At 40.9% G+C, this 57,671-nt stretch carries 43 protein-coding genes (1 of these 43 running past the window's edge); 21 read left to right on the forward strand and 22 right to left on the reverse strand.

Annotated features, from left to right (window positions below; translation table 11 throughout):
* From AC04NP_RS26695 to AC04NP_RS26730, 8 genes are all read right to left on the reverse strand, one after another.
* Positions 1 to 382 (reverse strand): hypothetical protein (locus tag AC04NP_RS26695; protein ID WP_482863135.1); only part of this gene is annotated, 382 nt, incomplete at its 3' end.
* A 51-nt stretch (positions 383 to 433) separates the two neighbouring features.
* Positions 434 to 574, reverse strand: coding sequence for a DUF7677 family protein (locus AC04NP_RS26700; RefSeq protein WP_482863136.1), 141 nt, complete (start codon positions 572 to 574; stop codon positions 434 to 436).
* Between the two features lie 34 nt (positions 575 to 608).
* Complete coding sequence (locus AC04NP_RS26705; RefSeq protein ID WP_482863137.1) at positions 609 to 932, reverse strand: DUF7677 family protein; 324 nt, start codon at positions 930 to 932, stop codon at positions 609 to 611.
* Positions 933 to 1,243: 311 nt separating this feature from the next.
* The gene (locus AC04NP_RS26710; RefSeq protein ID WP_482863138.1) at positions 1,244 to 2,203 is read right to left on the reverse strand and encodes a hypothetical protein; all 960 of its coding nucleotides are present in this window, start codon (positions 2,201 to 2,203) and stop codon (positions 1,244 to 1,246) included.
* Between the two features lie 22 nt (positions 2,204 to 2,225).
* Complete coding sequence (locus AC04NP_RS26715; RefSeq protein WP_482863139.1) at positions 2,226 to 2,639, reverse strand: helix-turn-helix domain-containing protein; 414 nt, start codon at positions 2,637 to 2,639, stop codon at positions 2,226 to 2,228.
* Positions 2,640 to 2,862: 223 nt separating this feature from the next.
* Positions 2,863 to 3,471, reverse strand: coding sequence for a hypothetical protein (locus AC04NP_RS26720; protein ID WP_482863140.1), 609 nt, complete (start codon positions 3,469 to 3,471; stop codon positions 2,863 to 2,865).
* Positions 3,472 to 3,568: 97 nt separating this feature from the next.
* Complete coding sequence (locus AC04NP_RS26725; RefSeq protein WP_482863141.1) at positions 3,569 to 5,938, reverse strand: ABC transporter permease; 2,370 nt, start codon at positions 5,936 to 5,938, stop codon at positions 3,569 to 3,571.
* Positions 5,920 to 6,120, reverse strand: a complete 201-nt coding sequence (locus tag AC04NP_RS26730) for a hypothetical protein (protein WP_482863142.1) — start codon at positions 6,118 to 6,120, stop codon at positions 5,920 to 5,922. Before AC04NP_RS26730 ends, AC04NP_RS26725 begins: the two co-directional genes overlap by 19 nt.
* Before the next feature lie 881 nt (positions 6,121 to 7,001).
* Between AC04NP_RS26730 and AC04NP_RS26735 the strand changes: the two genes are divergently transcribed.
* From AC04NP_RS26735 to AC04NP_RS26755, 5 genes are all read left to right on the forward strand, one after another.
* Positions 7,002 to 8,747 (forward strand): LamG domain-containing protein, encoded by a 1,746-nt coding sequence (locus tag AC04NP_RS26735; protein WP_482863143.1) that lies wholly within the window; start codon positions 7,002 to 7,004, stop codon positions 8,745 to 8,747.
* A gap of 87 nt (positions 8,748 to 8,834) precedes the next feature.
* A complete protein-coding gene (locus AC04NP_RS26740; protein WP_482863144.1) occupies positions 8,835 to 11,915 on the forward strand; it encodes a SusC/RagA family TonB-linked outer membrane protein in 3,081 nt (1,026 codons plus the stop codon).
* A gap of 12 nt (positions 11,916 to 11,927) precedes the next feature.
* On the forward strand, positions 11,928 to 13,541 hold the full coding sequence (locus tag AC04NP_RS26745; protein ID WP_482863145.1) for a RagB/SusD family nutrient uptake outer membrane protein: 1,614 nt from the start codon (positions 11,928 to 11,930) through the stop codon (positions 13,539 to 13,541).
* A 106-nt stretch (positions 13,542 to 13,647) separates the two neighbouring features.
* Positions 13,648 to 17,157 (forward strand): VCBS repeat-containing protein, encoded by a 3,510-nt coding sequence (locus AC04NP_RS26750; protein WP_482863146.1) that lies wholly within the window; start codon positions 13,648 to 13,650, stop codon positions 17,155 to 17,157.
* Positions 17,154 to 18,854 (forward strand): alkaline phosphatase family protein, encoded by a 1,701-nt coding sequence (locus AC04NP_RS26755; protein WP_482863147.1) that lies wholly within the window; start codon positions 17,154 to 17,156, stop codon positions 18,852 to 18,854. The genes AC04NP_RS26750 and AC04NP_RS26755 overlap by 4 nt, the downstream gene beginning before the upstream one ends.
* Before the next feature lie 196 nt (positions 18,855 to 19,050).
* Here AC04NP_RS26755 and AC04NP_RS26760 read toward each other — a convergent pair whose 3' ends face one another.
* From AC04NP_RS26760 to AC04NP_RS26785, 6 genes are read right to left on the reverse strand one after another with little or no spacing between them, the layout of a single operon-like run.
* Positions 19,051 to 19,263: a hypothetical protein gene (locus AC04NP_RS26760; protein ID WP_482863148.1), complete on the reverse strand. Its 213-nt coding sequence runs from the start codon at positions 19,261 to 19,263 to the stop codon at positions 19,051 to 19,053.
* 15 nt (positions 19,264 to 19,278) lie between these two features.
* Positions 19,279 to 20,436, reverse strand: coding sequence for a hypothetical protein (locus tag AC04NP_RS26765; protein ID WP_482863149.1), 1,158 nt, complete (start codon positions 20,434 to 20,436; stop codon positions 19,279 to 19,281).
* A gap of 35 nt (positions 20,437 to 20,471) precedes the next feature.
* A complete protein-coding gene (locus AC04NP_RS26770; RefSeq protein WP_482863150.1) occupies positions 20,472 to 21,155 on the reverse strand; it encodes an ABC transporter ATP-binding protein in 684 nt (227 codons plus the stop codon).
* A gap of 21 nt (positions 21,156 to 21,176) precedes the next feature.
* On the reverse strand, positions 21,177 to 22,379 hold the full coding sequence (locus tag AC04NP_RS26775; protein ID WP_482863151.1) for an ABC transporter permease: 1,203 nt from the start codon (positions 22,377 to 22,379) through the stop codon (positions 21,177 to 21,179).
* A gap of 19 nt (positions 22,380 to 22,398) precedes the next feature.
* Positions 22,399 to 23,613, reverse strand: coding sequence for an ABC transporter permease (locus tag AC04NP_RS26780; RefSeq protein ID WP_482863152.1), 1,215 nt, complete (start codon positions 23,611 to 23,613; stop codon positions 22,399 to 22,401).
* Between the two features lie 11 nt (positions 23,614 to 23,624).
* Positions 23,625 to 24,380 carry an outer membrane lipoprotein-sorting protein gene (locus tag AC04NP_RS26785; protein ID WP_482863153.1) on the reverse strand — a complete coding sequence of 252 codons (756 nt, stop codon included), beginning with the start codon at positions 24,378 to 24,380 and terminating at the stop codon, positions 23,625 to 23,627.
* Positions 24,381 to 24,462: 82 nt separating this feature from the next.
* Between AC04NP_RS26785 and AC04NP_RS26790 the strand changes: the two genes are divergently transcribed.
* Positions 24,463 to 25,080: a TetR/AcrR family transcriptional regulator gene (locus AC04NP_RS26790; protein ID WP_482863154.1), complete on the forward strand. Its 618-nt coding sequence runs from the start codon at positions 24,463 to 24,465 to the stop codon at positions 25,078 to 25,080.
* 376 nt (positions 25,081 to 25,456) lie between these two features.
* Here AC04NP_RS26790 and AC04NP_RS26795 read toward each other — a convergent pair whose 3' ends face one another.
* From AC04NP_RS26795 to AC04NP_RS26830, 8 genes are all read right to left on the reverse strand, one after another.
* Positions 25,457 to 26,506, reverse strand: a complete 1,050-nt coding sequence (locus tag AC04NP_RS26795; RefSeq protein ID WP_482863177.1) for a Gfo/Idh/MocA family protein — start codon at positions 26,504 to 26,506, stop codon at positions 25,457 to 25,459.
* Complete coding sequence (locus tag AC04NP_RS26800; protein ID WP_482863155.1) at positions 26,506 to 28,800, reverse strand: glycosyl hydrolase family 95 catalytic domain-containing protein; 2,295 nt, start codon at positions 28,798 to 28,800, stop codon at positions 26,506 to 26,508. The genes AC04NP_RS26795 and AC04NP_RS26800 overlap by 1 nt, the downstream gene beginning before the upstream one ends.
* Before the next feature lie 23 nt (positions 28,801 to 28,823).
* Entirely contained in the window at positions 28,824 to 30,065 is a 1,242-nt protein-coding gene (locus AC04NP_RS26805) for an enolase C-terminal domain-like protein (protein ID WP_482863156.1), read from the reverse strand.
* 37 nt (positions 30,066 to 30,102) lie between these two features.
* Entirely contained in the window at positions 30,103 to 31,485 is a 1,383-nt protein-coding gene (locus AC04NP_RS26810) for an alpha-L-fucosidase (RefSeq protein ID WP_482863157.1), read from the reverse strand.
* A gap of 26 nt (positions 31,486 to 31,511) precedes the next feature.
* Complete coding sequence (locus tag AC04NP_RS26815; protein WP_482863158.1) at positions 31,512 to 33,029, reverse strand: alpha-L-fucosidase; 1,518 nt, start codon at positions 33,027 to 33,029, stop codon at positions 31,512 to 31,514.
* Between the two features lie 165 nt (positions 33,030 to 33,194).
* Positions 33,195 to 33,641 (reverse strand): L-rhamnose mutarotase, encoded by a 447-nt coding sequence (locus AC04NP_RS26820; RefSeq protein ID WP_482863159.1) that lies wholly within the window; start codon positions 33,639 to 33,641, stop codon positions 33,195 to 33,197.
* A gap of 11 nt (positions 33,642 to 33,652) precedes the next feature.
* A complete protein-coding gene (locus tag AC04NP_RS26825; RefSeq protein ID WP_482863160.1) occupies positions 33,653 to 35,266 on the reverse strand; it encodes a sodium:solute symporter in 1,614 nt (537 codons plus the stop codon).
* Entirely contained in the window at positions 35,263 to 35,910 is a 648-nt protein-coding gene (locus tag AC04NP_RS26830; protein WP_482863161.1) for a TetR/AcrR family transcriptional regulator, read from the reverse strand. Before AC04NP_RS26830 ends, AC04NP_RS26825 begins: the two co-directional genes overlap by 4 nt.
* A 244-nt stretch (positions 35,911 to 36,154) precedes the next feature.
* Between AC04NP_RS26830 and AC04NP_RS26835 the strand changes: the two genes are divergently transcribed.
* The 15 genes from AC04NP_RS26835 to AC04NP_RS26905 form a co-directional block, all read left to right on the forward strand.
* Positions 36,155 to 36,760, forward strand: coding sequence for an RNA polymerase sigma factor (locus AC04NP_RS26835; RefSeq protein WP_482863162.1), 606 nt, complete (start codon positions 36,155 to 36,157; stop codon positions 36,758 to 36,760).
* Positions 36,761 to 36,829: 69 nt separating this feature from the next.
* Positions 36,830 to 37,867 (forward strand): FecR family protein, encoded by a 1,038-nt coding sequence (locus AC04NP_RS26840; RefSeq protein ID WP_482863163.1) that lies wholly within the window; start codon positions 36,830 to 36,832, stop codon positions 37,865 to 37,867.
* A 140-nt stretch (positions 37,868 to 38,007) separates the two neighbouring features.
* Positions 38,008 to 41,415, forward strand: a complete 3,408-nt coding sequence (locus AC04NP_RS26845) for a SusC/RagA family TonB-linked outer membrane protein (RefSeq protein WP_482863164.1) — start codon at positions 38,008 to 38,010, stop codon at positions 41,413 to 41,415.
* Between the two features lie 20 nt (positions 41,416 to 41,435).
* The gene (locus AC04NP_RS26850) at positions 41,436 to 42,935 is read left to right on the forward strand and encodes a RagB/SusD family nutrient uptake outer membrane protein (RefSeq protein WP_482863165.1); all 1,500 of its coding nucleotides are present in this window, start codon (positions 41,436 to 41,438) and stop codon (positions 42,933 to 42,935) included.
* An 88-nt stretch (positions 42,936 to 43,023) separates the two neighbouring features.
* Positions 43,024 to 46,467 (forward strand): VCBS repeat-containing protein, encoded by a 3,444-nt coding sequence (locus AC04NP_RS26855; protein ID WP_482863166.1) that lies wholly within the window; start codon positions 43,024 to 43,026, stop codon positions 46,465 to 46,467.
* Positions 46,468 to 47,203: 736 nt separating this feature from the next.
* Positions 47,204 to 47,554, forward strand: a complete 351-nt coding sequence (locus tag AC04NP_RS26860) for a lanthionine synthetase LanC family protein (RefSeq protein WP_482863167.1) — start codon at positions 47,204 to 47,206, stop codon at positions 47,552 to 47,554.
* A gap of 181 nt (positions 47,555 to 47,735) precedes the next feature.
* On the forward strand, positions 47,736 to 47,924 hold the full coding sequence (locus AC04NP_RS26865; protein WP_482863168.1) for a hypothetical protein: 189 nt from the start codon (positions 47,736 to 47,738) through the stop codon (positions 47,922 to 47,924).
* Positions 47,925 to 47,936: 12 nt separating this feature from the next.
* Entirely contained in the window at positions 47,937 to 48,248 is a 312-nt protein-coding gene (locus AC04NP_RS26870) for a hypothetical protein (protein WP_482863169.1), read from the forward strand.
* Positions 48,249 to 48,656: 408 nt separating this feature from the next.
* Positions 48,657 to 49,127: an FkbM family methyltransferase gene (locus AC04NP_RS26875; protein WP_482863170.1), complete on the forward strand. Its 471-nt coding sequence runs from the start codon at positions 48,657 to 48,659 to the stop codon at positions 49,125 to 49,127.
* Between the two features lie 566 nt (positions 49,128 to 49,693).
* Positions 49,694 to 51,280: a vitamin K epoxide reductase family protein gene (locus AC04NP_RS26880; protein WP_482863171.1), complete on the forward strand. Its 1,587-nt coding sequence runs from the start codon at positions 49,694 to 49,696 to the stop codon at positions 51,278 to 51,280.
* A gap of 47 nt (positions 51,281 to 51,327) precedes the next feature.
* Positions 51,328 to 51,603: a hypothetical protein gene (locus AC04NP_RS26885; protein WP_482863172.1), complete on the forward strand. Its 276-nt coding sequence runs from the start codon at positions 51,328 to 51,330 to the stop codon at positions 51,601 to 51,603.
* 475 nt (positions 51,604 to 52,078) lie between these two features.
* Entirely contained in the window at positions 52,079 to 54,058 is a 1,980-nt protein-coding gene (locus AC04NP_RS26890) for a beta-galactosidase domain 4-containing protein (RefSeq protein WP_482863173.1), read from the forward strand.
* A 589-nt stretch (positions 54,059 to 54,647) separates the two neighbouring features.
* On the forward strand, positions 54,648 to 54,926 hold the full coding sequence (locus AC04NP_RS26895) for a hypothetical protein (RefSeq protein WP_482863174.1): 279 nt from the start codon (positions 54,648 to 54,650) through the stop codon (positions 54,924 to 54,926).
* Positions 54,927 to 55,030: 104 nt separating this feature from the next.
* Positions 55,031 to 56,299, forward strand: coding sequence for a carboxypeptidase-like regulatory domain-containing protein (locus AC04NP_RS26900; protein WP_482863175.1), 1,269 nt, complete (start codon positions 55,031 to 55,033; stop codon positions 56,297 to 56,299).
* Positions 56,292 to 57,671, forward strand: the 5' portion of a protein-coding gene (locus tag AC04NP_RS26905; protein ID WP_482863176.1) for a TlpA family protein disulfide reductase. It continues 147 nt past the right edge of the window; the window shows 1,380 of its 1,527 coding nt (coding positions 1–1,380); it begins with the start codon at positions 56,292 to 56,294; the stop codon falls past the right edge of the window. The genes AC04NP_RS26900 and AC04NP_RS26905 overlap by 8 nt, the downstream gene beginning before the upstream one ends.

Below are 57,671 nucleotides of genomic sequence, written 5' to 3' on the forward strand. Positions count from 1 at the left end.
CAATGATTTGATTAGTGTCTTCAGGGGTAACATATTTTCTGATCGATTTTGATCTCGGCTCACCTTGTTCAGCCCAAATATGCTTGAAATCTAACTTCACAGCCCTACCAACATCAGAAATCCGTATAGAGTCAACTTCTATGTATCCAATATCCCAACTTCCTTGTGCACATGCAGTAAACTCAACGAATGTTATGATGAAAGTCAATAAAACATTTTTCATTTGGGTCTGATTAATAACATACAACATAATTAAATATAATTCAATGTTACTTACCCTGATTATAGCTATTCTAAATCTTATGTATATTGAATGGTATTCCCGGTGTCTTATAATACTTTTTGAACGGCTTATATAATCTGCAATTGCCAGATTTATCATGGTAGTTTCACTAATTGATTCTGTATATTCTTTTAAGCTTATATCCAGAAATTAATGCCATTCAACTTCCCAGACTTCAAAATCTGGTTCTACTTCATAATCATCATCTTGATTTCTGCAAGCAAATCGTATCCACTGAGCAGCTCTTTTCATGGAATGTGTTAAATTAAGCACTTTGCCAGCTTCGTGCATCTCAATATTATTAGAAAAAATTGCATATGCTTGTTCACACCAAACTTGCTTCAGTCTTTAAATCCTCGCGATAATCAACCCCTTTCAGCAGGTTTTCATCCCCTATAACATATTGCAATGTTCCATTCGTATAGTAATATGCGAAATGTCTTAATGCACTTTTGAAGTCCTTAGAGAGTTGTGTCGTTTTGCTTTCCTTTTTCTTTTCAAACATCTTGTAATTTCTGTGTCCGTCTTGCTCGCTTATTTTGTGTCTAATATGTCTATCATCAGTAAATCCAACCAACGATTTTATCTCCGATTTCAGATAGGTATTAAATTTTAATATACAAATATTTTTTGATTCAAAAGTCAGCATTTTGTAAGACTATTTATGTCTGGTTGGAATTTTCCGGATAAAATATTCTGCTATTCGAAGAAAAAATGAAAGAACAAATATTATTGGGATACCAAATAATCCAAAAGTCCGCACAATGCTTAGGAGACCATCCAGAAAATCGATATTACTATTATGACTTTCATACGACTCAATAAAATATTTCCCGGTAAAAAATATGATTAGCAATAGCAGCCAGAGAACGCTACCGTAAAAATAAAATTTTTTAAACTTATTTTTTTCTGATCTCATTTCTCCAATAGGTTATATTACTACAGGATTTCATGTAGAGTTCACTGTTTGCTAGCCAGTTGCGACTTATGCCGTATTAAGATCAAGCCTAAGTAACAAATTACCAAACCTATGTAAGCCGGTAATAGGTGAATAAAGTCGGTATACCCTATAATGAAGTGAACTCCAACAGCACAACCAAACCCTGCTGTCATTCCAATAAAGACGACTTGTCTAAGGTTTACTGTGGGTTCGGATCGTCTAATGCTAAAGAAGAATAAAAGTCCAATGGTCGCTACACCACTTCCAAATGATGCTCTATCATGAGCAATTAAAGGAATCAAATTTTCATTCACCCTGTTAAGGCCGCATACCGTGATTTTCATAAAAGCAAGGTCTTGCGGTACAAAAACCGTTGTCATGCCAATAGTCATAATTGTAAGGCCTCCTAAGACAAGTCCTGATGAAGTAAACAGCAGTAGCGCCTTTCCAATTCCATAGCTTGTTTTGAGGTCAAACTTTTCAGATGCCTTAAAGAGATCTTTGATGCCCTTATTCTCCAGCCTCGAATATGATTTAACCATTCCAACGATGAAGAAAGGAAGAAGCAAAATTGTGGCAATTCCGTGCCAAGAATCTAAATACCCATAACCTAAATAGGTGAGAAAGCTCCCAAATCCTACTATTCCGGATAATAGGAAGAGGTACCATGCCCATGCCTCTTTATTTTTCAAAGGGAATTCTGCAAGCCACATGTACAATGATCCGACAGCAATTATTGACCCTCCAAAAGCCACACGATCATGAAACATGAATAAGTTAATTCGACCTTCATTGAAATTCCAAAGTTCAGCAGCGGTAAGGCCTATAAACGCTGAGTCATGCGGTAGAAAATATCCACTTAGTGATTGGACAATAACGAGAAGTCCCGACAGAATGAGAATTAGGCCAGTAAAAACCAGAAAAGGTCTACCATCGCCAATAATCACTTCACTTATAGTTCTGTTATCTGCTTGGTGCATCGGGTATAATGGCTAAGTCAGATTACTTCCTTTCTTCTAAAAGCCTTTGCAGCATTGCCACCTTTTCCCTTTCACTTTTTAACAATTCTTCATACAATTTTTTGTTTTCTTCCATCGCCTCTGCCCGTTTTTCAAAGGGGTTAAAAGTACATTGGTAGTTAACTAAAGAACTATTATCGTTTAAAGTATTGTGAATTTGATTGAAAACAGCTTCCTCACTGAAATTTTTAATGGCATCCGAATTGACGCCCAAAGCGTTGGCCATTTTTTCTAGCGTGGCTTCATCCACATTCTCACTTTGCTCAATTTTGGAGATGGTCTGCTGGCTGACCCCTAACTTATCGGCCACCACATCCTGCTTGATGTCAAGCATCTCCCACATACGGCCGATCTTTCTTCCCATATGCTTTGCCTGAGGTTTGGTTTTATGTTCCATAAGCCAAATATATCGATCTCTAAAAATATCTCAAAACTATATGGTATTGTACAATTTGGATGGGTAAGCAGAATGATAAAGAGCTCTTGGCGCAGGCTTTTAATTTTTATGTGGATTTGGGGATGAAAAAGCTTGAATGGAGGGTAGAAAAAATGATTTGATCAAATACCATTTGTTTGTAGCCCGTTAGTCTATAGATTTTTAGCGCCTGTTACCAGCTTTTTTACATAAGTTTAATAAGTCTTTTTTCTTCTTGAGTCCATTCAATAATGTGTCGTGGATACCTGAATTTTATGGTATCGAGTTCTTCTCCCCAATACCAGTAATCGAAAGGCTGTTTATAGAGATCGAGAGACATTTCATTTCTAAGCTGGTCTATTCGAGCATAGATCAAATCTAGATATTCAATGTATCGGCCATAAGTTACCTGATCATCTACATTAAAAATGACTACATAATTGGGAGAATAGTTTTTTATGAATTGGTAAACAATCTGTTCGAGCTTTTCTTTTGATACAATCTCGCCGTTAAGTGTTGCATTCTCATTATTTACATATATCTCAATTCGGTTATATCCTTTTAAAGCATTGATACGGTACATTGGCGATTCAGGAAGTCGAATTGAATACCTGGAAAAATCAAGGTTTTCGGCAGAATCCAGAAAAGCCTCAAACTCAGGGTAGTATTTTGGATAAAGGGATTTCCAGATACCTGAATATTTAAATCCTGGATAGTTTGAAGGGTATTTTGAATACTTCCGGCCTGTTGAATACAGGATTTTTTGGAGACCTGCCTTTCTAAATTGGTATTTAAGTTCGTTCACAAAGCTCATAGGCAAGTCTTTTAGCAAAATCGGGTGGGGAATTGGTCATTAGTCAATACTTCTTTAATGAAAGGAGAGCTACACCTGATTCAAGTTTGCTAACTAATCACTTTTCCCGAAGAACTTTTATTGGATTTATTTGACTCAATTTAATCATCTGGGATAAAATGGTGCTAAATGCAACTGTCAATAGAATAATGGAAGGTAGAAGAATGTGTCTAAGACTAATTGAAATTCTATAGCTATAATCACTTAACCATAATTCCATTATATAGAAAGAGACCGGGACACCAATAACAGTGGCCATAAGTAGCAAAATAAAGTATCTTTTAAAAAATAAGAGTAAAATGGCGCTAGTTGACGCACCAAAAGTTTTTCTTATTCCAACCTCCAGTTTGCTATTAGCTGCTTCAAAAAGTGCCAATCCAATAAGTCCAATGCTGGCTAAAGCAATGGAAATAAAAGTGAAAATGCTAAAAACTTTAAAGAAGCTATCTTCGGTTTTATATTGTTCATAATATTTATCTTCCAGTAAAAAATACTCAAAGGGTTGATCACTGTAGGCATTTTGCCAAACATCATTCAGTGCTTCAGTTATATCTTTGAGAGAGGAGGGTTCGGTCGGAGTTAAGTTCAAGGTAATATACCCGCGTCCGGGATTAAACTTTAGAATCATAGGTTCGATCTTATTTCTTAAAGAAGTCTTATGATAATTGTCTATTACTCCAATAATTGTATAGGTTTTCTTAGCATCATAATCAAACAACTGTTCCCCTATTGCCAGGGTAGGGCTTAAACCTAAAGCCTGTGCTGAAATTTCATTGATTATCACTTTGGTTTCATTGGATGAAGCACTGCCGCGTTTGGAATAATCAGTACCGGTTAAAAGATGAATGCCATAGGTGTTTAAATAGTTTTCATCGACCCCGTTTACATAAAGCATAACACTATCACCCGAACCGACTTTTGAAAAGTTGACTTCACGTCGATAGGATTGTCCGGGTATTGTCGTTGATGAGGTAATGCTGCTTATCCATGGAAATTCAGATAATTCATTTTTAATATAATCCATCTTTATCCTTCTGCTGCTGCCGCTATCTTTTGGTGGCTTAATAATTAACTTATTTTCCGATCTGAATCCTAATTCTTTGGCCTTCATGTAGTTCAGTTGTGATGAAATGACAAATACTCCAATAATCAGTATGGATGCTATCGTGTATTGTGTTACAACCAACCATTTCCTCATTCTTTGACCTTTTGAGGTTTTGACTTTACCAACCATGGATACACCTGAAATCTTTTTAGATACTAAAAAGAAGGATGGATAAGCAGAAGTAATCATTGATCCGAATATAAAAAGACCTAAGAACAAACTATTAATATGAAGAACATCACTAAAAAGAGGTAAGAGATGATTCCCGGTAAGCTCAATGAAGTAGTCATAGGCCAGAAATAGAAAAAATACAGTTAAAAAAAATGCCATACCATGCACAAATAAGGACTCAAGAATAAATTGTCTTACTAATTGTGCATTTTTTGATCCCAGCGCTTTTTTAATGAATATCTCGCTGAACCTGTTTAGAGACTGAGCAATTGAAAAATTGATGAAATTAATCCAGGATAAAATCAAAATAAATAAGCCTACATAGACAAGCATAAGCTCAAATGAGCTTAGTTTAGGTATTAATGGCGTAAGGCCGATGGAAATCTGAGACCCTTTGTTTTTAAATACAGTTTGATCGGAGATATGATTTGAGATTTTATCGGACAAATCATTAATACTGATGGGACCGTTTGTCTGAATAAACTGGTTATTGACTGGATGATTCCATAAGTTTTCAGGATATGAGCTTGAAAAAAGAATGTCGAATTTGATATTTGAATTTTTAGGCGGATCTTCTAAAACACATGTGATCTTCCAATGCTCTTTACGGCCCCAGGGAACCCTGCTTATGATCGAGCGACCAATGGGGTTCTTATCACCAAAGTATTTTTTTGCTATCGATTTTGTAATGACCGCAGAATTTGGATTCATCAAAGCATTTTTTTGGTTTCCATGCACAGTTTTAAATGTAAACATTGGCAAGAATGATGAGTCTACGCGAAAGATCCTATGCTCATTATAGGATATCAAATCACCTTCCTTATCCGAGACCATTATCAAAGTTTCAACACTTCGATCAAATTTTGTGTGGTTAACAATTTCCGGAATAGTATGACGAGAAATGATGGTTATTCCCGGATAAGTTAATTTCCCCTCATAAATGGTATGGCCATTTTTTATCTCAAGTTGGGAAAGCTGAAAGATATTGTCTTGATTAATATGAAAATTATCATACGTTAATGAATATCCTATATATTTAGCAATGATTATGGCTGATACCATGCCAACAAACAAGACAAAAACATTTATGAGATTTTGGCTTTTATTTTTCCATATAATCCTGAGTAGAATGCTTATATCTCGATGTAACATCTGTCAGCTTTATTAATCATTATGCTTAATCCGGAGATTTCCTCTACCGGATTGCCGGATGGGGACAGCCTGGAACTGGTGACACTTTCAAATTCAAATACCGGGTTTAGCACTTCAAAAATCTCCTGTTCTTGCTTGTTTAAGGGCTTATTCGATATTTTCCATATAGCTTTGTTATTCAATCCTCACTGTTTTTTTGTTTTGAATTAAACAAAGTTAAGGTCCGATAAAACAATAGAAAGAAAAAAGACCACTAATTTCAATCAAAAAAAGGACTAAGCGGCTTTTATCAATGCTTTAAGGGCATGCAGCCGTTTTAAATCTTCCGGGAAAATTCGAGAATAGGCCAATAGGAAGATCCCTCACAAAGCCTTATAAATCCGTAATGCATGAGGCTCCGTAAACCGTTTCGCAAGTGGAAGCTGACCGAGCGCACCTCACCTATTGGTTTAATTAAATTAAGGCGAAACAGATCTGTGGCCTTAACAGAAATCGGACGGGTTACAATTGATCTCGAATACTTTTTAAGTCTCTGCCAGCCTTGTAGCCTTACCAGAAATGGTATGAAGGCCCGAATGCATTATTTATTTTATAAGTAATGATTCAAAACGCTTGAAAGTTGTAAATAGCAAAGTTTACAAATAGTAAATAATTTGTGAATTTTTTATTAATTCAATCATTTCCTCTCAAAATTAATGCGACTGTGATTTAGTCCCTTTTTTTTACAAATATGAAAATTCGCTTTACCGAATTTTCATATTTTAATCATATCAAAATTTTACAAAAAAAGCGTCAAAAAGCTCATTTTGGCAATAAAATGTTGTCAAAAAATATACTTATCCAATAAGCAAAAACTTATAAAAGTTACAAATAAGTAATGCTTCTTTTAAATTGTATTCCTCCTTTGACCTAATAATCACCATGTTAGGGAATCATTAAGCTTTAATATTTGTAAATTTTGCATTGGATTTTCTGCTATGTTTGATGTATTCATTTTGACTACTTAATCATTTCAAATTTATCATTTAAAATAACTTTTGAGCAAATCAAAATATTTCGACTTATGAAATTCCCCAGTCTAAAATCAAATCTGCTGCCATTTGAAATGCTTTTTGCCTTCTTAGCGCTGTTATTTTTCACTAATTGCGAAGATGACTCCGTTAAATACAACCCGGATACAAGACTCGAAGGAATTAGTGAAATTACATTCATATCCATCAACCCTGGTACGGGAAACGCATACACCGAGGCTGAACTAGCAGCGCTCAACTACAACCCCGCACAAGAAGAATTTTTCTTGTTGGAACAGCCTGTGGTGGTACAGGTCATTACACAAGGCAGGCCTGCGAAAGTGGAGGTAGAACGTGTAGGCACGACAACAGTTATTGGTAGTATTGACACCTTTCAAGATACTGAAAGGGGTTATGTGGGCACCTGGACATCTTCTATAAATGCACTGGGCATTCCTGAAGGTGACTCCGGTGAATTTGCCTTCTATGTTACATACGACAATGCAGGAGAGGATGGCTTTACCTCTCCTTCAGAGCACAGGGCCTTCTACAAAGTGAACCATGAATCTGCCAAATCGACACCCATATTTTTCACTGCTAACAGCCCTTTTCAAAGGTCAGAGGTTTCATTTACGGGTGATTTTACAGGTTCAGGGGTGGACGATTTTGGTTCTTTTATTGAGGTAAATGGGACAACACAGTTTTTGACCTTAACCGAAGATAACGGAGAGTTTGATTTTACTCATAATGATGATTTCTCTATCTCATTATGGGTAAATACCGAATTCACAAACAGCGACCCCTCTATCATTTCAGACAAAAACTGGGGAGGCGGTGGCAACATGGGTTTTGTTATTGCTTTTCTGGGCAGTAATTGGAAGGTTAATGTCGGTGACGGCAGCGGCAATAGGGCCGATGTCAACGGAGGTACCATCAATGATGGCCTGTGGCATCATCTGGCAGTAACCTTTGATAGAGATGGGGATATGACAGTTTATCAGGACGGCTTAAATCTTGCCAGCGTAGATATGTCCAATGTCGGAGATATGGACAGTAGCCTGCCCATTAACGTAGGCCAAGATGGAACGGGTTCTTATGGTTCATGGTTCGGCGGAAAAGTCGGTGGTGTTGTCTTGTCAAAGTATCTCCTGAGCGAGGATGAAATAAAACTACAGGCCGGAGAAATGGGCAGCGGTTTCAAATACATCGACATAAATCAACAATTGACCACCTTTAGCATCGACAATCGGGATGTTGTTCCGCAAGTTGAAAATGGTATGGTCATCAGGGAGTTTACCCCTGAGCAATTTGTTACCGTTGAAGATCCCACCGATGCCCTCTCTTTCAGATATGGAAATGACTTTTCGGTGGCCGTATGGGTAAAAACAACCTCAACCGCCAATGATCCCGCTATCATCAGTGACAAGAACTGGGGAGGTGGTGGCAACAAAGGTTTCGTCCTCTCATTCCTCGGCGACAGTGGTTGGAAGGTGAACTTAGGGGATGGTGAAGGTAACAGGGTCGATGCCAATGGTACTCAAATTAATGATGGTGCATGGCACCTTTTGGCAGCCACCTTTGATCGTGATGGTCAAATGGCTGTTTACCAGGACGGTTCTTTTGTATCGAGCGTGGATATGAGCGCTATTGGCGACATGAACAGTGGTTTTCCCATCAATATCGCCCAGGACGGTACCGGTACTTATGGAGTGGATTTCGACGGAACAATCGGAGAAACATACCTCTTTGATTTTGTATTGGACCCGGAAGAGATAGAAGCACTATATAATCAACTATAAGCCGGAAATCATCTAGCATAAGCAATATTTATTAATCGAACAATTATTGGAGCAATCATAATTTTTGGATCACCAACCAACAAAATAATGAAGACCTATAGAAAACTTTATACCTTTTTGACTGTCGCAGGAATATTATTTTCCGGATTGCTATATGGACAAGAACGTACAATAACAGGGCAAGTTACTGATAATCAAAGTCCATTGCCCGGGGCCACAGTAGCAGTAAAAGAATACCTGGAGATAGGAACATCCACTGATCTCGATGGTAATTTTCAACTGAGCGTCCCGGATGGAACAACCGCTCTTATAGTTTCATACATCGGTTATGTTACCCAGGAGATAAACCTAACGGCAAACGATAATTATGTGATTGTTTTACAGGAGGATGCCGCTCAATTGGATGAAATTGTAGTTGTAGGGTATGGCGTTCAGAAAAAATCGGATTTAACGGGATCCATCAGTCAGATAAAACTGGATGATAAGACCCCTGGTGCTTTTACCACGGTTGACCAGCTAATAGCGGGAAAAACAAGCGGTATTCAAGTGATCAATACAGATGGGGAGCCTGGTGCTTCTACCAATATTCGTATCAGGGGTACCGGTACCATAGGAGATAACCAACCCCTATGGGTAGTGGATGGTTTTCCTTATGTTGGAAATCCAAGCGCCTTACTAAACCTCAATGATATTGAATCGATCGATGTGCTTAAGGGAACATCTGCGGCAGCCATTTATGGGGCTAGGGCATCCAATGGTGTGGTCATTGTGACGACAAGAAGAGGCCAGAAAGGAAAATTACAGGTAACCTACAATGGCTATTATGGTCTGCAACAGAATCCTGATACCTACGATATGTTATCCGTCAATGATTACATTGACTTGCAAGCGGCAATGGGCAACGATTTCAGTACATTCCGGGATGCCCCGTTTGTCGATCATCAGGAAGAAGGGTTGTCCGATATGGCTTCCATACAATCACACGATTTCGGTGTTTCGGGAGGTACCGCTAAATCAAATTATGCGCTTACTGCTAATTACTTTAAACAAGAGTCTTCCGCAAGACCCGGTGAATTTGAGCGGTATACCTTACGATTGAATGCTGATTTTAATATAGGAAAGTGGCTTAAAATAGGAGAATCCCTGCAAATTGGAAGGAATAGCTCGTTTACTCCCCGTTATGGAAATGGTCAGGTGGCCCATTGGCCTCTTGTTGCCAGATCGGCGCCATTTTTTCAGCTTTTCGATGAAAATGGCATCTTAGGGTATAATGAAGTAAACACGATCACTGCGGGGCAGGCCGTCGCCACCACAGAAAATATTGCTGCCTTGGGCGATAGCAGGATAAGTGGTTTTGAAGGTAGCGTATTCAATATCGTTGGCAATATCTATGGAGAAATAACGCTTTTCAAAAACCTTAAGTACCGGCTTTCAGGTGGTATCACCCAGTTAAATGGCAATGGTTCTTCGTACAGGACAGGCATTATCGATGGAAGATTAGGACCATCAGGAGGGGATAACGACAGCGGGTTTAGCAGAAATCTAAGCCGTAGTTTTACCACCAACCTTACCCAAACCTTAAGCTATAACAACACTTTTGGAAAACACGCTGTAAGTCTTTTGGCAGGGTATGAGGAAACAACATTCGAATTTGAGCAGGTCTTGGCTGCTGCAACCGGTCTTCCATTTCCGGATTTGAGAACTACCGGCGGTGCCGATAGCATCGACCCTTCAAGGGAGAGCTTCGATCAATGGGTCATCAGGGGATGGTTAGGAAGATTGACTTATAATTTTGATGATAGATATCTGCTTACAGCAAATGTCAGGAATGATGAATCAAGTCGTTTTGCCCCGGGATTCAGAAGTCAAACTTTCCCATCTTTTTCCGTAGGGTGGAATGTAGCCAATGAAAGCTTTTTTCCGGCAACCAATATCATAAGTTCCTTAAAATTAAGAGGGGGCTGGGGACAGTCGGGAAATCAGTTTACCGGGAACAATTTTGCCTATGTGGCAAGCCTTAACCTTTTTTCCTCGGTTATTATCGGTGAGGATCAAAGGGCTGTCAACACGCCGGTGCCGATTGGTTTAACCTCTTCCACATTAACGTGGGAGGTCGTGAATCAAACAGACTTCGGTATCGATGCCAGCTTGTTCGATGACAGGCTCAATTTTACCATTGAATACTTTAATAGAAGGACAGAGGATATTTTGTTGTCTGTACAACCCCCTGGTACAAGTGGTTCCGGTTTCCAGGAGGTATTGATCAATGCGGGTGAGGTTTCCAATAAGGGCTTTGAAGTTCTTGTGGATTACAATTTCAATATTGATCAGGTCAACTTTAATATAGGGGGTAACCTCACTACCTTAAATAATAATGTCGAAGCATTGGAAAACGATGATGCCGTAATAATACGGGCAGCTTCCGATCAATTGGTGGACACCCATATTACCCGGGAAGGAGATCCTATAGGTTCTTTCTATGGCTGGGTCACTGATGGCATTTTTCAAAACAGGGAAGAAATCAGGTCGCATGCCACTCAAATCGGGGCAGAACCTGGAGATATACGCTTCAAGGACCTCAATAATGACGGTGTAATCAACGGTGAAGACAGAACAGTGCTTGGAAAATCCATTCCAGGATACTACTATGGCTTCAATATAGACGCCAATTATAAAAATATTGATTTTAAGGCTGTTTTCTTAGGTGTTGGAGATGTTCAATTGTTGAATGGCGGCAGGTATGAACTGGAAAGGATGCGCAATACCTCCAATCAATCCGTATCCACTTTACAGCGGTGGACCGTTGAGAATCAATCCAATACATTTCCAAGGGCAACGGCTACAGATCCCAACGGTAATGCCCGTACATCTGACAGGTGGATCGAAGATGGTGACTATTTCCGGCTCAGAAACTTACAAATTGGGTATACTATCCCACAAAAACATTTAAATACCTTGTTCAATGGTGTGGTCAATAATCTAAGATTTTACGTCGCCGGACAGAACCTGTTCACTATAACGGATTATTCAGGTCTTGACCCCGAAATCACCGTAGGTTCCACATTTAACTCAGACCTGGCTAGTGATGCCCCTATTGTCAATGGCAATGACTCCGGCCGAACCCCCGCTCCAAGGATATTTCAAATTGGTATACAAGCAACGCTTTAATCTTGAATTGTTATGAAAAAGAAGTATTTACTGTTAACACTGATTTTTTTCGCGCTTTCTTGCGCCGATGTTGATCTGGTACCATTGGATAGACCCAATGAGGAAAGTTTTTATAATAACTTTGAGCAGTATGACGTCATTACGTTATCAGCTTACAGTCCGTGGAACAAATTGTATCAAGCTTCCAGTTCCGCATTGAATGTTTGGTCTCCAATATTTAAGGTGTTGCTAGCGCCCTCCGATAATGTACAACCTACCACATGGGAAACACAGGAAGCCACTATCACAGGTTTGCAAGAATATAATGACTTGAATTTCGATCCTTCACTCAGACCATTGGACAGGGTTTATAAATTTATCTACGAGGGTATTTCCAGGACAAATTTAGTTTTGGAACGACTACCGGACGGTGTTCAAAGAGAGGTAATCACCGAAGATCAGTCTAATCGTTTAGAAGGAGAGCTCAGGTTTTTACGGGCCTTCTATCATTTTCAAGCAGTCAAATTTTGGGGCAACCCTCCCTTAATCACAAAAAGAATTGTTGATTTTGAGTCATCGGTAGTCGGCAACAGCGATGAAGCTGAAATTCTCGACCAAATCATCGACGATTTTCAGTTTGCCTTCGATAATCTTCCTACACGGGACGAGTGGGGACCGGAAAATTTGGGAAGAGCCTCAAAATGGGCGGCAATGGCATATATTGGAAAAGTAAACGTATGGCAGAAGGATTGGAATGCGGCCATCACCGCTTTTGAATCTGTCAGGACGAATGGCCCATTTATGCTTCTTTCAAATTATGAAGATAATTTTGCCGCTGATGCGGAAAACAATGCCGGTACAATTTTCGAATTACAATTCGGGGATAATCCGGGGGCTGTCAATATTTGGGTTTTGGAGGCACAGCCAGGTGGTCAGGGAAACCAACCTGCGGTACAACATACCATGCGGCTTTACTGGACACACGCACACAGAGATGCTTTTCCCGGACGCCAGTACAACGCAAATGGTATAAGTTTTACTTTTGAAAGCCGGGGCCTGTATGAATCCACACAAGCATTTGCCGATCTGTTTGAACCAGGCGATCCGAGAAAGACCGCTACGGTGTATGCTGAAGGTGAGGATTATGTTACCAGAACCGGGGAGACCTTTCCATACACACTTGGCGAAATTACCGATGACAACGGATTTACCTATGATTACACCCAGGGTGTTCACATAAAAAAGTATTTAGGACCAAGAGGTATAACGCCCGAAGGTGTACTTGACGGTCGTGGTCACTATAATAATGACCGTTTTTATCGTTATGCGGAAATGCTCTTACTATATGCTGAAGCGCTTATTGAAGTGGGACGGTCTGGCGATGCCATGAATATAATTAATAATGAAATAAGGGCGACTTTAGGTATGGGGCCCACCTCTATTTCGGATCCGACTGAAGCAATGCGTTATGAAAAAAGGGTGGAACTGGCTTTCGAAGCGGGGCAACGCTTTTTCGATATACAGCGATGGGGTATTGGACCGGAAGTTTTTGGAACACAATGGCAAGATCGCCTGAATCACTTCCCATACCCTTCTGAAGAAATCACCAGATCCGGCGGTGCGCTTCAACAGAATCCGGGATATTAAAAGTTTTCGATAATTGTTCGATTCAGATTCAGAAGTTTGATTTAGTTGTTATAATTTAAGTAAGCAAAAATGGGGCTTTGTTCCCCATTTTTGTAGTTTTTGATTAATGAAAGCAGGCATTGTTATTTATTATTTTACCACACTTGTTTTAGGCATTTTCTTATTGTCCTCATGCAAGAAAAAACGTTTTGAGCTATTAGCTCCATCAAAGACGAACATTCACTTTATTAATGCTATTTCCGAAACGGATTCGTTAAACGCATACAACTACCCCCATCTTTATTATGGGGCAGGCGTAGGGGCCGGAGATTTCAATAATGATGGGTTAATAGATTTGTATTTTTCTGGCAACCAGGTTCCGGGTAGACTCTATTTGAATCAAGGCGCTATGGTATTTAAGGATATAACAGAGCGTGCCGGTCTGTTAAAGCATAATAGTTGGGAGACAGGTGTCAGTATTGTGGATGTCAATCAAGATGGGCTTCAGGATATATACATCAATGTTTCCGGACCGCCGAATGCAGATAAAACAAACAGACTGTATATTAACACCGGTAATCTCAAATTCGAGGAATCCGCTTCAGTCCATGGATTGGACATTGACAAGCAGACCATACAAGCTGCTTTTTTTGATTATGACCTGGATGGTGACCTGGATGTTTTCCTGATAGTAAACCCCTCAAACTTCGATCCCCATACTGTTAACAATATAAAAGAGCGCCATATAAAAGGGGAAGCTGCCTCAACAGATATATTGCTAAGAAACAATGATAACGGCACATTCACAGACGTTTCAAAAGAAGCCGGGATTCTCATTGAAGGCTACAGTCTGGGACTTGCCATTTCGGATATAAATATGGATGGTTGGCCTGACATTTATGTATCCAATGATTTTCTGTCGAATGATATTTTGTATATCAATCAAAAAAATGGCCGTTTCAAAGATATGGCTACTACGATGTTAGACCATACAAGTTTTGCGGGCATGGGCATCGATATCACAGACTTCAATGGAGATCAATATCCGGATATTGTACAATTGGATATGCTCCCGGAAGATGCTTACCGGCAAAAAATAATGTTACCGGGCAACAATTATAAAAAGTTCGACTTAATGTTAAAAAGGGGCTATCTCCCACAATACACAAGAAATACCCTTCAACTCAATAATGGCAATGGCACTTTTAGTGAGATTTCATGCTTATCAGGAATTAGCAGTACAGACTGGAGTTGGTCTCCCCTGCTGGCAGATTTTGATAATAACGGATACCGCGATCTCTATATAACAAACGGTTACATGCGGGATATGGGCCATCTCGATTTCATCAATTATATGTCCTCAAACGTTTCCACCTTTGGCAGTAATGACTATAAAATACAAAAATACCTGGATCAGATAGCTAAATTAGGTCCTGTTTCTATTCCCAACTATATGTACCAAAACCAAGGTAAGCTCAATTTTGGAGACAGGACTAATGATTGGGGGTTGAATAAAGAGAGTATTTCTCACGGCGCGGTATATGCAGATCTGGACAATGACGGCGATTTGGACCTCATCGTCAACAACACCAACCAAAAAGCATTCGTTTATGAGAACCATACCAATGACATCGATAATCATGGATTTCTAAAAGTATCAGTTAAAGGCCCACCGAACAATATCGATGCCTACGGAACCAAAATAATGATCACCCATGGAGAGCAGCACCAAATTTACGAGCATTATTCGGCAAAAGGTTACTTGTCGTCAATACCTTCCGTCACACATTTTGGTTTGGGAGCTGACTCGCTGGTTACTGCTGTCGAAGTTTACTGGCCCGATGGCAAATATCAGGAGAAACGGCATATTAAAGCAAATAAGCATTTGATGTTTGACTACAACGAGGCCTTCCTGTCAAAGAAATACAGCGTTGAGCCTCCAAAAAACACCATTTTTCAAAGTACACCACACAACGATTCCATATTCGGGTTCAGACATACGGAAAACCTATCCATAGATTTCGATAGACAGCCATTACTGCCGCATACACATTCGGAACTAGGCCCTGGTATTGCTGTAGGTGACATTAATAATGATGGACTTGAAGACTTTTACATTGGAAATGCATATGGGCATCAGGGAAGCCTTTTTATGCAATCAGCTAATGGTTTCACAATACGGGAAATCGGGGAAGATGAAAAATTTGAGGATATGGGTTGCTTGTTTTTTGATGTGGATAACGATTCCGATTTAGACCTTTATGTGGTAAGCGGGGGTACGCATGAAGAAGGAGCCTCTGAGAAATATCAGGATAGAATCTATATTAACAAGGGAGACGGACAATTTATCAGGAACAACAACGCCTTGCCCACAATTACTACCAGTGGATCTTGTGTGGTAGGTGCAGATTATGATCGTGATGGAGATTTGGACCTATTTGTTGGAGGTCGGGTGGTTCCGGGTGATTACCCCACTACGCCGAAAAGCTACCTTTTACGAAACGATACCCATGGAGACCATGTAAAATTTACGGATGTTTCAAACGATATGATTTGGGAAGCAGGGATGATATCCGATGCCAGATGGACAGATTTTGACAATGACGGCTGGTCGGATCTCATGTTGGCAGGGGAGTTTATGCAAATAACATTCCTTAAAAACAATCAAGGTAAACTTGTCAAAATCAATCCTGAAGGCTTAGAGGACAGCTATGGTTGGTGGAACAGTATAACTTCGGCAGATTTTGATAATGATGGTGATATAGACTATATCGTCGGGAATTATGGTTTAAACGGTAGATATCGGGCTTCTTCAGCATATCCCCTTACATTGCTTTTGAATGATTTTGATCACAACGGCCGGAACGATCCGGTTTTATGTCGCTATATTGGAGATAAGCACCAGATATCCCATTCCAGGGCCGATTTGATAAAGCAACTGAGTGGGATGCAGAAACGATTCGTGACCTATGATGCTTATGCCAGGGCAGATGTTAAGACTTCATTTACAAAACAGGAATTGAGTACAAGCAAGGTGTATACCTCGCAGAATATGACTCACAGCTACATTGAAAACCTCGGAAATTCCCAATTCAGTATGCGTCCACTGCCATTGGAAACACAACTGTCTGCTGTTTTTGGCATGATTTCCAAGGATATTGACCAAGATGGGAACACAGATGTTATTTTGACCGGAAACCATTTTGGGGTAGAAGTATCCACCGGCCGTCTTAACGCGCTAAAAGGTCTTGTTCTTTTGGGGAACGGGCAGGGTCATTTTTCCATTTCCAGGCAAGATGAAAGTGGCTTTTTTAAATCAGGCAACGCAAAAGGAATGGCATTTGCCTATCAAAATGAAAGTGTTTTACTCCTTTCGGCCAATAACGATGGACCGCTCGATGTATTCGGGCAACAGCTCGAAAATGTCACGTTTTTACCTGTAAATCAAAACGACGTCAAAGCCATAGTAAAAGACAAAAATGGCAAAAGTATGCTCAAGGAGTTTTATCATGGCAACGCTTATCTTTCCGGAAGCTCCAGAAGGTTGATGATCTCAAAAGAAATCGATGAGGTGACCATTTTTGACACCAAAGGAAACAAAAGAATTATTAACCCGAATAACCACAAAATTGAATGAGAAAAAATAGCAGTCCGTTGGCATTGATGATTGTTCCTTTGATCGTTGTTTTTACTTTTTGTTCCTGCACAAAACGGATGAAAAACGAAAATGGCATTGAGGGTGTTTCACATGTTTTGATGATGGGGGTTGACGGTTTGAGTCCTGACGGTATCAAAAAGGCCCATACACCGGCTATCGACAGTTTAGTAGCCTTTGGTGCATCTACTTTCTTTGCAAGGGGCGTAATGCCAACAAGTTCAGGACCCAATTGGGCTTCTATTCTAATGGGCGCAGGTCCTGAAGAACATGGAGTAACCAGCAATTCTTTTGACCCTAACGAGCCCAGTCTGGCACCAGTCGCCAGTGGAAAGGGCAAAAATGGGCTTTTCCCCAGCATATTTGAAGTAATCCGTGAACAGAAAAATGATTGGGAGTCGGGTGCCATTTATCATTGGGGAACAATCAGAAATTACTTTGAGGAAGAACATTTAAATCATTTCGAAAATCCTGAAAATGATCGAGCAGTGGCAACCAGCGTCATAAAATACTTAAATAAAAAAAGACCTGCGTATTGCTTCGTGCATTTTGATGAAGTCGATGCGGCCGGACACTCATTTGGCCACGGGTCGGACGCTTATTACCATGCCGTTGAAAAAGCAGATACGCTCATAGGTGAAATCCTGAGTAGCCTTCAAACAAATGGTATGGCCGGTGAGACTTTGGTTATGGTTACTGCAGACCATGGTGGCCTGGGTTTTGGCCATAACGAAAACGTGCTCGAAGTCATTGGCATTCCGTTGATATTATCCGGTCCCGGTGTTAAGAAAGGCTACCGTATCCAAATGCCTGTTAGTGCGATCGACAATTCACCTACGGCCGCTTTTGCACTTGGAATAGAAAGGCCCAATGTCTGGGTTGGGCAACCCATAAAAACTGCATTCGTGGGCTATGATGAGGAAGTATCCTACGCAAGAAGGACATTTTACAGGCAACCCAGGATAAAACCCTCAGGTGACGGTTTTAAACCATCGGGAGGGCTATACATTGGTGATGAAACAACAGTGGTAATTGAAAATACGACCGCTGATGCTACCATCCGTTACACCTTAAATGGAAGCGAACCTACCGGAGCTTCTCCTGTTTATAAAACGCCGTTGAAAGTACGACAAACCACCACAGTAAAGGCAGCCTTGTTTATTGAAAACAAAAAAGTATCCAATACCAATACGGCTTTTTTTAGACTGGTGGAAGATCCGGTTGACAAAGGTATTACCGGGACATTTTATTATGGAAAAAACTTAAACAAACTTCCGGATTTCAACCTGTTAAAACCTGTGGGTGAAAAAGTCCATGGTTTTGAATTCAGTTCGGAAGGGTTGGATTATCCAAAAGGGGGTGATCAGGTGGCTGTTAAATTCGTTTCATATCTGAAAGTAGAAAACCCTGGAAAATACACTTTTTTTACGGAATCAGATGATGGCAGCAAGCTTTATATTAATGGAAAAGCAGTTGTGGACAATGATGGCAACCATGGGGTCCGTCCAAGGGAAGGCACCGTTTTTTTGGAATCCGGAAAACATAAGGTAGAAGTAACCTGGTACAACAGTGGTGGTGGGCTTTGGCTGCAGACCTATGTTGAAGGCCCGGGTTTCCACAGGCAAGTATTGACATCTGATATGCCGAATGCTTCGCTCAGTTTGCATACAACCAATTAAAAATGTTTTCAGTATCTTAGAAAAAATTTTGCGGCTATATCCAAGGTACAAAGATTTGAACCTGGATAAGCCACTTTTCAGAGATGAAATTCCAAAGCTTTTTGAAGAATCACCCAAAACCAAACAATACCTCGTAACAAAAAAAGCTGAACCTAAATTAGTCCGGCCATTGTTCTTTCATGGCTTCAGCCAATTTTCAAAAATGCCCTGAGATATGTACGAACCTGGATAGTGTTGAAATGACGGAGCTTTGTGAAAACCTTATTATGTGTATATTGAGATAAGTGTATAGTAAATACACTTTATTCACCAGCAAACGTTCGCTTACCTTGGCGCTCAGCGATTCATTTTTGTCATCGATAGAAACCATCATGCTGTTGGCCGAGGGTTTACTTACCTCAAAAATCATATTTGCTATTCAAACCTAGAAACTCCATTTTAGCCTTGTAAACACAAAACTTCCCAATGTGCCAAAAATACTGCTTTCATCACCACCAAATACTTGGCTGGCCACAAGGAATTCCGTGTTTCTATTCAGTGAAAACGTGATGTCCGGATTGATGAAAAAGGACTGGTCATCGATGTAGTAGATGCCGTTTACATTTACAACTACCAATGGCGTAATGTCATAACCTGCAGTTCCAAATAGTGCCCATTGGTTAGGGATCAGTGTTCTAGCGGTAACCGGTTCCAATATATCAATTTGCGTGACTTCACCTCCGGTGTTGCTATTGAACATTCCTTCCAGCCGGAAGTTCAACGTGTTGGGAAACGTGTAATCAAAAGAAACGCTGGCTGCCAGGTCAGCCTCCTGATTATTGTTGTAAGGTTGGAAGTAAGTTAGCTCCCCTTTGAATCCGGCACTTTTAACCTGTCCAGCCCAGCCTACACCAAGAAAAATGTCTTCCAGGTGTTTTCCTGACAATACCTGGAAGTCGTATTCCCATTGGTTGAAATTGTATTTAATGGCCATCGTCAGACTATCAAATGTTTCAGCATAATCGGAGGCCACTTCCAGGGACGACAAAGGACTGGCTGTGTATTTGAATAGCAAAGCGTCTGTTCCCCTTCTTTCCTCATAGTCAAAATCAAAAAAGGAGTAGGCATTGAAGACATCATTTGGGTTCCATACATAAGACTTGCCCCAGTTGATCCGTTGCTTTCCGGCAATTACCTGGTAGCGTCCTTTTCGCCATTGGATGTTTAGCCGGTCTATGTTGGCGTAAAAAAAGTAGGAGTCATTTTCTCCAACGATCCAATCTAACTGCCATTGATCCAACGATGCGGTCACCTGATTCTCAAATTCCGGATTGAATTGAATGTTATTGCCAAAGTACAGCCGGTTGCGTCCTTCTATATTGAACGTCAAGGTTTTTGAAAGACGCCAGTTGATATTGTACCGGTTGTGAATTTGATTGTCAAAATGCCACAACGAATCTCCTGCCGGAACGGATACCGTCACCAGGTCTTTGACATACCCGGAAAGCTTTACTGATGATTCCTTCTTTTTGCCTGGGTTCGAGTTTGCGAGTTCATTTTGACCGAATGTAGGATGAGGAAGGTATGGTAAAGCTGAAAGCATACAAATAATCAACTTCTTTAACACGTGTTAGAATGTTACTTGTTATAGTCCTCTTTTACGCTTCCGTCTTCAAATACGATCACTCTTCTGGCCCTGTCCACGACTCGTTGATCGTGGGTTGAGAAGATGAAGGTAATACCCTCCTGCTCATTGAGTTTGACCATAATGTCCAGCAAATCCGCAGTAGATCTGGAGTCAAGGTTTGCCGTAGGTTCATCGGCAATCACAAATTTTGGCTTATGCGCCAGTGCCCTGGCAACTGCTACTCGTTGCTGCTGGCCACCGGATAGTTTACCGGGACGGGAATGAAGCCTGTTGCTCAGACCAATGGCTGACAATAACTCTTTTGATCTCGAATGTCTTTCTTTGACTGGCCTTCCTTGCATTTCCATGATGAACTCGACATTTTCGATGGCGGTGAGTACCGGCAGGAGATTGTAGCTTTGAAACACGAACCCGATATGATCCCTTCTGAATTTTGTTTTTTGGGTTTCACTCATGTTCGTCAGATTGTTTGAGGCAATACATACTTCTCCTTCAGAAGGGTTGTCAATGCCGCCGATCATGTTGAGCAGGGTGGTTTTCCCTGATCCCGAAGCACCTACGATGGCTGTAAACTCTCCCTCTTTGAAAGTAAGGTTCACCTGATTCACCGCATGCACAGGAATGGTCTTGGGATTATAGGTCTTGCTTAGATTCCTTATTTCAATAATTTCCATTTTGATTTGTTTGAAGGTTTATCAATCTCTTAATGCAGCATGTGGCCTGATACGAAGTGCCCGGAATGCCGGGAAAACGGATATGATGGCGGTGAGCATGGTTGCCAGTACGCAAACCATAACAATCATAGGCCAAACGACTACCGGGTAGATGGTTGCCCTGATACCTAGTAATGCAAACCCCGAACCAAGCGGAACTCCTGTTTGTGAGGTCACATTTACAATGACAATGCCCAATAAAATACCTGTTAAGGAGCCAATGAACATCAGAAAGCCTGACTCTTTGACTAACATAAAAAGCACTGACCATTTGCTTTGGCCAATGGCCCTGAGCATGCCAATTTCACGGGTTCGCTCTTGAACGATCATGTTCATGGTATTCAACAGTCCGAACCCCAGGCCTAACAGGATGATGATGGTAAACAGCATACTCACCGCTTCTGTGAAGCCATTGAATGCATAGAGCTGTGGTAGTAGCGTGATCCAGGAGTAGTGGCGATAGTCAGAAGGCAGGCTTTTCGCTAAAAAGTCTTCGATACCGGCCAACTGCATTCGATCATTTATCAGGATGGCAATTTCATGAGGGTTCTTGATGCCGGATAACTCACCTAAATCACTGTACTTTACAATGGCATTGTTCTCATCATAAGGTGTATTTGGTGTCTCAAATATGCCGGACACCCGGAAGGCACCTCCTACGATTTCACCTGAAACAGCTTTCAGCGTGACAATTACTTTTGATCGAATGCTGAGTTTTAGCCTTTCTGCCGTTTTTTTACTGACAAGGATGGGTTTGGGTAGATCACCCTCCAGGAAAGTTCCTTCAATGAGATAATTTTTAAGTGCAGAAAATTGAATTTCAATTTCTGGCTTCACACCTGTGAGCTGGGCGATGCTGGTATTTTCCGGGGTAGTCAAAACCGCTTCTGAAACCATCCGCTCGGTAATGGAGACGATTTGCGGTTGATCCTTCAAGAGAGCTCTCACCTGTGCAGGATCAGCAATGTACTGATCGATTTCCCGGAACGTATTGAAATCTTTGTTTTGAATCTGGAGGTGTCCGGTTTGGATGCTGACAGCATCATCCAACCGTTGAGCGGCTATCCCTTTCATCAGGTTAATGGTGAATATAGCCAATGCCAATCCGAAGAAAGCGGCACCTATGAAAATGAGGCTCCTGGTCTTGTTGCGCCAGATATTTTTCCAGGCTAATCGTGTGGTCATCGTTTAATGATTTTAATAATTACTTGATTACTTCACTCATTTTAAGCTTCCTGATCATCGTCAGCGGAAAAGCACTGGCCACCAACATAATGAGGAAAATGATCAGTCCCATCAGGGCAAACAGGTGCGGCTTAATGGCAAACTGAATGACGGGTTCTACTCCCATTGCTTCGAATGATTTTGCCCCTTCACCCGTCAGCGGGATAGGGTTGTTGTGCATGAAACTGACAATGGGAAAAGCGATTAACCAGGCCAGGATTACGCCAATCACACCGAGCATAAGGCTTTCCAGTAAGATGACGGTTTGAATTTGTGATTTTTGAAGGCCTATCGCTTGCAACATGCCAAACTCCCTTTTCCGTTCCAAAGCCATCATTACAATGGTACCAATGATGCCAAAACCCACAATCAGGTAAAGGGCTGAAAGCAGAAGTGTGGCGATCGTGGTATCAGTATTGATGGACTGTTGGATCTCAGGATGCATTTCATCCCAACGCATGATGGCATAAGCGGGACCTAGCTGATCTTGCAGCATTAACTGTGTTGCGTTGACCTGCGTGCGATCAGAGACATTGAGCATGAAAGCATTGACCAAACCTTCCGCACCATTGAAAGCTTGAGCAGTAGCTAATGGAAGGTAAGCCGTCATCCGGTTCATCTGAGGATTAGGAAGTTTTACAATACCCTTGATGGGATACTTGCCCGCTGCGATGGACGCATGATACCCCTGACTGACCAATACCAATGTGTCGTTGACTTTGAGCTTAAGGTAGTTGCTTAATCCTTCTGCGATAATTACTGCGTTTTCATTTTCTGATAGATAACTACCCTTTATTACACGCGCATTTAATTCATTGTATTGGTTTTCTGATTCCGGGTCAATTCCAATGACAAGCGCTCCTTTAGAACTTGACTCAGAAGCAGCTAACGAGAAGTTTTGCAAACGTGGTATGACAGAAGAGATCCCGGGAACGGATGAAATTTGATTCCTGAAATTAACATGGTCTTCGATGAGTTCATTGATTGACTTGTCTTCCCAATAATCCTGGCTTTGAACTTGTAAATACCCGGAGTTCTTAGTGCCAGCCTCAATCATTTTATCATAAGACCCCCATTGTAATGAGCGGAAGTTAATAGAGATGACAACTGCAAAAATGACAGAAAGCATTGTAATGACAGATCGTCTTTTTTTACGCCAGATATTCCTCCAGGCCAGTTTGATTAGTTGGTCCATTCTGTTGGGTTTTAGTTGAGTTGTCGCATGTTTTCTTTCGAGAAGAAATAGTCATCGATCTTTTGCTTAAAATCACCACCCAGTATAGTTACTACTGTGCGATAACCTTCCTTATTATTAGGAGTCATGGTCAGTGTAGTTGCCATGGTTTTACTACCGATTTCCTTGATATCAGTTTTGGTCAAAGTCGAAATGAGATCGCCCAACTCATCGTAGTTTTCCGTTTTCCGTTCCAGTAAGTCTTCCTTTCCAATCCATACAATTTTTTTCCCCCAAATCACTGCCGCGTCTGGTTTTGGAGTAGCTTCTATCTTATAGCAGATTATACCATCTACATTTTCTTTATCTATCAACTTGTGGGTATAATCATGCAGGATTGAGGCTTCTTTCAGCAGATCTTCATTGGTATAATCCGAACCCATCCAGGATTGAGCCATCTGCGATGGAGAAATTTTGACAATCCGCTCGATTGACGGAATAAAATTCCATCCCTCAGAACCAAGCCTCATATAGCTTACTCCTTCGTCTTTGGCGGGTGCTGTGATCACCATCATACCATAGTTAAATCCTTTTGCCCATGTCCGGGTGGTCAGCGCTCTTGACCATTTCGGGCGGATCACTTTAATGGTCATGTCTAATGTGTAAGCCTCGCTGCGCTCATTGTAATAAGCTTTTTCTACAATCTCTTTGGCTGATAAATCCTGACTCTTTGAATCTGTCCCACTTAGTAGGAATGGAAATATAAAGGCTACAAATAGTTGCTTCATTGTCGTATATTGTGTTAGTTATTGAATAATCTGTTCGATAACACAATATTAGCCGTTGGCATCATAGCATACAATCTACAAAATGCGTAAAGTGTTCAGTAAGGAACAAAAACAAAGAAAAGTTCAGAAAATGGAAAAAGGGAATAAGGTCGTTGATAGAAGGGTACAAAGGACAAAAAAGCTCCTTTGGGATTCTCTGGTCTCTTTAATTCTCAGGAAAGGTTATGATCACATAACCATTCAAGAAATTATTGATGAAGCAAACATTGGTAGATCTACCTTCTACTCACATTATGAAAACAAAGAGCAACTTCTTTTTAGCGGGCAGCCTCACTTAACAGAAATGTTGTTTCAGCAAGGGGAGGAAGGTGCGGGAGTGAATTTTACAACTGTTTTCAGGCATGCCTGGGACAATAAAGACGTAGCGAAAGCTTTGTTTGGAAAACAAAGTGGACATATACTTTTAAATCATATTCATGATGTTGTAAGCTTAAAGTTGAAGGATGTTTTTGAATCCATCGACACCCAAAAAAAGGGTAATTCATCTAAAAAGGAACAGTTTTTAATTGAAGCCACTGCAGCCGCATTGGTGTCGTTACTTTCAAACTGGATTGAGAACGACATGAAAATACCCATCAAAGAAATGGATACCATGAGCAAGGAAATTCTAAGTGCCATGAGTAGAGTAAATACTGTTTAGTTGGACCGGGCCACAACCGGGTTTATTTTCCTAGGCGCAGTAGGTTGTGATCCGATCCCCATCCTGATTTTTTCAAGGAGTATAGCAAGATAGAGATTCAATATGGTATTGTTAGAATGCTTAGTCTCTTCTTCCCTCAAGGAGATTGCATATAATTGATCAGGCTGTTCCGTAATTGTCCTGCCACCGGAGAGCTTTGATTGTTGATATTAAATCCGCATACCAGCAGCTTTCCATTCCCCACTTTCAACTCAAAAATTGACCCTTCTTTATTGTTCCGGTAAAAATCGTCAACGGTCCGGGCTATGGGTTTGGGTAATCAATATGTCATTGGGTTTGGCGCAATGATCTCCTTATTCAATACCAGGATTGCCGTTCAAATTTCATATTCACCGGATCGATAACATTTTTCTACCACTTCCATCGTATGAATAGCGTCTTCTACCGAATTGATAAATTCGCAGGTAGGGTCTTCCATTTTGCACATCAGCCCCGACATAGGGCCGATAAAGGCATCCGGAAACCAGGTGCCTTCCAAATTTACTTGCTGCCAGTCGTCACTGACGTTCAAAGAGATATATTCAAATTTGTCTGGCAAACCTTTTGGGTAATCCAGGTAAACCCCTACCCTGACTTTGATCGCCCCTTCGGTGCCTTCAAATTTAAAATATGATTCCTGGTGCTTTGGCCCGAAATTGTGACCATGATTGGTGTTAATGTTCGCCCTGATCAGGTCACCATAATCCATAATAATGGACGACCGCGCAGAGGAAAGCTCTTTCACGTTTGGGTGCTTTGTTGTTTTGGCCAAAACGTTTTCCGGAGTCCCGAAAAAATACCTGATCATATCAATATAATGAATGCTATGGTATTGTATTTCCACCCTGGGCAGCTTGTAAAGAAAATCCCAGAGATGCCAGGGCGTGTAGACGTTCATCCGAACATCTATGTCATGTAATTCCCCGATTACTCCGCTATCTATTATTTTTTTTGCCGCTTTGATATAAGGAGCATGGCGGAGCTGGAAGTTAATTCCTGCCACCAATTGTTTTTTCCTGCACAAGTCCAGAATGATCTCTGCTTGTCCCAAATCATTTCCCATTGGCTTTTGGATAAGTACACCCGAACCGTCAGGTATTTGATCGATGACAGGTATGATAGCGGATGCCGGCAAGGCGACATCATATACGCAATCGTTTGTCTTTGCCAGCTTTATCAATGCATCCAGGCTTTGACAAACAGTGCCTATCCCATAGTCACCCGCCAGTCGTTCGGCTTTTTCGACCTCCAGGTCATACAGGGCTTTGACCTCAAAACCGGCTTTTTTGTAAGCCGGCAAATGGGCATCTTTCACAATGCCCCCTGCTCCGATAATGACTATTGATTTTTTGGTTTTTGGTAATATGGGAAATGTATCGATCTTCATCACCTATTTTCGATTTTAATGTATACAATATCACCTGGCTCTGTAGTGATATTGATAATATTCTGATCATCGATCCGGTAATTGTGCGAACATTCCAATTCGTTGGTTTCGAAAGGATTTTTCAATTTCAAAATACCTCCTTGCAATGATTTGATCTCAACATGGGTAACTACTCGGTTTTCTTTTTTAGCGGTTACTAAAAATGCCCCTTCAGTACGTAATTGATCAAAACTGATATCAGACCAGCCGGAAGGAACGGCAGGAAATATCCGGATAATACCAGTATGGCTTTGTATGAGCATCTCTTGCAACGCGGCTGCGAAAGCAAAATTTCCCTCCAGGGTAAAAGGGCGGTATGTGTAATTCGAATACCCCTTGCCGGATTGATCGCCATTGACGTGAAAGCTGTTGGGAAGACAGAAACTGGTAGCAAATATCTGCAAAGCTTCTGCAGCGCCTTCTCCGTCAAATGCCCGGGCCTTTAGGTTACCTAACCAACTAAAAGAGTACCCAGTCCAGCTACCTGAACCGGTTTCATCGAGTGTAGCTATGGTGTTTCTTATAATTTCCTGGTGCATTTCTCCCTTGGAAAAATCTATTAAGCCCAAAGGGTGATATCCCAGTTGATGGGAGAAGTGGCGGTGAGATCCCGTATATGGCACACCCGGCGCTACCATCAATCCGCTTTTTTCATCAATGGCAAGGTCAGGCCATTCGGAAAGTATGGTTTCCCAGCGACTAGCTTCATCGGAGAGGTCCATTTCCCAGGCAAGTTCAGCGGCTTTTTCAAATGTCCACCGCGCCAGGGCCAGATCAAAATTGGTGGTTTGGGCAAACCAGGCATCCCGGCTGTTGTCATGAAATTCGGGGCTTGAGCTTATGGGCAATTGCCTCTGGCCTTTATCGTTAAATCTTGAAATGCCCTCCAGATACAATGCTACATCCTTTACCCAGGGATAGGCCCTTTGCTCCAGAAACTTCCTGTCCATCGAATATCTCCAATGTAAATAGAAATGCTGACCCAGCCACGACGACACGGTTGGGCCGAAAGCATATTGTATCCACCCGCCCATCGGTTCCCCTGTGAGGGTGCTTACTCCCGGTACATTTAAGCCTTCAGTCTCAAAATATTCCCTGGTATATTCTTTAAATGTATCTCTGTATTTCCACAACCAATTGATAAAGCCAATTTCTTGCTCCAGGTGATTTCCGCTATAGGCCGGCCAATAACTTAATTGTGTGTTAAGATCATGATGGAAATCGCCTTTCCACGGTGGGAGCTTGCCATTATCCGCTGTCCAAACTGCCTGTAGTGAAATGGGAGGAGCCCCCGCGCGTGCTGCAGCCCCGAACTTGTACATTTCAAGGTGCCATTGCTTTTGTAAAATTTTATCAGGCACCTCAATAGACGATTGTGCCCAAAAGTTATGCCACCAATCCCTGTGAGATTCAAGGGTTTTGTCTATTCCGGTAAGCAGGGTATTGTCAACCACCTCTTTTGCGGAGGATTTTTTCTCCCAACCGGGAAACTCGGAGCTAATACTCCAGCAGCCTTCCATGGCATCACTGTTGCTGTCGGTGACATTCACCTGATACCTGAAACCGCCCCAGCCTTCCTGACTGTACGTAATTGAACCCGGCTCTTTAACAATCGATCCTTCCGGATATTCCAACCTTCTCAAGTCCTGGCCGGTTACAGGATTTTCTGCTTCACTTTGTCCTTTAAGGTTATAAGCCGGCGGAATGAGCTCGTATGGTAGGGGGTTTTCCAACCCTTCAAAGCGATACCAGCCCACCGGCTCAGTGGCATGAACAAATGCCAAAAGCTTCGTCCCGTTTTTCCACCTCACTTCACATATTGCCTCTTTCAAATGTAAACGGACGGACGCTATATCGCCCAATGACGAAATGTCAAATTCCAGGGCGGCGGCCGGAATCTTGGAAGGTGCAGGGCTTCTGTCGTATGGCACGTCAAATTTTTCCTGGACCGGACCGTAGTCATTTTTTTTCCATTGCTCATATACCCAACTATACTTCCATTCCGGTGTTTTAAGGTTTTCCATAGGACGCAGGTCCCACAGGTCGGCCCGGTCAAGAGAGAACCTTAGTTTACCTTCTTTCTCCCAGATAAGTGCCCCAACCATGCCATTTCCAAGCGGAATTCCTTCATCCCAGACGGTAGGCAACTGATCGAAATGAAGGTCGTATGGTGACTTACCGGGACTTACCGGAGGTTTTTCATTTTTACAGGCAGCCAATACAAATAATATCAGAATCAGGCCTGGATTTTTCATTAAAAAGTTCATATTCAATATCGTTAGTAGTTCTTTAAATCCGTACTCATTCCTGGCTGCTGAGGGACTTTATAATAACCGTCAACGACCTGTACGGGGTATTTAAAATATTCTGTCAGGTGCGGGATATGCTCCAGAAAAATCGCTTTATGTCCGATAGCAATATGGTTGAAAAGTACCAGATGCTGGTGAATCTGTCCCATATCACCGACATGTGGTACAACCGGTATTCCAAATTTTTTGGACATTAAACTAATGGCTATAAACTCTGCAACCCCGCCTACCCTGACTGCGTCTACCTGGTTAAAATGTATGGCCCCGGATTGCAGGTAGTTTTTAAAAATTATCCTGTTGGGTACATGTTCGCCCAGTGCCAGTTTTAATGGCGCAATTTTCTTGGCCAGGGTAACATGAGCTCCAACATCATCCGGATGAGTAGGTTCCTCTATCCAGTAAGGATCTATACTTTTTAATTCACGGCATACCTCTATCGCTTTAAGAAGGTGCCATTGTTGGTTGGCATCCAGCATGATGGTGGCCTTGTTGCCGGCTGTATCCCGTACCAATTGCGCCCTGCGAATATCTCTTTGCGTATCTTCGGAACCTACTTTCAGCTTCATGGCGGTAAAACCCCTGTCCATGGCCTTTTTTATATTATCTGCTACTTGGTCATCGCTGTAATTAAACCAACCTATGGAAGTATCATAACCGCGATAACCTGTTCCCAATATGCTGTTCCTTTCATTTTTAGTCGAAGCGGCTTCTTGCAATATCGAGACAGCCTCCTCTCTTGTCATCACATCTTCAAGATAAGATAAGTCCAGGGTATCGACAATGGCCTTGGGCGGCAGATCGACCAATAGCTTCCAAAGAGGTACCCCATTAGCCTTTGCCCAAAGGTCAAAACAGGCATTGGTCACACTTGCCAGCGCCAGGTGCACTATGCCTTTATGGGGGCCCAGCCATCTAAAATTAGGATCGTCGGCTATGGTCTTTGAAACCTGTCCGAAATTACTCATTAACTCGTTTATCTCCCTGCCTTCAATGTGTTTGACCAGGTAGTCGATCGCCTGACAAACGAGGTTGTTACCCGTTCCCAAAGTGAAAGCCAACCCGGTTCCCTCTACGTTCATGTCAGTTGCCAACTTACAAACCGCATAAGCATAAATGGGTGTAGTATGGACAGCATCGGATCCGGCACCATCTTTTAGCTTGTATTGAATGTCTGATGAAAAAGCTTTTTTTATGAGGATAGGTTTGCCCATTCGATATATAAAATTCTGGTTTTCGCTCTTACTAATATTAGTATCTCAATCGTTCGATCACATCGATATCAGCCGCGGGTTTGTTAAGTTCAAGAACTATGACAGAAGCTATTTCATCCGGTAGTGAATCCGGCAGGTTGATATCGAATGATGCTTTGTCCTGATTTACTTTAACCTGGGCGTTTCCATCCAGGAAATATGCTTTGTTGATTTTTATTGACTTTGGAAATGGTAATGTCAGGTCTTTACCGGGATGACTAAGCAGATGCAGATATATTTTATTATTCTTTTTTGTGCTGACCATATAGCTGGTTGGCTGATAAGGCCCTCCCCGGGTGCCATAGACCGCCTCTCCATTGATGGCCAACCAATCTCCCATCTCTTTCAATCGCTCGACCTGGCGTTGTTCTATGCGTCCGTCGGCCATAGGTCCGACATTGAACAGAAGATTCCCGTCCCCGCCCACGGTTTGAAGTAGTGTGTGAATACATTCCTTTTTTGACTTGACTTTATCATTTGCTTTCCAGGCCCACTGCTGTGCAATGGTCATGCAGGTTTCCCAGGCATTCTTGTTGTCAAAACTCCCTACACGTTGTTCAGGGGTAGCAAAATCCCCCGCAAAAATATGGCTCTTGGTAGTACCCTCCATTCCCTGCCTGCCTTTGTCTACGCGGTTATTGATCAATAAATCATCTTTCAGACCCCGTAAGTAACTATATAGATCCATGCCCATTTCATGGGTCCACGCCCACTCCCATTCGCCGTCGAACCAGATCAGGGAAGGATCATAATTTTCTATCAATTCCTTGAGCTGATTTTTCATAAACAATGTATACCTGTCCATTTGCATCTTAACCTCGGGATCGGTAATGTTCTTTTCAGTATGGAACTGATATTTTTGATCCGGATATTCCACCGGATAATCTTCATGGCGCCAATCGCAAATCGAATAATAGATGCCGAAATCAATACCTTGTTTTTTACATTCGTCAGCCAGGGCGCCCACAATTCCTTTTCCATATGGCGTGTTGGCCATATCATAATCCGAATATTGGCTGTCCCATAGCGAGAATCCATCGTGATGCCTTGTGGTGAGTACAATGTATTTCATCCCGGCATCCCGGGCCGTTTTTACCCAATCCGAAGCATTGAACAGCACCGGATTAAATTCCTTATAAAGGTTGTCGTATTCTTCTTTGGGTATCTGTACGCCCCTGGACCATGATATTTCTTCACCGCGAAGTGTTACAGGCCCCCAGTGGATAAACAGGCCAAAGCGATTATCCTGAAAAGCTTTCAGAGCCTTTTGATGGGTAAATAAATTAGGGTTTGCTTCACCACCTCCCGATTGTTGCGCTTTGGAGGCTACAGCCAGTAACAAGACAACTGTCACTGAAATGTAAATTTTAATTTGTTTCATTGTCCATTCAATGTTTTAATCAGGTATTAATTTTTAATAAGAGCAGACTTAAATAGTCCGAATTCTGCCAAGGCCGGATTTGCCCGGGATTGCAGGATGGTTACACGTACTTTGTTTGTTTTTACTTCCGGAAACCGGAGCAATCGCTTATAACCAATGGTGGTGCCCTCAGCAATCGCTTTCCAGGTTCCGTTAATTTTTGCCTCGATTTTAAACTTTTCAACGCGTTGGCCGACAGTAATCTTCTCTTGCAACAATAAGCGATCAAAACGCTTTTGGCCGTCCAGTGTAATTTCAATGTCCGGTGTTTTCTCATTTGCGTGCCAGTAAGTGTCGTAATCCCCGTCAATCAAAACCCCGGCTTTCAAGCCAGACTGGCTTTTTACGGACCTGATACCGGCATTTGCAGCCAGATTTACTTTAAAAGTTTTATCGATAGCCTTCTTCCATTTTTTTAGCGTATTCGCATCATTTTCATGGATTAACCCTCTTTTATCAGGAGGGATATTCAGGAGCAACACCGAGTTTTTACCTACCGAGCTGTAGTAGATGTCCAGCAGCTTTTCGACACTCTTTACTTTTTCATCCTCATCTTCATCATAAAACCACCCCGGCCTGATTGAAACATCAACCTCAGAAGGGTACCATACCAGCTTGTCGGCGTTGAAGAGCTTTTCCCGGCTGCCAAGATCGCTGGCCATGGCATCTATTTCAGGCCTGAACGTACCGGCTTTCTGCTGCGAGCGTGCAGCTATTTTGTCCTCATTCTGTGTATTGGCAGGCACTACACTCCATTCGGTATCCCTGCCGTAGCCGGATTCGGTACCTACCCAGCGAACGTCGGGCCCCACAATGGCAATCACCGCGTTGGGCTGTAAGCGCCTGATGGTTTTGTAATACCTTTGCCAGTCGTAAACCTGTTTTTTGCCATTAGGCCCTTCGCCATTTGCCCCGTCAAACCACACTTCCGCTACTTCGCCATAATCGGTCAACAACTCGGTCAGTTGGTTTACAAAGTAATCATTGTATGCATCTGTACCATAGACGGCACTATTCCTGTCCCACGGCGACAGGTATATGCCCAGCTTCATATCATATGACCTGCATGCATCTGCCAGTTCCCGTACAACATCCCCCTTCCCATTTTTCCAGGGGCTGTTTTTCACGGAGTGACCGGTGTATTTGCTGGGCCAAAGGCAAAATCCATCATGGTGCTTGGCAGTAAGAATGATCAGTTTCATTCCGGCATCTTTACAGGTTTTCACCCATTGCGCAGCATCCAGCTCTTGGGGGTTAAAAAGCCGGGGATCTTCTTTTCCATCGCCCCACTGCCGCTTTGTGAAAGTATTGATGCCAAAATGAAGAAAAGCTGTCAATTCCATCTCCTGCCAGGCCATTTGGTTAGCACTGGGTATGACATTTGCTGCTTTTCTAATAATCTCATCGTGCGAATCATCGGGCAGTATCTCAACAATGTTTCCGGGCCCGGGACTTGTTGTTTGCGCTGTGGACAATGCCCTGATAAACATTAAAAAAAATGCCATTTTGATGGTGTTACTCTTAATCATTGGTGTTCTCCCTTCAGTTTTTGTATTGATCTGATCAATTTTGTCTTCTCCGGTAATATTCGATTCTTCATTTTCTTCTGTGCAGTAATAGAAATTAATGCCGGAAGAGATCTATAATAGAATGTTTTTTTCATAACGACATTAATCATGATGAAACACTTCTTCCATCATGGCCCACCATTCCCCCTCTGCGCGACTTTCAAGCGGCTCCTGACAGGGATCGGTCTGTTTCCACCATTCAAGGGTAAGGGAATCTTCAGCCATTTTTGCCATATCACTTTCAAAATCATCACCGACATATTCGAAATAGCTAAACAGATAATTATCTTTCAGATAAATAGAATAGTTGCGGATATTGCTTTTTGTGATCTGCTCCAGTACACCCGGCCACGGATTTCTATGAAGCTGCTTGTATTGATCCAGCATTTCAGGCTTTATCTTGATAACATACCCGTATCTCCTGATCTGGTCTCCGGCCCCTGCCTTTTCCTCGGAAGATTTCCGGCCTCTGTGATCATTCGGCTGGCTACAGTGAGTAACTGTGAAAGCCAAGGTAAGTATCTGCATTATTTTGGTCAGTGAATTCATGGTGGCGGTTTTTATCCAAACAGTGTGTAAAGCAATACCATAATCAGGATTAAAATACCTGAAATCATCAAGGGCAGATTATTTTCATTCCCTTCTTTTTCAGTCAAAAAGGCCAACGGAGCGTTTAATGTGCACCCCTGGATCTTCTTATAATCAGGGGCAGGTGTCAACAAACTGGCTACTACATAGATTACTGAGCAGCATACAAATAACCACCAGGCCTGCATCATAAAAGAAATTCCCAGGACTCCTGATATAATTTTGGTATCTCCGATAATTGGAAAATCAACCAGAAAGGTGAGTAATCCCAAGAAAAAGCCTCCGATAAAAGTGGCTAATGCTCCCTGGTGGTTGCCCCTTTTCCAGAAGATGCCCCAGACAAATACGGCGGAAATGGGCGGGGATATTACCGTTAGCAAGATATTGATTGCCTCAAAGATACTATTGAATCTGGCTATCAAAGGTGACCAGGAGATAGCAATAATCATCACAACCACAGCCGTTACCCTGCCAATCCGCACTTGCTGACGGTCAGTGATTTCCGGTCTGTTTCTTTTTACAATATCTATTGAAAACAATGTAGCCGCACTGTTCAAGGCTGCGGCAATCGTACTCATGAGCGCCGCCAGTAAAGCGGCCGCCATAAGCCCTTTCAGTCCTGTGGGAAGCAGTTGCGTAATAAGAACAGGGAAAGTGTCGTTGGCATCTGTGATGATATCCTTAAACAGTACATAACCCAAAACACCCGGGAGCACCAGTATAAATACTGGCAAAATCTTTATAAAACCCGCAAACAAAGGGCCGGTTTTAGCATCCCTCAGAGATTGTGCGCCAAGCACCCGCTGCACGATCGTCTGGTCCGCGCACCAGTACCAGATACCCAGCACCGGATATCCCAGCACGATTGCCTGCCAGGTGAGCCCCGATGAGTTGGAGGCTGTTGGTATGATGCTCAATTGTCCGGGCTTGGCTGCTTTTTTTAAGGCGGCCCAACTATCGATGCCATGTGCTGGCAATGCCATAAATCCGTAGGCAGTTAATATTACCGCGCCCACCACCAGTATCACCGTTTGTATTGTTTCGGTGATCACCACCGACCGGAGACCTCCTATAACGGTGTACAGGGTGGTGATAAAAGATATGGTCAGAATAGAGAAGTAAATGTTTACGCTAAAAAAGTGCTCGAACACCACAGCTCCTGCATACAGGCTCACCCCAATATGCATAAAAAGGACTCCCAGCAGTGCCAGAAAGGCAAGGCACATTCTTGCAGTGGCGTTGTAGCGCATTTCCAGGAATTCAGGCAGCGTGGCTATTTTGTTTTTGTAGTAAAAAGGAGCAAAAACCAAGCCCAGTATGATCAACATAAAAACAGCCATCCATTCGAAATTCCCCCAAACCAGGCCGTCGTTAAACCCTGATGCAGCCAGGCCAACGAGATGTACGGTAGAAATGTTGGAAGCGAACAACGCAGCGCCTATCACGGGCCACCTTAAAGAGTGACTGGCTAAGAAATAACCATCGGCGCTCATGGACCGGCGACGCGCTACCCATAATCCGGCGCCCACAATCACGACGATGTAGGCTATAATAACAATAATATCTACTATTGAAACTCCCCTCATTGCCTGGCAGCCGGATGATTATTGTAAAAATTTTCAATAACAGACCGGTATCGGGCCTTACCTTTCTCAGTAAAATGAGGGATAAGCAATTCCCAAATATGCTTTACCATTTCACCCTTACTGCTGAAGTCAAAGTTGGTCAAAACAGCTTCCTGCGATTTCCAAAAAGTGATCAATATCCTTATTGTATGCTGAAGCCTTGCATAATAACCCGGTGCCGGTTCTGGTTCCATATAATTTAATTCTACAAACTTTTGGAATATCTCTCTCATCTGAATCTTTCTGATTTGAAACGTATCTTTCAATAGCAGATTCACTTTGACATATTTTCTGGATATCTCCAGTACATCCAAACTAAAAAACATATGCTTGCCCTGAAATTCTTCCAACCGGACCAGGATATGATGCAAATATTCAACGGGATTGGAAATGTCGTTTGTCCGGTCTTGATAAAAACCCGATACCTCCTGCCTCATTTGTTGATAAATAGCAAGCAGCAAAGCCTCTTTGTTGGGAAAGTGGTATTCGAGGTTGCCGTGACTAATATTGATGTCTGCTGCAATATGACGGCTTGTAACATTTGAGAGCCCTTTTTCATTATATAGCCGGATTGCAGCTTCTATAATTTTGTTTTTTGTTTTCATATTCATTATATTAGTTAGGGCGATTGCCCTAGATTGTAATTATAAAGGATTTTGATGAACAATCAAAAATATGGAAACAGATATTTTCACTGAGCAACTAACTGCCTTCCCGGCTCAATGTAAGAACTCGATGAGCAGGTTGATCAAAACTATGAGTACTAACAATTGTCATCTTGTAATGTTGCGGGTGAAAAAAAGTTTTGTGAATCACGCTTTGGTTACAGTACAAAAAGATCATCGCTGAATGATTAAGAAGAAAGTACCCGACAATGAATTTCAAATACTTTCCCGGGTCCGGGAAGGAAGTGAGAAGGCCTTTGAAGCATTGTTTGATATTTACAAGGACAAAATATATGCTTTTAGCTATAAGATACTAAAAACCAAAGATTTGGCAGACGATATGGTCATAGAGGTGTTTACGAAAATATGGAAGGGCAGATTGTCTATCCAACCCGGTCTTTCGTTTCAAGCTTATTTGTTCAGGATAACTAAAAATCATATCTTGGATTTTTTAGATAAGGCTGCTATTGATTCCCGCATTCAACAACAGTTGATGTTGTCGGTTGATTACTACCGTTCCTCCACTGAAGAAGAAATTATTTACAAGGAGTATCTCACACTGGCAGAACAGGTGATCAATCAAATGCCGGAACGCAGAAGGCAGGTTTTCAGGCTTAAAAACGAGCAAGGGATGTCTTATGAACAGATTGCCTCTCATCTTGGCGTATCCAAAAATACGGTAAAGAGTCATCTGGCTGCGGCTACCACCCACCTGCGCAACGTATTCAGTAGGTATCCCGACAAAACGGCCATACTGCTACTGACATTTCTATATGATTTGAAGTTGTAAAAAAAAAATTTTGGTCACTCACCCTTTGGCCTGTTGAGAATCGTATTATGTCTGAACTCAAGATATTCTATGAAAGACTCAGAAAGAATAAAGACGCTTTTCGAGCTTTTTTTGCGGGATGAATGCTCCCCCAAGGAAGTAAAAGAACTGTTTTCTTATATGAATAAAAAGCGGGGTTTTCATGAGATAGATCCTCTTTTAGATGAAGTTTGGAGTAAGTTGAAAACATACCCTACACTTGAAAATCAACACAGGCAATACCTGTTCGGGAGAATAAAAAACAGGATTGCGGATGAAAAACCGCGACGGAGGAACCTCCGGCCACTGAAGATCGCAGCAGCGGCAGGAGTATTTATGATGGCAGCCATGATGATTTTCTTTTTTAAAGATGAAGATCAGGCCGGGAAGATAGAATCCATTACCAAAACCACCTACCTTGGTCAAAGGGTATCCTATATACTACCCGATAGTTCTAAAGTTAGCTTAAATGCCGCTAGCTCCATTACCTTCCCACCGCAATTTAATGGTGACAGAAGGGTAGTTCAGTTGAAGGGAGAGGCATTTTTTGAGATAGCAAAGAACAAGAGACAACCTTTTATTGTGGAATCTGCCGGAATACGTACCAAGGTTCTGGGCACTTCATTTAATATACGCGCCTACCAGGGAGAGGATATTGAGGTAACGGTAGCTACCGGAAAAGTTCATATTGAATCGTTGGATAAATTATCTTCCCAAAATAACGAAGAAATATTGCTCACAGCAAATGAACAGGCCGTTTATGACCCTGTAAACGGTAGGCTCTCACAATTGACGGTAGATAGTAGAAAATACATGGCCTGGCACTCAAAGGAACTTATTCTGGAAAACAAGTCCGTGAAAGATGTCATTGTGATGTTAGAAAAACGATTTGATCAAAAGATTATACTCGAAAACAGTGAATTGGGCAATTGTGTGATCAGGAAGGCCCGGTATGAGAAAGAAAGCCTTGAGACCATTCTGAAAGGCCTTCAATCGTTCCTTGATCTCAAATATGAATTTAATGGATATAATCAATGGATAATTACCGGAAAAGGTTGCCAATATAAGGAAGGAGCGCCTATGATATGATTTAAGATAAAATGTCATTATGGCATTTTTTACTCACTAAAATGAAAAGCCCCGGGCTATTTAAAAATAACCCAAGGCCCAATTCCCGAACCGTGAATTCGGGAAGTAATCAATTTAATTAATTACCTAAATGTAAAAGTATGAAACGAAACTTACTTAAGCTAATCATGGATGTATCAAAACGTTCGCTTTATCTATTGATCGTACAAATTGTATCGATGCAATTTGTACTGGCGAATGAAATACTAGGACAGTCTTTAGTAAAAGTGGAGGTGTCAATTTCCAAAAAGAATGCATCACTTGAGGAAATTTTCAGCCTTATTGAAAATCAGACAGATTTTGTTTTTGTTGCGAAAGGGTCGGTTGTGAACAGCGACGCCCGGATTGATCTGAACCTTAAAAAGTCTAACCTGAAATATGTTCTTGAAGCGCTTTCGAGGGAATTTCGCTATAATTTTAAACGGGTTAATAAGAACATCTATGTACGGAAGCGGGGAAAGGCTAAGCGTATTTTAGAGGAGCCCGTAGAATATCCATTGTTAGACCGTATAATTTCAGGCAAAGTTACAGATGAAAGCGGAAATGAGCTCCCTGGCGTAAATGTACTGGTAAAAGACACAGACATTGGAACCATCACAGATCTGGAGGGGAATTATTCTTTGAATGTACCTGATGATGCCACTATGTTGGTTTTCTCCTATGTTGGTTATATAACAGAAGAAATCGATATAGCTGGCAGAACAACCGTGGATTTTGCACTCACTCCGGATGTCGAGACACTTTCTGAAATCGTTGTTGTGGGCTATGGCATCCAAAAGAAAGAAAACCTTACGGGATCTATTTCCACCGTTAAATTGGAAGATGCCCAGAACCGGCCCATCACCAACGCTTCCCAGGCATTGGCAGGTTTGGCCGCAGGTGTGAATGTCTCACAAAATGCGGGTAGGCCGGGTGCAGATGGAGCCACCATACGTATAAGGGGCGTAGGGACCTTGGGCAATAGCGACCCTTTGGTACTGATTGACGGTATCGTAGGTCAGCTAGGGGATGTCAACGTCAATGACATTGAAACTATGACAGTATTAAAGGATGCAGCATCCGCTGCCATCTATGGTTCGAGGGCGGCCAATGGCGTGATCCTCGTCACCACCAAAACCGGTAAGACCGGAGATTTCAAAGTAAATTACGATGGTTATACCGGCTTTCAGCAAGCGACCCGTCTGCCGGATTACGTGACAAACTCGGTTCAATTTATGGAATTGATGAACCAGGCCAGATTGAACAAGGACCCCAATGCAGCGCCCGAATTTACCGCCGCGGAGATCGAAGAGTTCCGTAACGGTACGGATCCTTTTATCTATCCCAACACCGATTGGGTGGACCTATTGTACAGGAAGGCCCGGATTACTACCCAGAACTTAAGCGTTAGAGGGGGGGGTGAAAAGACCCAGTATTCCTTTTCGCTTGGCTACATTGATCAGGAGGGTATTTTTTTGGGTACCGAGGGCAAGCAATATACGGCACGTTTGAACCTGGATACCAAGGTATCCGATAAGTTCAATTATTCACTTAAGATTCAGGGAAGGCACAATGACACCGATCAGCCGGTGACCGATGCCAGAACAGGCATAAGCGATGCTGCCGTGCAGCAAGACCCGATTCCCCAGGCCAGCACTGTTATTGGCTGGTCCGAGCGTGCCTCCCCAATGCATACCCCGTTCATAGAGGATGGCCGATACGGTTTCCCATGGATCGGTTTTCCTAATGCCGGCCACCCGTTGGCCGGGGCCCTGGAAGGGACAAACAATTTGGCACTGGATAACTTATTGGTGAACCTGACCGGTGAATATGAATTGGTACAGGGGCTAAAATTAAGAAGTACGATAGGGGTGCAGACCACACAGACCCTTCAAAAGGTGTTTCGCCCTTCCATTGACCTGATCAACCCCAGGACATTGGCGGCGACCCCGCTTGGCGTAGGAGGCAACCCCTTGTCCGCATGGAACCGTTTTAGGACGCAGCGGGACATTACCCTTATTACTACCTTGACCTATAACAAAACATTTGCCGACAAGCATAACTTCACGGCATTGGCCGGTTTCCAGCAAGAGGATAACAGATTTCAGAGCATTACGGCATCCAAGGACAATCTTCCCAGTAACGAGTTACAGGAAATTAGTGCGGGATCGACTGATCCCATGGCAGAGGGAAGAACCATTGATTTTGGGCTACAGTCCTTTTTTGGCCGGATCAATTATGACTACCTCGGCAAATACCTTTTTGAGGCCAATGTACGCTACGATGGTTCCTCTAATTTCGGGGAAGGCAACAAGTGGGGGCTTTTCCCATCGTTTTCCGCAGGATGGAACTTAGCCAGGGAATCCTTCATGGAGGAAATAGATTTTTTTGATGAGCTGAAGTTGAGGGCATCTTGGGGACAATTGGGCAACCAAAACATTGCGCCCAATCAGTTCGTTACAATTTATAGTTTGGGCCAGGACTATTCCTATGGTGGCGCCTTGGTGGGCGGGGCGGCCCAGACCGCACTGGCCAATGCGGATGTCACCTGGGAAACCTCCACCCAAATCGATTTTGGCCTGGATATGAGCGCTTTCGCCGGCAGACTGAGCTTAACGGTAGATTATTATATAAAGGATACCGAAGATATTCTTAGGGATATAAATATTTCTAGTGTGGTCGGCGGACTTTCCCCTCCCACCGTAAATTTGGCCTCCGTACGTAACAAGGGCTGGGAGTTTTTGGTGGACTACCGGAACTCGATCGGGGATTTTTCTTATAGCATCGGCGCAAACCTTACGACTGTTGACAATGAAGTTACCAGGCTTCCTACGCCTCAAATAGGAGATTTTAGCCGACTTGAGGAAGGTCGTCCGATAAACGAGTTCTATGCCATTAAAATGTTGGGCATTTTCCAAAATCAGGCCGAAATCGATGCTCATGGCGCCCAACCGGATGCCGTACCGGGAGACATCAAATTCGAGGATTTGGACAACAACGGGATCATCGATGATGGCGACCGCCAATCTGTCGGTAGTTCAATACCCGATATGTTATATGGCTTTAACATTTCTATGGAGTATAAGAATTTTGATTTTTCCATGATCTGGCAAGGTGTAGAAGGGATCAATGCCCGTACCGAGTTCGAGCAGCTTCCCTTTTTCAATGATGCAAGTTTGCCCCAATTTTGGCTGGACAATGCATGGACACCGGAAAATCCGAACAATCAATATCCAAGATTATTGGTATCTTCCGATAATAATACGGGTTCGCAATCCTTTATCAATTCTTCATTCCTGGTCGAGGACGCTTCTTTTTTGCGCCTGAAGAACATTCAATTGGGCTATTCGTTGCCTGACAGAGTTTTGGAACAAATAGGGTTGGAGAGATTCAGGATTTATGTGAACGCTACGAACCCATTGACCTTTACGGATTACAGGGGGATAGATCCAGAAAAAGACCCATTCTCCGCCAGGAGCACATATTCTAATGTCCAGATCTACTCTTTTGGACTAAATGTTTCTTTTTAACCTTATTTAAAGATCAATCTATGAAAACCAGAATATTTGTATTTGCGGGCTTAGTGGTTTTGTCAATCTACTCCTGCACAGAAGACGTACTAGAGGCAAATTCTACTACCCAGATTTCCTCCGCCACTTTTTGGAAGACCCAGAGCGACGTGGACCTGGCTTTGAACGGGGTCTATGATAAACTGGGTGATCTGGAGCAGAATTATGTATATTTTGATATGATTACGGACAATGGGTACAATAATTACCCGTGGGAAGGCTTTAAGGCGATTGCCGATGGTACGCACGACAACCGAAATCCGGCCGCTATAAATTGGATATGGGACGAATGTCTCAGAGGTATCGGCCGGGCCAATGTAGTGCTGGACAATTACGAAACCGTTGAAGGCCTAAGCGAGGAGTACAAAAAATCGGTTCGCGGGGAATCCTTGTTCCTGAGGGCCTACTTTTATTTCAGGTTGGCCGATCTTTACGGCGGAGTGCCGCTCATTCTTGAAAGTCCGAAACTGGAGCATGGTGAATTACCAAGAGATAGCAAAGAAGCTGTTGTCAATCAAGTTATCACGGACCTGGAAGAGGCCGCTTCCCTATTGCCCACATCACAGGCCAATACAGGCAAGGCTACCCAAGGGGCGGCTTTGGCTTTAAAAGCCAGGGTACACTTGTATAATGAACAATGGCCCGAGGCTGCGGCATCTGCCGAGGAGGTAATGGGAATGAGCTATTCGTTGTTCCCCAATTATCGGGATCTGTTCCGGGAAGCCAACGAGAACAATGAAGAGGTCATTTTCGATGTGCAGTTTATCTCCCCGGAAGATGGCAATTTTTTTGAACTTTTTATCGGCGGGGTGAATTACGGTGGCTGGTCATCCATTGTAGCCTTGCCTAATTTAGCAGATGATTACCGCATGTCGGATGGCTTACCTGCGGATGAATCCCCTCTCTTCGATCCTGACAATCCGTATGAAAATAGAGATCCCCGACTTAAACAAACCCTATTTGTACCGGGCAGCACAACGAATGGTGTAGAAAATGGAACTGTGGGGGATTTCACGGGGTTCAACTTTAAGAAATATACCGAATATGACGAGGAAGGGGAGGTAACACCGACACCGTGGCCAACCCGAACCGGTTTGAACGCCATAATTTTACGTCTTGCCGAAATGATGCTCACCTATGCGGAGGCCAAAAACGAATTGTCGGGACCGGACGCTTCTGTATATGAGGCAGTAAATACCATTCGGGCAAGGTCAAGTGTAAATATGCCCCCGTTGCCTGCAGGGTTGACAAAGGAACAAATGCGGGAGGCCATACGCCACGAAAGGAGAATTGAACTGGTACTCGAAGGCACACGGTATTCCGATATACGAAGATGGCGTATTGCGAAAGACGTAATGAACGGCTTGGTAGATCCGGGCGGAACACGGACTTTTAATCCAAACAGGGACTATCTATGGCCGATTCCGGGCAAGGAATTTGACATCGAGGGAACACAGTTGGAACAGAATCCGGGATATTAATTTTGGATATGGTTGTTTGAGTTAGTTTAGTTTTATGTAACCTATAAGTTTTTTCTTGTAGGTTACTTATTTGTTAATTTGCCGAAATATGGTCAATTCCGGAAACATACGATTTCGTTTGAGAATAACGGTTTATTTCTTTTTGATTCCACTTTTGTCTTGTACCGATCGAAAACCCATCCCTCCCACTGAAAATATCAATGACAAGAGAGATAACAGTCTGTTTGAGATACTTTCCCCAACTGAAAGCGGCATACATTTCAGAAATGTTTTAAAGGAAGGCCCTACAATGAACGGGCTGGTCTATGAGTATTTCTATAATGGCGCTGGGGTAGCTGTTGGGGATTTTAATGGTGATGACCTTGATGACATCTATTTTATTTCAAACCTGGGCTCCAACAGACTCTATTTGAACCAGGGAAGTTTAAAGTTTTCCGATGTTACCGAAACGGCCCAGATCCAAGGGACGTATGGCTTTCCGACAGGGGTTACGACCGTTGACATCAATGCCGATGGCAAACTGGACATTTATATCTGTAAATCGGGAAAATTCAATGAACCTGACAAAAGAAGGAATGAGTTGTATGTCAATCAAGGAAACAATCCTCAAGGAGTGCCTATTTTTAAGGAAATGGCTGGTGATTACAGTTTGGACCTCCCACATTTTTCTACACAGGCGGCTTTTTTTGATTATGACCGTGACGGGGACCTTGATATGTTCCTGCTCAACCACGGCCTAAAAAACTATCCCGATAAGGCCATTGGGGCCTATAAAGGTAAAAAATCGAAATTCAGGGGAGAACGACTCTTCAAAAATCAGAATGGCAAATTTATAGACGTTACCGAAAAAACCGGGATTATCAACAATATGTTGGGCTTTGGTCTGGGTCTTGCCATAGGCGATATCAATAATGATGGTTGGCCTGATATTGCTGTGGGCCATGATTATTCTGGAAAAGATCACATTTATATCAACCAACAGAACGGCACTTTCAAGGAAGTGGTGGAACAAGTAACCGGGCATATCTCAAATTTTTCAATGGGTAATGATATAGCCGATTACAATAATGATGGCCTATTAGATTTGATAACATTGGATATGATGTCAGAAAACAACTATGACATTAAGACCAGTATGAGCGGAATGAATCCCGATCGGTTTTACAGGCATGTTGATATGGGTCTCCATTATCAGTATATGTATAATACGCTTCAGTTGAACAATGGTGTTGACCCTAATAAAAATTTACCCTTGTTTTCGGATGTGGCCCAATTGGCGGGCATATCAAGTACCGATTGGAGCTGGGGGCCCTTATTCTTGGATATGGATAATGACGGTTTAAAAGATTTGTTCGTGGGCAATGGTATCAAAAGGGATTTTAGGAACAATGATTTCGCCATTTATAGACAAAAAAAGCAGTACGAGGTAGAAGAAGCGATAAAGCAAGGAAAAAAAATCGACCAACAGGCTTTTGTACTCGATCTCCTTTCCAAAATGCCAACTCGCAAAAAGCCCAACTATTTTTATGCCAACAATGGCGATTTGACCTTCACGAATCAAAGCGAGGTTTGGGCCGATGCGGTTGAGACCAGCTCCAACGGAGCTGCCTATGCCGACCTTGATAACGATGGAGACCTGGAGATCATCGTCAATAACTCGGATGACGTTTCGATGATCTATAAGAATAATACTGTCGAATTAGGGTTAGGCAATTATTTACGATTTGACTTTTCAGGCCCTGAAAAAAATATATTTGGTATTGGCGCCAGGATAAAAATCAGGTATGGTGATAACCAACAAATACAGGAACACTACCTTACCAGGGGGTTTCAATCTTCAATGGGTACAGGGCTTCATTTTGGACTTGGAAAAATCAATAAGGTCGACACGATCATAGTCACCTGGCCCGATGGTAAGCAGCAGCAATTAACCAATACTGCGGCCAATCAAGCCATAACTTTAAGTTATGATAAGGCGGCCATAGTCAACCCTGAGAGGAAAGAAGAGCGAAAGCCGCTTTTTGCCACAATAACTGCCACTGAAACCGGCGTAGGTTGGCGTCACGAAGAAAACTTTTTTAATGATTTTGAAAGAGAAAGTCTTTTGCCTCATAAGATGTCTGCTTTCGGGCCGGCTTTGGCCATAGGCGATTTTGATGGTGATGGATTGGAGGACTTCTTTTTGGGTGGTGCAAAAAATCAAAAACCTGTTTTGTACAAACAAAAAGCCAATAGTTCTTTTGAGGTTGCGGTTCAGGAAGGTTTTGAAGACGGTAAAAAATATGAAGATGTCGATGCTGTGTTTTTTGATGCGGATGCAGATGGTGATCTCGACCTGTACGTAGTTAGTGGCGGAAACGAAGAAATACATGGTTCGCCCTATTATCAGGATAGGATTTATGAAAATATTAATGGCAAATTCGTATACCACCCGGACATCTTACCATCTTTCAAAGTAAGTGGCTCTTGTGTTCGCACTTTTGATTTTGATGACGACGGTGACCTTGACCTGTTTGTTGGAGGAAGACAGCACCCGGGAAGGTATCCTACACCAGTCAGTAGCTATCTCCTGCGAAATGACAGTGAGAAGAATAAAATCCGGTTTACAGATATTACGGCCCAAGCCCTGCCACAGCTCCATGAAATGGGCATGGTTACAGATGCCATTTGTGTTGATCTCAATCAGGACAATAAACAGGATTTGGTACTGGTAGGTGAATGGATGCAGCCTCGTATTTTTTATAATGCTGATGGCGGTTTCCGGGAAATGACGGAGGAAGCTGGATTTTCGAATACTTCAGGATGGTGGAATGTCATAAGCGCCGCAGATTTCGATTCCGATGGGGACCTGGATTTAGTAGCAGGCAATCTGGGCTTAAATTATAAATACAAAGCATCCTATGAAAAACCATTTAAGGTTTACGGAACAGATTTCGATCAAACCGGAACATTTGATATTGTCCTCGGATATTATGAAGGGATTGATCTTTATCCATTGAGAGGCCGGCAATGTTCATCGGAGCAGATGCCTTTTATCAAAAAGAAGTTTCCCACCTACGATGCATTTGCAAAAGCGACACTCGAAGATGTGTATGGGGAGGAGCAACTCGGCAATGCGATACAATACAGCGCTCATACCTTCGCTTCCACTTATTTTGAGAACCAAGGGAACGGCTCTTTTCAATCACACATATTACCGAACCTGGCTCAAATCACCTCAGTCAATGATATGGTTGCAGAAGACTTTGATCAGGATGGTAATTTAGATCTTGTGCTGGCAGGTAATCTTTATGGCGCTGAGGTAGAGACACCCAGAAATGACGCCGGGATAGGCCTGTTTCTACAAGGCGACGGGCATGGAAATTTTCATCCCAAGCCAATGTATGAAACAGGTTTGTGCATTGAAGGAGAAGCCAGACATATGGCAAAACTCGAACTTGCAGATGGGAGAACCCTGGTAATAATAGCTGTAAACAATGGAAAGCCTATTTTTGTGCATCCTGCAAAAATGACACGAGATGAGATTAATTAAAGAAAACATAATAATACTTGTATTTTTTCAGCTTTTAATAACAAGTTGTGAGTTAGAAGGGTAAAAGACTATTTACCCTTCTAACTCCTTCTCAAAGCGGATTGTTTATCACAGGAGAAGTACGCCAGGTAAGAAAAATAACCTTGAAGAATGAGCTGGTATTTGCCAGGAATAATGACGAATTGAAGATTATGAAATGGGGATAATCTGATGAAAGGGTTGCTATTGTAATTAACACATCCTGAAGCTGCTGTTAATCCGCATGGTCGGCCAGATAGCTACGCACCCGGCTCACAATGGCTTTGTTCGTGCCCAGATTAATACCAAATACACAAAACTGTTTATTAGGTTCTCTAATAATGCTGAAAACACTACTTAGGCCATCCCGGAAAATTTATAAGTTTCTGTTTTTCAGCGTCTTAACTTGTTGCTAACAAAAGAAAAAACCCCGAAATAGGCTGAAATAAGCTTTTTTCGGGGTTTTTATCTTGTTATATTGTAGTGTCTAATCACAAATCGCCTTTATCAAACCATAGAAGAGAAAGAAGAAATACTATTGGAGCCGGTTACATTTGATATTACATGGCATTTACCCCTGTTACTCATTTTATTATCGGAAACAAGAAAATTGAATATCTACAACCAAAAGGTGGACATTGTTCTAAATAGGCTCTCTGCTGCTACTTTAAGTACTTTTCCTATTAGGCATAGCAATAGATTGTTCCTAAGGGTTAGTATGAAAGCCGTCCTGAAACAAGTACATTTGAAGGGATGGCATGAGCACATCAGTTTATTGAAATATAACATCAGTACAGATCAAATACTTCAAGAATTTTCTAACAAGGATATTACGGTCGGTACAGGTTTGGCGGGTGTTGGATTAATTGTTAAATTATTTAATCACCAGGCCAACGCAAGCGGGATAACGCAATTTTTATCAAAAATCACTGACAAAATTTTACAGTCTATTTATTGGGAGTTTTTAGAGCGTAAAGAAGAACTCCATGCCAAGGATTTGGGTATACTTAGTGGTTTGGCAGGAGTAGGTTGCTTTTTGCTAGATGTATGGCAATCTAAACCTGGCTGAAATCAATATTTAATTCAACCAGATTTATCAATAATAATTCTCACCTAATTTTAAAATAAGATGAGTACCGAAGACACAAACCTTTTATAAACAGGTTGTGCAGCTTTTCAAAGAGAAAAAACAACAGCAAGCTATTGAACTACTTGATGTCTGGTAGAATGCCAAAAGAGATAAGCGCGTTTTGCTGATCAGACAGGCTGAGGAAAGAAATTATAGAGACTGTTTTGAAAGTGTACAAAAATCTCATAAAAAACTTTTTATAGCCGCTGAAATTTTAGAAACTCCTGCCGTTTTTGTAAATGGCTATAGTTTACCCAAAGAATATCAGGTAAAGGACATTTCCTATTTTATTGATGTATTAAAAAAATAATTTTTTTCAGCTATGAATATTATAAAATATTTAGACAGGATAACCAGGATGGACGATCTTATTCGTAGAAGAGCTACGGGGACGCCAGAGGAGTTTGCTCAAAAGATGGGTTTATCACGAAGCGCCTTAATGGAATATATTAAATCTTTAAAAGCGTTAAATGCCCCTATTAGGTATGATAATTTAAGACGTTCGTATTGCTATTTATTTCCATGCAAACTGAAAGTGGGCTTTGAAGGTAAATTACCGGTGGAAGAAGAACTTACGCAAATAAATAAAAAAGAATTAAAGAAATTTTGCGAAGTTATCTCCCTCCGGAAATAGTGAATTGGCGTTATTTATATTCGTTTTGTTTCTCTTTCAATATACACTAAGGGAGTATCTGGGGAAACCAAAAATCGATTGATTTTAATGGAAAATTAAATTTTACAAAAATGAAAAAGAAAAAAAACTTAGTAAGCTGAGTTTGCACCCGGAAAAAAACATTGAATTATGAGCAGCTAATAACTTACAACGGGGGATATGGTGGAGGGTCAAACAATTATCAATGCTTCTGTATATCCCCATCTGGTCATGTTTTCATTATTGAAGCAGATGATGATACTCAAGCTAATTAAAATGATTTATGTAGGAATCGAAAGTTTACAACTGATAATGTCCGTATAAAGCTAATTAGGCTTTACCCGACATCCAGTGAGTGATAGGATACTAATACAAAACATTCAATTGATTATGCAAAAAAACAGATTTGAAAGACGTAACTTTTCTAGCCATCAGTTAATGGTAAGAAAATGGTTTGCCGATGGAGGCGACAGCAAGTTTCGATTTAACTACGATTTGGATGATGAATCCATCGTTTTAGATTTAGGAGGTTATCGCGGACAATGGGCAAGCGACCTCTATTCGAGATATAGATGCAACATTTTTATTTTCGAACCCGTGGGTTATTTTGTTGAACAGATAAGAGCAAGATTCAAGAAAAATAATCAAATTGAAATCTTTCCATACGGGATTGGTGGAAAAACTCGTTCTGAGAAAATACATATTTCGGGTGATGGGAGTTCAATATTTGGAACTTCCAAAACAGTTGAAGATATCAAAATTGTCGATGTTAAAGAATGGATCAATAAAAAAAAAATTGGCAAAATTGATTTGGCAAAGATTAACATTGAGGGGGGGAATATGAATTACTTGAAAGGTTAATAGAAACTAATATGATCGGAGTAATAAAAAATATACAAGTACAGTTTCACAATATTTCACATAGTTCTTGTTACCAAATGGAACAAATACAAAAAGAGTTAAGAAAAACTCATGTACCAACATATCAATACAAATTTGTCTGGGAAAACTGGAGAATTAAGATTTAGCTTGTTAGCATTTTAAAAAATATTTTCAAGTTATGTTAACAGTAAGCATTCAGCCAGGTTCATTGTAATCATCTTGTAAACCCCATCTATTAAAATCAAGAACTTGATGGCTATGTTTTTTCGAAAACAAATATGGCAAAAATGGGGTAGAGGCGCAGCAAAGAAGATATGTATCCGATCATAGAGCAATAGCAATACAGTGTGACCAAGCAGACCTTTTGCAATCATTTTTGATAAAATCAGAAACCCCAAAAAAATAAAACCATGCTTAAAGGAACCTTTTATTGATTCATCATTAACAATATCTTCTTAAGGAGAAATAAGGTTTAATTGAAAAAAGGATTTAATAGAGGTTCATGCCATCAAAAATAAATTAACCTATTTCAACCATTAATAAATATGAACAAAGATGACAACGTATCAGCCGTCGTAAAAAAGGCTTTGAAGTACTATGAAATTCCTGTCACGAACGACACCATTGTTGAAAGTTTACACTCGCACCCTCATTACCCTTCTTTGAAAAGTGTTTGTGATATTTTCAGTGAATTGCAAATTGACAATTATGCTATGAAGATGAATAAAGATGAACTCCGGGAAATGGGCGCCCCGTTTATTGCACATTTAAATGATCCTGAGGACAAGATCGCGTTTGTGCCCAAGCTTAATAGCAACGCTCGGCTAGAGTACTTTGATATGTTAGGCAAAGGCAAAACGATTGCCGAAGGCGAATTTTTTGGTAAGTATTCAGGCGTTTGTATATTGTTGGACCCGCACGAAAATGCGGGAGAGGAAGATTATGCAAAAAAGAGACAAATTGAATTTTTGCACCGTGGATTGCCTTATATTGCGGGACTCGCTATTGTATTTTTTACAGCTTATTCTATTTTGTCCTATGAAGGAAGCCTACAGATTACACTTATTCAAATAAGCTTATTAATTACAAAAATTATCGGACTTGGCATTGCCACTTTATTGCTATTGAAAGATCTAAACATCAGCAGTGGCCTTGCCGACAAACCATGCGGATTGAATAAAAAAACAGATTGCAACTCATTGCTAAATACTGATGCCGCAAGGGCATTCGGATGGTTACACTGGAGTGATTTGGGGTTTGTTTATTTCATAACAGGATTACTAATGATGATAACCTTTCCCACTGCAAACGATTATGGCCTGATGGCATTATTGTCTTTTGGTGCACTTGGTTACGTGGTATATTCCATTTACTATCAATCAGCAGTGGTAAAAACATGGTGTCCACTTTGTTTGGGAATACAGGCTGTTTTTATTGTTGAAGCTATATTTTTCTACATTACTGCCTGGCCTCTTCAATTGTCCTGGTTGGCACTATTAAAATATAGTGCTGTCGCCTTAATCATCGGTTTTGGAATGACAGTATATAAAGCTTATTTTAATAACAAAAAAACTTCATGGCAGGAAAAAAAAGCTTACTTGAAGTTTAAGAAGAATCCCGTTATGTTTACGAAACTCCTCCTTGAAAAGGAACAAGTAAAACTTAATATCCCAAGAGAAGTTTTTGTAGTAGGAAAATCACAAGCACCGGTAGAAGTGACGGCCTTTCTCAGTCTCAATTGCAATCCTTGTCAAAAGGCATTCAATCAATTAAAGACTTTGTTTGGAAAAGAAGATGTGAAAACCAACTTGATATTTTCCATGCGTGATAAAGATAAAGGTTTTGTGAACAGGATTGCACAACTATTCGAAAATGAGAAGCAAATGCAAGCTACAAAACTGCTTGACACTTGGTATAATACTAAAGGTAATAGACGCACATCGCTTATCAATCAGGCAGAAATCAGCGCCCCTAATAACCTTTTTGAAACCTTGCAAAACCAGCACATGAAACTTTTTAAGACAGCTGAAATCTTTAGAACACCTACTATTTTATTAAATGGTTATGGCTTCCCGGATGAATACGAGATTAAAGACATTTCATATTTCATTGATAGCGTAAAAAACGTATAATCATTATTGAGATGAACATTATAAAATACTTGGACCGAATAAAGAGAATGGATGATCTTATCCAAAGAAAAACTACAGGAACACCAGAAGAGTTTGCGAAAAAAATGGGATTATCGCGAATTGCTTTGCTAAAATACATTAAACTCTTAAAAGAATTGAATGCTCCTGTGAAATTCAATCATCATCGTAGGAGTTACTGTTACCTATTTCCCTGTAAATTGAAAATTGGTTATGAAAGTAAGAAGCTAGATGAAAGAGAATTAATCGAAATTAATATAAAAAGTTTAAAAAAAACCTGTGAGATTGTCTCAGGCCGAGAATAGTGCACCGAAGAAAGCTATATTCACCCTGATGTCTCTAAATACATACTAAAAAGGGATATCCGGGGAAGCCGAAAACCGACAAGAGTAGGTACCAATAAAATTCAAATGAAATGAAAAACCTAAAAAAGCTTGGAAAGCTAAAATTAATGCCGGAAAAATTGCTCAACCAGGATGAACTATTGAGTTTTAGAGGGGGATCTGGCCCCGGAGGTGGTTGTAATCCCGGCCAAAATAAATATTGCTGCAAATCTACGTTAAAGCCTTGGGATTCTCGTAATTGGACCTGTTATGCACCTAGTGAGCTAACATGTAAAAGTAACAACCCACTAGGTAGTTCCGCTACAACCACCTGTAATCAACTATCCTCATGCGATGATGAGTGTACAACTTATGGGTAATTAATATTTCAGTTCCCCTAACAAAATAGGGGAACTGATTGTGATCGATCTTATAATTATGAATTATGCGTTTTCCATTGATTATTTGTTTTATTCCAGTCGCTTTTGAAATTACCGGGCAAACTGTTCCATCTTACTTAGTTTCCAATGACGTTCCTTATGCCAGTAAGCGCTCAGCCTTCACTTTTTCTCCGATTAATTCGGATTATGTATTGACTTTTGATGATGAGTGGAAATATATACAGGCACACCACTATGTGCCAGCCGATACGACAAAATGGTTAAGTGTAGAGGAATTAAACGGATCATTTTCACCAGCTTTTAAGATGGTTTTAAAAAACAAGTTGCCTGTTAATAACCTTACCCCAGGAGAAAAAGTAATTCTGCATATACCCCCAAGCGCTTTTCAATATGCGATTAAGATAAATGGTCATGAATTACGAAAAAATTTTCCCTGCCAATTATCTAATAATATTGAATTGACTTCCGGGATACAAGAGGGATCAAATTTTATTACCTTCGAATGCGGATGGAATGCTGATCTGAAAAAATTCCTTAAAGCTATTTATGTGATCGTTGTAAGGGATATGCATATTGCTAACTTCCTTGCCAAAGGTTATATTAACCCCAAAAAAAGATACCATAGTATAGGTATTTATAGTACAACATTCAATTTTGCTGCACGACCAGTCCAGGGTTATTCAAAAATACCTTCGATGTATAACGAAAATGGCCGGGATTCGAAAAATTATCTCAGTTATCAAACCAATACATTAAGCTTTGATTCTGTAAGATATCCGTTTCCTCGGAGTAAACATAAATTCCCTAAACTTTCCTTACCGCAGGAAAGTATAGATTTTTTTGGTGTAATCATTCCAAAAAGTCTGAAATGGAATCCGGAGTATCCGAATGTATATCATATATCGGAAGAATTATTTGATGATGAAAAAAACCTTGTTGCGGTATATAGCACCAAAATGGGCATTAAGCGCATCGATATCACACAAGGAAAACTATTTGTAAACCGCAAGAAAGCAAAGATAAAGGCCATAAATTATGTTCCGGAAACGCGTTGGAATGATAAAAAAATTGAAAGAGACCTTAGCTATTTTAAAAAAAGTAACATTAATGCTATCTATATTTCAATGGCCGATATTAACAGCGTGATAGTTAATCTTTGCAATAAATATGGGATTTATGTTATCCTGGATATCTCCCTGTCAAATTTTCAAGATGATGATTACCTGGCAACTACTAAAGACGTATTTACCCATGTGGTTTTAACCTATGGGACCCAACCGTCATTAATTGCTTTGGCATTAAAAAGCACGGAAACTACTGATCCTAAAAAATTACATGATGCATCTAAAATACTCGATAGTATTTTACGTGCGTACTCAATGGATCTTCCCTTGGTCATTAAAGCATCAAAGCCTGAGTTATTAAAAATATTTGAAAAAAAAGACCGCTTAGTCCTCGGCCTTGATGATCACGGTGATATCGATGTAATAAAAACAGCACAACAATACAACCTCCCTATCATAATTTTTAATCAGTCGCTAGGTGACTTAGGAGCAAATCCTCATGGTAATCGGTATTTTAGTACATTGAGGCATGGATACCCCTCCAATATTCAAGGTCTTGTCTTCAGGAGTGATATTTTAACAGATAGTTTACAAATGCAAGCGTTGAAGTATGAGTTTCGTGAGATTGAATTGCAATGGATCCAAAATACTTCCTTTCAAGTTGCTATCAGGAACAGCTTTGAGTACACAAATTTTTCGGAATTTAATTTGGTCGTGGCATTAATGCTTGGCGATAGAGAGGTTGCATCAGTTGAGACCGGCGATATAGATGTTTCTCCGGGAACACTAAAATTGTATCAGCCAAAACTGAATGATGAACTTTTGCCAGGTAAGGTTTATGAGTTAATAATGACTGCGAGGCTGAAAGAAGATAAACATTGGGCAAAAAAAGGGCACATTTTATCGAGGGAAAGCGTATTGATGAAGAGCGATCAGCAAGGAAATTTACGTAAAATACCCAATGAGCAGTAATCCGGATCAATTTCATGTTTGAAGGATTGTTGTTTAAAGTTTTGTAGCACAAAAAAGTGGATATTTGGGCAGAAAGATGGGATCAGTTTTTGACCGGATTAAACAAGCTGGACAAACATAAAACAAGTGGGCAATTTTAGTGAATTCGTAGAAAGAGGTGACATATTTAAATTTTGTTTTATAAGAAATCCATATACAAGAATATGATCAGCCTATTTGGACAGGATAAAAAGTAATAAACCAAAAAAAAGACAAATAATGATTCAAAATGCAAACAGGTACTTATCCGGTGAGGGTTTGTCATTTTCAGAATTTGTAGATACCATAGTGGAGCTGCCGATAATGTATATATACTGGAGAGTGTAATACTATCAAACATTTCAAGAAAGTATAAAATGTGATTTCATTGGAAAATTTGAAACATTCAAGAAAGATTTATTCTAAAAAAAATCTTTAAATTGTTTCAGTATAAAAATAATATACTGGCATGCTCTACATTAGCCCTGATGTCTCCACAGTGCGCACTAAAAAGAAGCATCCGGGTAAGCTGAAAACCGAAAAGAGTAGGTACCAATAAAATTCAAATGAAATGAAAAACCTAAAAAAGCTTGGAAAGCTAAAATTAATGCCGGAAAAATTGCTCAATCATGAGGAATTAGTGAGTTTTAGTGGAGGATCTGGTCAGTCTCATATGGATTATTGCGCCACCCAATTTGCCATTATTTCTTGTAATCCAGGCACATCAGCATTTTACTTCAATTCAAATGGATGTAACAATGGAACTAACGGACCCACTTATTGGGGTCACGCGGTTTCATTAGGCATACCTATGAATCAAACTGATTGTAACATAGGTTGGTACGGCTGATAACAAAAACTTTTTTACAGAAGGTACCCCATCAATTAAGTTTGTAACGTTTTATAATATGCGGTTGCAGCATTTTAGCTGTACCCGCATTTAAAAAATCAGAGATGAGATTAACTGTGTTGTTAGTTCTGATCAATGTTAAGGCCTTACTAGCCCAACAAAGCAATTTTATAGATATCAAGGGGTTTGTTCTGGAAATGGGAAGCAAAAAGCCTATTTCAGGGGCAGTATGTTATTTAAAAAACAATGAACACATAGGGAATTTAACAGATTCAAAAGGTTATTTTACATTTAAAATCCCAAAAGAATTAACATATGACTCACTGGTGATTTCTTTTTTAGGATATAAAAGATTGAATACACCCTTTCAATTACTGAAATTAAAAGAGGATACACTTTTTTTTCAGCTTGAAAGAAATGCGATTGTCCTTAATGACGTGGTAATAGAGGTTAAAAGTTTTGATCTTAAAAGGCTGGTTTTGAAAGCTGTTGAAAATATTCCAAAAAACTATCCGGACAAACCTCATCTTCTGAATGGACTTTATCGAAAAGTCTCCACCCAGGATAATCACTATACTCATCTCGAGGAGGCAGCGATAAGTGTGCAGGATTATAACTATAAAAAACCACCCACGTCAGCCAAAATACAAGTTCATGCATTCAGGGAAAGTAAAGATTGGGGGAACATGGATAGTGTTACACTTAAAGTGGTTTCCAAAATACAACAAAAAGCCTCCGGGCAGTGGGGAATTACGACAAATCCGTTAAACAAACTTTATGAAAGTAATTATATAAGGTTTTTCACTAGGGTCGGAACCCATTTTAACCTTCAAACACTCAATAAATATATTGACGAGCATTATTTGTTTGAATTGATGGATATATTGACCATAAATGGAGATACAATATACCAAATTGCCTTTAGTGAGGGTGGTTATCCACAACCTCCTTCAGGAAGAACATATATGAAAATTAATGCTGAAGACTTTGCTATTGTTGAGTTTCAGATAACTTCTTCAAGGAATGGATCTTTGATACACCAGGTATTGATGAAATACCAAAAGATTGAGAGGCATTATTATCCAAAATTCTTTAGAGTAACTACACCGCGTTTGATCAACCGAGATATGGAAGATGGTGAATATGACATTTCTACTTACTGGTTTGACAAAGTTAAGATTAAGGATTTTGAAAAAATCAAACCAAAACATGCCATTGATCGACTTAATAAGCAGGGACATAAAAAGTCAAATTATGACCCTGAATTTTGGCTGGATTTAAAAATGCTAAACAAATACCCCCTGGAAAAGGGTATACTTAAAAGTTTGGAATTACATCAGCCTTTGGAAGAACAATTTAAATTGCATGAATGATTTAATAAACAGCATAATTTATTGGCGCATTAGGAAATGTATATTGACCATCATCACTGTTTTTGTTACCTTACTATTGCTCAATGGGTGCAGGAGTGATAATCAAACAGCAGATGAGAAACCCAATAAAAAGACTATTGTCATATTGTTTGATTCGACTAGCATCGAAACTTTTTCCAGGCAATATGCCAGCATCAAATACTTAGATGATAACTTGATACCTCGTAATTATGCGCTTAGCCTATCATCTGATACAAAGGTGACCATTCAAACCCGGCGTGATTATTTGGATATTGCTTACAAGGATAAAAGCCGGGTTACAAAACGTTTTTTAATTAAAAACGGAGATAGCCTGCTACTTAGCCTGAAGCAAAAAAAACCAGTTTTTACCTTGTTAAATCATCGTACATTGCCTACCTACGATATCAACTATCACCACCTAAAAAATGATTCGCTTTACAAGGGCAAATTACCAGGAATTGAAGATTATTATTATCTGCATAGGGAAATTAACAGCCCATTTTCTCTCTTGGCCGGCGATAAGGAGATGATCAAAGAATTGGAAAAGTTGAAGGAAAAAGCTTGCCTAAACCTCAAGCAGGAAAACGTATTTATTGATTCTCTTATGGTTAAAGGTTTAATTTCCAAAGCACAAGGTGATTATTTCCAATTGGAAAATTCGTTTAACCTTGAAGTCCTTGATCTATATGAACATGATGCTATCAATTTTTCTGATATTATCGCTACAAATAGGCTGCTGTCCAGCAAAACGTATCAGGTAGGTGATGGTGAGATCAATCTATTGCATTATACTTTCTACGATGATTTGCTTGATCTTTATTACAAGGATTTTTTATTACCCAAGATTGGAAAAAAGGTAAATACGGTACTTTTCGACACCATTAAGGCTATTGGCTATGTAGAAGAAAATGTCAAAAAATCCCTGTTATTGAAGCATTCAGACAATTTGCTGTCAACATTGTCTGTTGAGGATAAAGAAAACTATCTCAATCTCTTTAACAACGAGTTAGGCAATCAAACATGGACAGATTATTTGGTTAATAGACATAGGGCGATAGATATCTTTTCAGATGAATTGCAATTGACAGACAAAAATAGCAGTTCTTTTACGTCAGAACTGCTTCTCTTGGATAACAAAGGAAAATTGATGTATGTTGATCTTTGGGCCGCCTGGTGTCTGCCATGTATCAAAGAAATACCTAATTCCATAGCCCTTTCAACTGAGTACCAGCATGAGGAGGTGGCCTTTGTCTATTTATCCCTTGATCGAAATATTAATCATTGGATAAATGCAGAAAAAGAATATTTAAATGAAGAAAGGCAACAAAGTTACTTTGTAGATAGTTTGAAT

Source organism: Agaribacillus sp. DX54 (assembly GCF_056858335.1).

Excerpts from the sequence above, each read along its gene's own strand:
- AC04NP_RS26700 (WP_482863136.1), bottom strand. The coding sequence starts at position 574 with ATGCACGAAGCTGGCAAAGTGCTTAATTTAACACATTCCATGAAAAGA.
- AC04NP_RS26705 (WP_482863137.1), bottom strand. The coding sequence starts at position 932 with ATGCTGACTTTTGAATCAAAAAATATTTGTATATTAAAATTTAATACC.
- AC04NP_RS26710 (WP_482863138.1), bottom strand. The coding sequence starts at position 2,203 with ATGCACCAAGCAGATAACAGAACTATAAGTGAAGTGATTATTGGCGAT.
- AC04NP_RS26715 (WP_482863139.1), bottom strand. The coding sequence starts at position 2,639 with ATGGAACATAAAACCAAACCTCAGGCAAAGCATATGGGAAGAAAGATC.
- AC04NP_RS26720 (WP_482863140.1), bottom strand. The coding sequence starts at position 3,471 with ATGAGCTTTGTGAACGAACTTAAATACCAATTTAGAAAGGCAGGTCTC.
- AC04NP_RS26725 (WP_482863141.1), bottom strand. The coding sequence starts at position 5,938 with ATGTTACATCGAGATATAAGCATTCTACTCAGGATTATATGGAAAAAT.
- AC04NP_RS26735 (WP_482863143.1), top strand. The coding sequence starts at position 7,002 with ATGAAATTCCCCAGTCTAAAATCAAATCTGCTGCCATTTGAAATGCTT.
- AC04NP_RS26740 (WP_482863144.1), top strand. The coding sequence starts at position 8,835 with ATGAAGACCTATAGAAAACTTTATACCTTTTTGACTGTCGCAGGAATA.
- AC04NP_RS26745 (WP_482863145.1), top strand. The coding sequence starts at position 11,928 with ATGAAAAAGAAGTATTTACTGTTAACACTGATTTTTTTCGCGCTTTCT.
- AC04NP_RS26750 (WP_482863146.1), top strand. The coding sequence starts at position 13,648 with ATGAAAGCAGGCATTGTTATTTATTATTTTACCACACTTGTTTTAGGC.
- AC04NP_RS26755 (WP_482863147.1), top strand. The coding sequence starts at position 17,154 with ATGAGAAAAAATAGCAGTCCGTTGGCATTGATGATTGTTCCTTTGATC.
- AC04NP_RS26760 (WP_482863148.1), bottom strand. The coding sequence starts at position 19,263 with ATGATTTTTGAGGTAAGTAAACCCTCGGCCAACAGCATGATGGTTTCT.
- AC04NP_RS26765 (WP_482863149.1), bottom strand. The coding sequence starts at position 20,436 with ATGCTTTCAGCTTTACCATACCTTCCTCATCCTACATTCGGTCAAAAT.
- AC04NP_RS26770 (WP_482863150.1), bottom strand. The coding sequence starts at position 21,155 with ATGGAAATTATTGAAATAAGGAATCTAAGCAAGACCTATAATCCCAAG.
- AC04NP_RS26775 (WP_482863151.1), bottom strand. The coding sequence starts at position 22,379 with ATGACCACACGATTAGCCTGGAAAAATATCTGGCGCAACAAGACCAGG.
- AC04NP_RS26780 (WP_482863152.1), bottom strand. The coding sequence starts at position 23,613 with ATGGACCAACTAATCAAACTGGCCTGGAGGAATATCTGGCGTAAAAAA.
- AC04NP_RS26785 (WP_482863153.1), bottom strand. The coding sequence starts at position 24,380 with ATGAAGCAACTATTTGTAGCCTTTATATTTCCATTCCTACTAAGTGGG.
- AC04NP_RS26790 (WP_482863154.1), top strand. The coding sequence starts at position 24,463 with ATGCGTAAAGTGTTCAGTAAGGAACAAAAACAAAGAAAAGTTCAGAAA.
- AC04NP_RS26795 (WP_482863177.1), bottom strand. The coding sequence starts at position 26,506 with ATGAAGATCGATACATTTCCCATATTACCAAAAACCAAAAAATCAATA.
- AC04NP_RS26800 (WP_482863155.1), bottom strand. The coding sequence starts at position 28,800 with ATGAAAAATCCAGGCCTGATTCTGATATTATTTGTATTGGCTGCCTGT.
- AC04NP_RS26805 (WP_482863156.1), bottom strand. The coding sequence starts at position 30,065 with ATGGGCAAACCTATCCTCATAAAAAAAGCTTTTTCATCAGACATTCAA.
- AC04NP_RS26810 (WP_482863157.1), bottom strand. The coding sequence starts at position 31,485 with ATGAAACAAATTAAAATTTACATTTCAGTGACAGTTGTCTTGTTACTG.
- AC04NP_RS26815 (WP_482863158.1), bottom strand. The coding sequence starts at position 33,029 with ATGGCATTTTTTTTAATGTTTATCAGGGCATTGTCCACAGCGCAAACA.
- AC04NP_RS26820 (WP_482863159.1), bottom strand. The coding sequence starts at position 33,641 with ATGAATTCACTGACCAAAATAATGCAGATACTTACCTTGGCTTTCACA.
- AC04NP_RS26825 (WP_482863160.1), bottom strand. The coding sequence starts at position 35,266 with ATGAGGGGAGTTTCAATAGTAGATATTATTGTTATTATAGCCTACATC.
- AC04NP_RS26830 (WP_482863161.1), bottom strand. The coding sequence starts at position 35,910 with ATGAAAACAAAAAACAAAATTATAGAAGCTGCAATCCGGCTATATAAT.
- AC04NP_RS26835 (WP_482863162.1), top strand. The coding sequence starts at position 36,155 with ATGATTAAGAAGAAAGTACCCGACAATGAATTTCAAATACTTTCCCGG.
- AC04NP_RS26840 (WP_482863163.1), top strand. The coding sequence starts at position 36,830 with ATGAAAGACTCAGAAAGAATAAAGACGCTTTTCGAGCTTTTTTTGCGG.
- AC04NP_RS26845 (WP_482863164.1), top strand. The coding sequence starts at position 38,008 with ATGAAACGAAACTTACTTAAGCTAATCATGGATGTATCAAAACGTTCG.
- AC04NP_RS26850 (WP_482863165.1), top strand. The coding sequence starts at position 41,436 with ATGAAAACCAGAATATTTGTATTTGCGGGCTTAGTGGTTTTGTCAATC.
- AC04NP_RS26855 (WP_482863166.1), top strand. The coding sequence starts at position 43,024 with ATGGTCAATTCCGGAAACATACGATTTCGTTTGAGAATAACGGTTTAT.
- AC04NP_RS26860 (WP_482863167.1), top strand. The coding sequence starts at position 47,204 with ATGAAAGCCGTCCTGAAACAAGTACATTTGAAGGGATGGCATGAGCAC.
- AC04NP_RS26870 (WP_482863169.1), top strand. The coding sequence starts at position 47,937 with ATGAATATTATAAAATATTTAGACAGGATAACCAGGATGGACGATCTT.
- AC04NP_RS26875 (WP_482863170.1), top strand. The coding sequence starts at position 48,657 with ATGCAAAAAAACAGATTTGAAAGACGTAACTTTTCTAGCCATCAGTTA.
- AC04NP_RS26880 (WP_482863171.1), top strand. The coding sequence starts at position 49,694 with ATGAACAAAGATGACAACGTATCAGCCGTCGTAAAAAAGGCTTTGAAG.
- AC04NP_RS26885 (WP_482863172.1), top strand. The coding sequence starts at position 51,328 with ATGGATGATCTTATCCAAAGAAAAACTACAGGAACACCAGAAGAGTTT.
- AC04NP_RS26895 (WP_482863174.1), top strand. The coding sequence starts at position 54,648 with ATGAAAAACCTAAAAAAGCTTGGAAAGCTAAAATTAATGCCGGAAAAA.
- AC04NP_RS26900 (WP_482863175.1), top strand. The coding sequence starts at position 55,031 with ATGAGATTAACTGTGTTGTTAGTTCTGATCAATGTTAAGGCCTTACTA.